Annotated in this window: 56 protein-coding genes, 2 tRNA genes and 2 pseudogenes (2 of these 60 cut by a window edge); 25 read left to right on the top strand and 35 right to left on the bottom strand. The window is 57.4% G+C overall.

The features are described from left to right. Window positions 1-937: the 5' portion of a pentapeptide repeat-containing protein gene (locus ACZ1GS_RS02695; RefSeq protein WP_472696954.1), read on the bottom strand. It extends 650 nt beyond the left edge of the window; 937 of the gene's 1,587 nt are visible here — the first part of the coding sequence; its start codon is at window positions 935-937; its stop codon lies off the left edge, out of view. Window positions 938-1,081: 144 nt separating this feature from the next. Between ACZ1GS_RS02695 and ACZ1GS_RS02690 the strand changes: the two genes are divergently transcribed. Together ACZ1GS_RS02690 and ACZ1GS_RS02685 are read left to right on the top strand one after the other, a co-directional pair. After that, the gene (locus tag ACZ1GS_RS02690) at window positions 1,082-2,293 is read left to right on the top strand and encodes a multidrug effflux MFS transporter (RefSeq protein ID WP_472696953.1); all 1,212 of its coding nucleotides are present in this window, start codon (window positions 1,082-1,084) and stop codon (window positions 2,291-2,293) included. Window positions 2,294-2,322: 29 nt separating this feature from the next. Beyond that, the gene (locus tag ACZ1GS_RS02685; RefSeq protein ID WP_472696952.1) at window positions 2,323-2,751 is read left to right on the top strand and encodes a DUF2147 domain-containing protein; all 429 of its coding nucleotides are present in this window, start codon (window positions 2,323-2,325) and stop codon (window positions 2,749-2,751) included. A gap of 3 nt (window positions 2,752-2,754) precedes the next feature. Here ACZ1GS_RS02685 and ACZ1GS_RS02680 read toward each other — a convergent pair whose 3' ends face one another. The 8 genes from ACZ1GS_RS02680 to ACZ1GS_RS02645 form a co-directional block, all read right to left on the bottom strand. Then, window positions 2,755-3,177 carry a GFA family protein gene (locus tag ACZ1GS_RS02680; RefSeq protein ID WP_472696951.1) on the bottom strand — a complete coding sequence of 141 codons (423 nt, stop codon included), beginning with the start codon at window positions 3,175-3,177 and terminating at the stop codon, window positions 2,755-2,757. Next, window positions 3,174-4,190: an SO2930 family diheme c-type cytochrome gene (locus ACZ1GS_RS02675; protein WP_472696950.1), complete on the bottom strand. Its 1,017-nt coding sequence runs from the start codon at window positions 4,188-4,190 to the stop codon at window positions 3,174-3,176. The genes ACZ1GS_RS02680 and ACZ1GS_RS02675 overlap by 4 nt, the downstream gene beginning before the upstream one ends. Further along, window positions 4,190-5,389: a parallel beta-helix domain-containing protein gene (locus ACZ1GS_RS02670; protein ID WP_472696949.1), complete on the bottom strand. Its 1,200-nt coding sequence runs from the start codon at window positions 5,387-5,389 to the stop codon at window positions 4,190-4,192. Before ACZ1GS_RS02670 ends, ACZ1GS_RS02675 begins: the two co-directional genes overlap by 1 nt. An 82-nt stretch (window positions 5,390-5,471) precedes the next feature. Next, window positions 5,472-6,167 (bottom strand): aspartate/glutamate racemase family protein, encoded by a 696-nt coding sequence (locus tag ACZ1GS_RS02665; RefSeq protein ID WP_472696948.1) that lies wholly within the window; start codon window positions 6,165-6,167, stop codon window positions 5,472-5,474. Window positions 6,168-6,205: 38 nt separating this feature from the next. Further along, window positions 6,206-7,627: an NAD(P)(+) transhydrogenase (Re/Si-specific) subunit beta gene (locus tag ACZ1GS_RS02660; RefSeq protein WP_472698054.1), complete on the bottom strand. Its 1,422-nt coding sequence runs from the start codon at window positions 7,625-7,627 to the stop codon at window positions 6,206-6,208. A gap of 50 nt (window positions 7,628-7,677) precedes the next feature. Beyond that, a complete protein-coding gene (locus ACZ1GS_RS02655; protein WP_066743604.1) occupies window positions 7,678-7,974 on the bottom strand; it encodes an NAD(P) transhydrogenase subunit alpha part 2 in 297 nt (98 codons plus the stop codon). Window positions 7,975-7,984: 10 nt separating this feature from the next. Then, window positions 7,985-9,115 carry a Re/Si-specific NAD(P)(+) transhydrogenase subunit alpha gene (locus tag ACZ1GS_RS02650; protein WP_472696947.1) on the bottom strand — a complete coding sequence of 377 codons (1,131 nt, stop codon included), beginning with the start codon at window positions 9,113-9,115 and terminating at the stop codon, window positions 7,985-7,987. Window positions 9,116-9,128: 13 nt separating this feature from the next. Beyond that, on the bottom strand, window positions 9,129-9,254 hold the full coding sequence (locus tag ACZ1GS_RS02645) for an aa3-type cytochrome c oxidase subunit IV (protein WP_472696946.1): 126 nt from the start codon (window positions 9,252-9,254) through the stop codon (window positions 9,129-9,131). A gap of 167 nt (window positions 9,255-9,421) precedes the next feature. Between ACZ1GS_RS02645 and ACZ1GS_RS02640 the strand changes: the two genes are divergently transcribed. After that, entirely contained in the window at window positions 9,422-10,849 is a 1,428-nt protein-coding gene (locus ACZ1GS_RS02640) for a sigma-54-dependent transcriptional regulator (protein ID WP_472696945.1), read from the top strand. A gap of 98 nt (window positions 10,850-10,947) precedes the next feature. Next, window positions 10,948-11,556 (top strand): hypothetical protein, encoded by a 609-nt coding sequence (locus tag ACZ1GS_RS02635; protein ID WP_472696944.1) that lies wholly within the window; start codon window positions 10,948-10,950, stop codon window positions 11,554-11,556. A 47-nt stretch (window positions 11,557-11,603) separates the two neighbouring features. Here ACZ1GS_RS02635 and ACZ1GS_RS02630 read toward each other — a convergent pair whose 3' ends face one another. Together ACZ1GS_RS02630 and ACZ1GS_RS02625 are read right to left on the bottom strand one after the other, a co-directional pair. Then, window positions 11,604-13,043 (bottom strand): DEAD/DEAH box helicase, encoded by a 1,440-nt coding sequence (locus tag ACZ1GS_RS02630; protein ID WP_472696943.1) that lies wholly within the window; start codon window positions 13,041-13,043, stop codon window positions 11,604-11,606. 128 nt (window positions 13,044-13,171) lie between these two features. Further along, window positions 13,172-13,666: a hypothetical protein gene (locus ACZ1GS_RS02625; protein ID WP_472696942.1), complete on the bottom strand. Its 495-nt coding sequence runs from the start codon at window positions 13,664-13,666 to the stop codon at window positions 13,172-13,174. A 139-nt stretch (window positions 13,667-13,805) separates the two neighbouring features. Here ACZ1GS_RS02625 and ACZ1GS_RS02620 point away from each other — a divergent pair. Further along, window positions 13,806-15,255 (top strand): annotated as a pseudogene (locus ACZ1GS_RS02620) (FAD-binding oxidoreductase). A gap of 53 nt (window positions 15,256-15,308) precedes the next feature. Next, window positions 15,309-16,088: a SapC family protein gene (locus tag ACZ1GS_RS02615; RefSeq protein WP_472696941.1), complete on the top strand. Its 780-nt coding sequence runs from the start codon at window positions 15,309-15,311 to the stop codon at window positions 16,086-16,088. Window positions 16,089-16,462: 374 nt separating this feature from the next. Here ACZ1GS_RS02615 and ACZ1GS_RS02610 read toward each other — a convergent pair whose 3' ends face one another. Then, complete coding sequence (locus ACZ1GS_RS02610) at window positions 16,463-17,317, bottom strand: N-formylglutamate amidohydrolase (protein WP_472696940.1); 855 nt, start codon at window positions 17,315-17,317, stop codon at window positions 16,463-16,465. Between the two features lie 180 nt (window positions 17,318-17,497). Here ACZ1GS_RS02610 and cpdR point away from each other — a divergent pair, with 180 nt between their 5' ends. Then, window positions 17,498-17,875: a cell cycle two-component system response regulator CpdR gene (gene cpdR / locus ACZ1GS_RS02605; protein WP_472696939.1), complete on the top strand. Its 378-nt coding sequence runs from the start codon at window positions 17,498-17,500 to the stop codon at window positions 17,873-17,875. Window positions 17,876-17,934: 59 nt separating this feature from the next. Continuing rightward, window positions 17,935-18,009, top strand: a tRNA-Val gene (locus tag ACZ1GS_RS02600). A gap of 19 nt (window positions 18,010-18,028) precedes the next feature. Here ACZ1GS_RS02600 and ACZ1GS_RS02595 read toward each other — a convergent pair. From ACZ1GS_RS02595 to rpmF, 4 genes are all read right to left on the bottom strand, one after another. Beyond that, a complete protein-coding gene (locus tag ACZ1GS_RS02595; RefSeq protein ID WP_472696938.1) occupies window positions 18,029-19,120 on the bottom strand; it encodes a helix-turn-helix domain-containing protein in 1,092 nt (363 codons plus the stop codon). Window positions 19,121-19,231: 111 nt separating this feature from the next. Further along, complete coding sequence (locus ACZ1GS_RS02590; protein WP_472696937.1) at window positions 19,232-20,203, bottom strand: beta-ketoacyl-ACP synthase III; 972 nt, start codon at window positions 20,201-20,203, stop codon at window positions 19,232-19,234. Further along, window positions 20,200-21,243 (bottom strand): phosphate acyltransferase PlsX, encoded by a 1,044-nt coding sequence (gene plsX / locus ACZ1GS_RS02585; RefSeq protein ID WP_472696936.1) that lies wholly within the window; start codon window positions 21,241-21,243, stop codon window positions 20,200-20,202. The genes ACZ1GS_RS02590 and plsX overlap by 4 nt, the downstream gene beginning before the upstream one ends. Before the next feature lie 53 nt (window positions 21,244-21,296). Next, entirely contained in the window at window positions 21,297-21,476 is a 180-nt protein-coding gene (rpmF, locus tag ACZ1GS_RS02580) for a 50S ribosomal protein L32 (RefSeq protein WP_472696935.1), read from the bottom strand. A gap of 214 nt (window positions 21,477-21,690) precedes the next feature. On the opposite strand from rpmF, the gene ACZ1GS_RS02575 reads away from it, so the two are divergent. Then, window positions 21,691-22,122 carry an MAPEG family protein gene (locus ACZ1GS_RS02575; RefSeq protein WP_472696934.1) on the top strand — a complete coding sequence of 144 codons (432 nt, stop codon included), beginning with the start codon at window positions 21,691-21,693 and terminating at the stop codon, window positions 22,120-22,122. A 9-nt stretch (window positions 22,123-22,131) separates the two neighbouring features. Here ACZ1GS_RS02575 and ACZ1GS_RS02570 read toward each other — a convergent pair whose 3' ends face one another. From ACZ1GS_RS02570 to ACZ1GS_RS02560, 3 genes are all read right to left on the bottom strand, one after another. Continuing rightward, window positions 22,132-22,797 carry a class I SAM-dependent methyltransferase gene (locus ACZ1GS_RS02570; protein ID WP_472696933.1) on the bottom strand — a complete coding sequence of 222 codons (666 nt, stop codon included), beginning with the start codon at window positions 22,795-22,797 and terminating at the stop codon, window positions 22,132-22,134. Continuing rightward, a complete protein-coding gene (locus ACZ1GS_RS02565; RefSeq protein ID WP_472696932.1) occupies window positions 22,790-23,779 on the bottom strand; it encodes a homocysteine S-methyltransferase family protein in 990 nt (329 codons plus the stop codon). The genes ACZ1GS_RS02570 and ACZ1GS_RS02565 overlap by 8 nt, the downstream gene beginning before the upstream one ends. 73 nt (window positions 23,780-23,852) lie before the next feature. Then, window positions 23,853-24,707 (bottom strand): sterol desaturase family protein, encoded by an 855-nt coding sequence (locus tag ACZ1GS_RS02560; protein ID WP_472696930.1) that lies wholly within the window; start codon window positions 24,705-24,707, stop codon window positions 23,853-23,855. A 161-nt stretch (window positions 24,708-24,868) separates the two neighbouring features. Here ACZ1GS_RS02560 and ACZ1GS_RS02555 point away from each other — a divergent pair, with 161 nt between their 5' ends. After that, entirely contained in the window at window positions 24,869-26,449 is a 1,581-nt protein-coding gene (locus tag ACZ1GS_RS02555; protein ID WP_472696929.1) for a bifunctional AfsR/SARP family transcriptional regulator/alpha/beta hydrolase, read from the top strand. Window positions 26,450-26,577: 128 nt separating this feature from the next. Beyond that, window positions 26,578-27,468, top strand: coding sequence for a DUF481 domain-containing protein (locus tag ACZ1GS_RS02550; protein WP_472696928.1), 891 nt, complete (start codon window positions 26,578-26,580; stop codon window positions 27,466-27,468). Here ACZ1GS_RS02550 and ACZ1GS_RS02545 read toward each other — a convergent pair. Together ACZ1GS_RS02545 and rimO are read right to left on the bottom strand one after the other, a co-directional pair. Then, window positions 27,465-27,671, bottom strand: a complete 207-nt coding sequence (locus ACZ1GS_RS02545; RefSeq protein WP_472696927.1) for a hypothetical protein — start codon at window positions 27,669-27,671, stop codon at window positions 27,465-27,467. The two genes, ACZ1GS_RS02550 and ACZ1GS_RS02545, sit on opposite strands and share 4 nt — an antisense overlap. Before the next feature lie 119 nt (window positions 27,672-27,790). After that, window positions 27,791-29,158: a 30S ribosomal protein S12 methylthiotransferase RimO gene (gene rimO, locus ACZ1GS_RS02540; protein ID WP_472696926.1), complete on the bottom strand. Its 1,368-nt coding sequence runs from the start codon at window positions 29,156-29,158 to the stop codon at window positions 27,791-27,793. A 171-nt stretch (window positions 29,159-29,329) separates the two neighbouring features. Here rimO and ACZ1GS_RS02535 point away from each other — a divergent pair, with 171 nt between their 5' ends. The 4 genes from ACZ1GS_RS02535 to ACZ1GS_RS02520 all read left to right on the top strand — a co-directional run bounded on the left by ACZ1GS_RS02535 (window position 29,330) and on the right by ACZ1GS_RS02520 (window position 31,292). Further along, complete coding sequence (locus tag ACZ1GS_RS02535) at window positions 29,330-29,737, top strand: DUF1761 domain-containing protein (protein WP_472696925.1); 408 nt, start codon at window positions 29,330-29,332, stop codon at window positions 29,735-29,737. A gap of 120 nt (window positions 29,738-29,857) precedes the next feature. Beyond that, entirely contained in the window at window positions 29,858-30,190 is a 333-nt protein-coding gene (locus tag ACZ1GS_RS02530) for an ArsR/SmtB family transcription factor (protein WP_472696924.1), read from the top strand. Beyond that, window positions 30,187-30,735, top strand: coding sequence for an SRPBCC domain-containing protein (locus tag ACZ1GS_RS02525; protein ID WP_472696923.1), 549 nt, complete (start codon window positions 30,187-30,189; stop codon window positions 30,733-30,735). The genes ACZ1GS_RS02530 and ACZ1GS_RS02525 overlap by 4 nt, the downstream gene beginning before the upstream one ends. 11 nt (window positions 30,736-30,746) lie before the next feature. Beyond that, window positions 30,747-31,292, top strand: a complete 546-nt coding sequence (locus tag ACZ1GS_RS02520; RefSeq protein WP_472696922.1) for a DUF5655 domain-containing protein — start codon at window positions 30,747-30,749, stop codon at window positions 31,290-31,292. 11 nt (window positions 31,293-31,303) lie between these two features. On the opposite strand, the gene ACZ1GS_RS02515 is transcribed toward ACZ1GS_RS02520, so the two are convergent. The 5 genes from ACZ1GS_RS02515 to serS all read right to left on the bottom strand — a co-directional run bounded on the left by ACZ1GS_RS02515 (window position 31,304) and on the right by serS (window position 36,464). Continuing rightward, on the bottom strand, window positions 31,304-32,002 hold the full coding sequence (locus ACZ1GS_RS02515; RefSeq protein WP_472696921.1) for an esterase/lipase family protein: 699 nt from the start codon (window positions 32,000-32,002) through the stop codon (window positions 31,304-31,306). Window positions 32,003-32,108: 106 nt separating this feature from the next. Beyond that, window positions 32,109-33,170, bottom strand: a complete 1,062-nt coding sequence (locus tag ACZ1GS_RS02510; RefSeq protein ID WP_472696920.1) for a potassium channel family protein — start codon at window positions 33,168-33,170, stop codon at window positions 32,109-32,111. 7 nt (window positions 33,171-33,177) lie between these two features. Next, entirely contained in the window at window positions 33,178-34,251 is a 1,074-nt protein-coding gene (locus tag ACZ1GS_RS02505) for a peptidoglycan DD-metalloendopeptidase family protein (protein WP_472696919.1), read from the bottom strand. 162 nt (window positions 34,252-34,413) lie between these two features. Further along, on the bottom strand, window positions 34,414-35,181 hold the full coding sequence (surE, locus tag ACZ1GS_RS02500) for a 5'/3'-nucleotidase SurE (RefSeq protein ID WP_472696918.1): 768 nt from the start codon (window positions 35,179-35,181) through the stop codon (window positions 34,414-34,416). Beyond that, on the bottom strand, window positions 35,181-36,464 hold the full coding sequence (gene serS / locus ACZ1GS_RS02495; protein ID WP_472696917.1) for a serine--tRNA ligase: 1,284 nt from the start codon (window positions 36,462-36,464) through the stop codon (window positions 35,181-35,183). Before serS ends, surE begins: the two co-directional genes overlap by 1 nt. Window positions 36,465-36,616: 152 nt before the next feature. On the opposite strand from serS, the gene ACZ1GS_RS02490 reads away from it, so the two are divergent. The 4 genes and pseudogenes from ACZ1GS_RS02490 to ACZ1GS_RS02475 all read left to right on the top strand — a co-directional run bounded on the left by ACZ1GS_RS02490 (window position 36,617) and on the right by ACZ1GS_RS02475 (window position 40,670). Further along, the gene (locus ACZ1GS_RS02490; RefSeq protein ID WP_472696916.1) at window positions 36,617-37,804 is read left to right on the top strand and encodes a hypothetical protein; all 1,188 of its coding nucleotides are present in this window, start codon (window positions 36,617-36,619) and stop codon (window positions 37,802-37,804) included. Window positions 37,805-38,533: 729 nt separating this feature from the next. After that, the gene (dksA, locus tag ACZ1GS_RS02485; protein ID WP_472696915.1) at window positions 38,534-39,007 is read left to right on the top strand and encodes an RNA polymerase-binding protein DksA; all 474 of its coding nucleotides are present in this window, start codon (window positions 38,534-38,536) and stop codon (window positions 39,005-39,007) included. 296 nt (window positions 39,008-39,303) lie between these two features. Beyond that, window positions 39,304-39,549, top strand: coding sequence for a hypothetical protein (locus ACZ1GS_RS02480; RefSeq protein WP_472696914.1), 246 nt, complete (start codon window positions 39,304-39,306; stop codon window positions 39,547-39,549). An 81-nt stretch (window positions 39,550-39,630) separates the two neighbouring features. Beyond that, a pseudogene (locus tag ACZ1GS_RS02475) lies at window positions 39,631-40,670 on the top strand (CaiB/BaiF CoA transferase family protein). On the opposite strand, the gene ACZ1GS_RS02470 reads toward ACZ1GS_RS02475, so the two are convergent. From ACZ1GS_RS02470 to ACZ1GS_RS02460, 3 genes are read right to left on the bottom strand one after another with little or no spacing between them, the layout of a single operon-like run. Further along, window positions 40,667-41,398 carry a LytR/AlgR family response regulator transcription factor gene (locus tag ACZ1GS_RS02470; protein ID WP_472696913.1) on the bottom strand — a complete coding sequence of 244 codons (732 nt, stop codon included), beginning with the start codon at window positions 41,396-41,398 and terminating at the stop codon, window positions 40,667-40,669. The pseudogene ACZ1GS_RS02475 and the gene ACZ1GS_RS02470 overlap by 4 nt on opposite strands. Window positions 41,399-41,400: 2 nt before the next feature. Further along, window positions 41,401-42,555 carry a sensor histidine kinase gene (locus ACZ1GS_RS02465; RefSeq protein ID WP_472696912.1) on the bottom strand — a complete coding sequence of 385 codons (1,155 nt, stop codon included), beginning with the start codon at window positions 42,553-42,555 and terminating at the stop codon, window positions 41,401-41,403. Window positions 42,556-42,558: 3 nt separating this feature from the next. Further along, the gene (locus ACZ1GS_RS02460; protein ID WP_472696911.1) at window positions 42,559-43,836 is read right to left on the bottom strand and encodes a DUF2891 domain-containing protein; all 1,278 of its coding nucleotides are present in this window, start codon (window positions 43,834-43,836) and stop codon (window positions 42,559-42,561) included. A 147-nt stretch (window positions 43,837-43,983) separates the two neighbouring features. On the opposite strand from ACZ1GS_RS02460, the gene ACZ1GS_RS02455 reads away from it, so the two are divergent. From ACZ1GS_RS02455 to ACZ1GS_RS02435, 5 genes are all read left to right on the top strand, one after another. Further along, entirely contained in the window at window positions 43,984-45,318 is a 1,335-nt protein-coding gene (locus ACZ1GS_RS02455) for an MATE family efflux transporter (protein ID WP_472696910.1), read from the top strand. 260 nt (window positions 45,319-45,578) lie between these two features. Further along, on the top strand, window positions 45,579-46,931 hold the full coding sequence (locus ACZ1GS_RS02450; protein WP_472696909.1) for a cell wall hydrolase: 1,353 nt from the start codon (window positions 45,579-45,581) through the stop codon (window positions 46,929-46,931). 109 nt (window positions 46,932-47,040) lie between these two features. Next, window positions 47,041-48,414 (top strand): class II 3-deoxy-7-phosphoheptulonate synthase, encoded by a 1,374-nt coding sequence (locus ACZ1GS_RS02445; protein WP_472696908.1) that lies wholly within the window; start codon window positions 47,041-47,043, stop codon window positions 48,412-48,414. Between the two features lie 2 nt (window positions 48,415-48,416). Then, the gene (locus tag ACZ1GS_RS02440) at window positions 48,417-48,650 is read left to right on the top strand and encodes a hypothetical protein (RefSeq protein WP_472696907.1); all 234 of its coding nucleotides are present in this window, start codon (window positions 48,417-48,419) and stop codon (window positions 48,648-48,650) included. A 68-nt stretch (window positions 48,651-48,718) separates the two neighbouring features. Further along, window positions 48,719-49,267 carry a hypothetical protein gene (locus ACZ1GS_RS02435; protein ID WP_472696906.1) on the top strand — a complete coding sequence of 183 codons (549 nt, stop codon included), beginning with the start codon at window positions 48,719-48,721 and terminating at the stop codon, window positions 49,265-49,267. A gap of 3 nt (window positions 49,268-49,270) precedes the next feature. On the opposite strand, the gene ACZ1GS_RS02430 is transcribed toward ACZ1GS_RS02435, so the two are convergent. From ACZ1GS_RS02430 to ACZ1GS_RS02410, 5 genes are all read right to left on the bottom strand, one after another. Further along, window positions 49,271-51,571, bottom strand: a complete 2,301-nt coding sequence (locus tag ACZ1GS_RS02430; RefSeq protein WP_472696905.1) for a CHASE2 domain-containing protein — start codon at window positions 51,569-51,571, stop codon at window positions 49,271-49,273. Between the two features lie 52 nt (window positions 51,572-51,623). After that, window positions 51,624-52,940 carry a FecR family protein gene (locus ACZ1GS_RS02425; protein ID WP_472696904.1) on the bottom strand — a complete coding sequence of 439 codons (1,317 nt, stop codon included), beginning with the start codon at window positions 52,938-52,940 and terminating at the stop codon, window positions 51,624-51,626. 65 nt (window positions 52,941-53,005) lie between these two features. After that, a complete protein-coding gene (locus ACZ1GS_RS02420) occupies window positions 53,006-53,701 on the bottom strand; it encodes a response regulator transcription factor (RefSeq protein WP_472696903.1) in 696 nt (231 codons plus the stop codon). A gap of 327 nt (window positions 53,702-54,028) precedes the next feature. Beyond that, a tRNA-Gln gene (locus ACZ1GS_RS02415) sits at window positions 54,029-54,103 on the bottom strand. 113 nt (window positions 54,104-54,216) lie between these two features. Further along, window positions 54,217-55,314, bottom strand: a complete 1,098-nt coding sequence (locus tag ACZ1GS_RS02410; RefSeq protein ID WP_472696902.1) for a branched-chain amino acid aminotransferase — start codon at window positions 55,312-55,314, stop codon at window positions 54,217-54,219. Window positions 55,315-55,417: 103 nt separating this feature from the next. Between ACZ1GS_RS02410 and ACZ1GS_RS02405 the strand changes: the two genes are divergently transcribed. Next, entirely contained in the window at window positions 55,418-55,930 is a 513-nt protein-coding gene (locus ACZ1GS_RS02405) for a MarR family winged helix-turn-helix transcriptional regulator (protein WP_472696901.1), read from the top strand. A gap of 4 nt (window positions 55,931-55,934) precedes the next feature. On the opposite strand, the gene proC is transcribed toward ACZ1GS_RS02405, so the two are convergent. Further along, window positions 55,935-56,183 carry the end of a pyrroline-5-carboxylate reductase gene (gene proC / locus ACZ1GS_RS02400; RefSeq protein WP_472696900.1) on the bottom strand. Its footprint extends 567 nt past the window's final position, so the window shows 249 of its 816 coding nt (coding positions 568-816); the start codon falls outside the window, past its right edge; the stop codon is at window positions 55,935-55,937.

The raw sequence follows: 56,183 nt of genomic DNA, 5'->3' as shown, positions 1-56,183 counted from the left end.
TTGCCCGATCCTGGGCCCGCAACTGGCTGTTATATTCTCCGCAAATATCGTTCTCAACAGGTGTCCGCGCCTTGGCGCAATCAAAGGACGGGCTGTCTCCTGCTGTTGCCGCAAGGGCAGATTCCATCAACAGCGACCATGTCTCCGGCAAAATGAAGATGGTGATCCCGTTGCCAGACATAATCACCGCGCCGCTATTATTGGAATGCTGAAACGCCGTGAGCTGGCGCGGGCTGATCGTGGTGCGGTTCAATATCGCGTCTGTCATGTCGGCATCATAAAAACCGAAAGTTGCGATATCGGCAAAAGACAAGTCCGTTTTGCGGGCGCTCATCCCGTTGCGGGTCAGCGGGCAGCCATCAAAAATGGTGATGCCGCAGACAAATTTGAAACCGGTCAGATTGGCGCCATCAATGACGAGATTTTCAACATTCCCGTCCCAGCCTCCATCAAGTTTTCCGCTGCTCCAGTTCGCATTGCGCGCGTCAACATTGGACAAGTCGCTGCTGCGGATCAAGATATCCTGCATTTTTGAGTCCGACAGGTTGGCGCCCGACAGGTTGGATTTGATGAAGCCGAGGCCGGTGGCGGTTGCGCCGCGCCAATCCGAACCGCTGAGATCGCTTTCCACAAAACAGATATTGGTCACTGTCTCGCCAGCGAAGGACCAGCCAGAGAAATCGCCGCCTTCGATGAGGATTGTCTTTTCTTCGGCCTGCCGCGCCAGCGCTATCAGCTGTTCAACGGAGTTTAGGGTTGCCCCCTGATAGGTCCGCATCGCGTCTGCCGCCATTTCTGCATCAGCATAGGGATAAATCCCGCCATAAGCATATTGGCATCCCGGAACCGGCGGCGTGGGCAGCTGTGCTGCCGCAACGCCGGGCAAAACCGCTAAAGCCGCAACCCAAAGAACAACAATGCGCAATAATTTCAGCAACCAAACCATCCTCTACCCAGCCGTGACCGCATTCCGGCTATATCATTTTCACCTATAGCCAGACTGAACGTTTCTTGCCATAGCCCGGCAGTGCAAAAAGGCTCTTCTTCTTTCCCGCTCGGACGCAAGGAATTTATCGTCCTGATGGCGAGCCTGATGTCGCTCAATGCGCTAGCGATTGACATCATGTTGCCAGCCCTGGGGCTGATGGCCGATGATTTTGCCATAGCTTCGGCCAATGACCGGCAATGGGTCATTACCGCCTATATTTACGGCATGGCAATCGGTTCGATCGTCTATGGATCCTTGTCGGATCGCTATGGCCGCAAACCAATCCTGCTGGTGACCACCGCCATCTACGTGCTGTTCGGGATTATCTGCGCCTATGCCGGAGACTATTCGCTGCTCTTGTGGGCACGCTTCATTCAGGGCCTTGCCGCCGCCGCCATGGGCGTGCTGGTCAACAGCATTATCCGCGACCGGTTCGATGGCGATGCGATGGCGCGAATGATGTCGGTGATCATGATGGTGTTCATGGCGGTTCCGGTCACCGCTCCGATACTGGGCCAGATCGTACTGGATCTGTTCAAGGACTGGCACGCCATTTTCATCGTATTGTCAGGTTGCGGATTGGTTATGTTCGCCTGGACGATCATCCGGTTGCCCGAGACGCTGAACCCCGATGATAAGATTCCGATCAACCTGCAGTCCGTGATCCGCACATGGGGGACAGTGACCTTTCATCGCAATGCGCTTGGCCATGTTCTGGCCAGCGGCCTGATGATGGCGCCTCTTTTTGCCTTTATCGCTTCGGCACAACAGATATTCTTCGACACGTTCGATGCCGCCGATATCTTCGTCTACATGTTTGCGATCAATGCCATGGCAATGGCCTTTTGCAGCTTCATCAACTCGCGGATCGTGATGCGTTTTGGCGCGCGCCGAGTGTCCCAGTCGGCGCTGATCTTCTTCATCCTGATCTCGCTGATCCACTGGCTGTTGACCATGTCGGGTTTGCTGACCTTGCCGGTCTTTGTCCTGCTGCTGGCGACATCAATGGGCATGGTCGGATTTACCGGAGCCAATTTCAGTTCCATTGCCATGCAACCCTTCGGGAAAATGGCGGGCGTGGCATCCTCGTTCCAGAATTTCGCGCGCACCACCTTGTCGGCCAGCATTGGTGCTGCCATGGGTCTGCAATATGACGGAACCACCGAGCCGCTGGTTATCGGGTTCGTGTTATGCGGCATTGCTTCGCTATTGGTCATATTATGGGCTGAAAAAGGGGTCCTGTTCCGGCGCGTTCAGACCAATGTAACCCAGGCCACGGTAGCAGCGAACAGACCGGCAGGATGAACAGCATTTTTTGCAAGACGGGAGAGACCATGAACATTTGGCATATTTTGCAGGCGACGCTAATGATTGGCGGACTGGCAACCGCAACACCCGCTTTGGCAGCAGATTCGATCAACGGCAACTGGGTGACCCAGGATGGCGATGCGATCGTCAAGATCAGCAAATGCGGCAATACCGTCTGCGGCCGGATTCACAAATATCTGGTGACACCGCCCAATGGTGTGAACCAAAAGGATATCAACAATCCGAACAAGAAACTGCGCAGCCGCAAACTTTTGGGCACGGCAGTCCTGTCCGGCTTTAAACCCGATGGCAAGGTTTGGCGCGGCCGGATTTATGATCCCAAGACCGGCAAGAGCTATCGGTCCGAAGTCAGCCTGACGTCGGCATCCAAGTTAAAAGTCAAAGGCTGTATCGCGTTTTTCTGCCAGGGCCAGAACTGGATCCGCGCGAAATAGCGTCTACTTGACGCGCGGTCCGGCTCTTCCCTCCAGCCATCGCCCTTTGGCCTTATATTCCACCCAGTGGTGGCGTTCGCTTTCCCAAACGCTGCGGTCCGGAGCCGGCAATTCGTCGCCATCAAAACAGCCAAAGGCGATGCCGATACCCTCGGCATGAAACGGAGTCAGCCAGTAGACTGTTGTACCGCAAGATGGGCAAAAGCGGTTTTCGAAATCCGCGCCGCTGCCGCCTTGTCGGACATAGCTATTTGAATCGCCATCAATTTCGCAATCCGATTTTTGACAATAGACCCCGACGCCATAAGGCGCGCCGGTTCGGCGCTGACAGGCGCGGCAATGGCATTGTACGATGGCATAGGGCTCGGCATGAACGGTCACCTTGAGCTGACCGCAGTCACAATTTGCCCGATAACCGTTCTTCAATTTTCCATCGCTTCAATCCAGGCACTGAGCAGCGCGGCCCCTTCCTTGTGGACCATCGACCGTCCGACTTCAGGCATGGCCACGCCCGGCTCGAGACTTTGCAGGCGGTGCATCAGGATACTCTGATCCGGCTGACCGGGGGCAATCGCAAATTCAAAGCCGCCGCTGCCGCGCCCCGCGGCCACGGGTCGCTTGCCAATGCCGATATGGACCGGGCTCTGTTCCTCAAATGTCAGGAACAGGCCGCTATTGCTCGCTGATCCCTGGCGATTGTGGCAATGGGCACAGTTGACATCAAGATAGGCCCGCGCCTGCTCTTCCAGCGTTCCGCTATCGCCATGAGACCAGAGCGGAATATTGGCTTTCACAACCGGTTTTTCGGCAATCAGCGCCAGCTCCACCAGCTTCTCGAGCTGGATGCCATCGTCGAGATTGCGGGCCTTGGGACCGATCGGCATCACCGCACCGGACAGGGAATGGCATTCCTTGCACTGGTTTTTGTTGGGCACCGCATAGCTGATCGTCTGCGGCGTGCCGGAAGGATCGATGAAGCTGACCGGTATCCTTGTTCCGGCAACCTTCAGCTTCGCCTCCGTCTGCTCGGCATTCCAGACATAGGGCAGCGCCAACCAGCCGTCTGCCCGATGCAGCAGAACCCGGGTTTCGAGCAATCGGTCCTTGCCATCAATTGCATAACCAAAACTTTTGATCAGCGCGGATCCGACGGGAAATTGCAGCAGGCCATCACCATCGGTTTTCGCCTGTTGTCCGGCTGGAATGTAGATATAGCGATATTTATCGGCATAATCCGTGAACAGCGGCATGTTCAGTTCATAAGGCACCACCCCGTCATTGGGCTGCCAGCCGCTCCCGTCCTTGAAAAACCCATATTCCGACAGGGTCCGTGGCATGCCGTCTGCGACGATTGCCGCATCCGACACCGCGCGTTGCGGCTTCGCGCTCACCGCGAAACCGGCGACGCACAGGGCAAGAGCGGCGACAAACAGACGCATTATTTCAGCGCAGCCTCCATCGAAGCCGGCAACGTGATGGGATCCATGATATCAAACTTCCACCCCTGCGGGTTCTTGTGCAGGCCGGGATTGCCAGTGGCCGGGTTCTGGCCCGGTTCGCTCAGTCCCAGCGTAATCGCCACGACATCAACGCCTTCGTCGACAAAAAAGCCCTCACCGGTGCCGTCATAGACAATCGGCGGTACCGATCCGCCAAAGGCCGCCGCGATTTGCGCGCCACCGTCAAAATCCGGCGCGTAGCCCGCCCGGCGGTGAATATTTTCGGCAACCACCACCTGGCGTGGGGTCGGATCATAATTTTCATCATCAAATTTCTGGGTGTAGGACACCACCAGGACATTGGCAGAGCCATTGTCGATCAGGGCATTTTGATACACCTCGACGTGCCGGTTCGCCATCACCATCACCCCGGTCCCCGACGGAACGCCGGCGACAATATTGCCTTCCGGTGCGAAATTGGGCGTGTTGTTGCTGATCACGGCATTATAGGCAACCTTGACATTATGCCCGCCCATTTGCGGCAGATTGGGCAAGTCAAAGACCAGTATACCGCCCGTGTTCTGGGTCACCAGATTCTCGGTGACCTCCGCGTCAAAGCTGTTTTCGATTTCGATGCCGGCGACATTTTCGATCGCCTTATTGCGCCGGACGATGATATTCTTGGATTGCCCGACATAGATGCCGGCATCGGATGCGCCGCGCACGACACTGTCCTGCACCAATATATCGGTCGCTTCGACCGGGTAGATCCCATAGGCGCCGTTGGTCGCCTTGGGCCCGCCGGTCCATTCCACCCGGAGCGCGTGATAGACGATGCGGTCCGCGCCCTTTGATTTGATTCCGTCGCCCTTGCTGTCCTCAATCGCAAAATCGCGCAGCACGACGTCGTCCGAGGTGACCAGCAAGCCTTCACCGGCCCCCAGTTGCCCGGCAAAACTGAGCACGGTCTTGTCCATGCCCTGGCCGCGGACGATCACCTTGTCGACGTCCAGCGACAGACCATCCGTCAGGTCAAATCGGCCCGCGCCGATTTCTACAACATCACCCGGTTCGGCCAGGATCAACGCTTCCTGAAGCCGTTCCTGGGCGTTTGCCCCGGCCTCCACAGTCAGGGTCTTCGCATGGATGGGCGCGCTCACCACTGCCAGCGCGCTAACGGCAATCAAAGTCCGGATCATATTTCTCTCTCCCAATTGCGGGAGATTATGGCGCATTCGATGGCGCTTGCCAAGTCAGTTGACATGGCTGTCAGTTAGCCGGCTACTGGTCGTTCAGGATCCAGTCCACGGCGGCATCGGCGTGGATTTCGGTGCTGTCGTAAATCGGCAGGATATTGGCCTTGGTATCGACGATCAGATCGAGCTCGGTACAGGCCAGAATGACCGCTTCGGTTTCCTGTTTGGCAATGTTCGTAATGAACGTCTTGAGCGTTCGTTCGGAATCCCGCCGCACGTCGCTGAACATCAGTTCTTCGTAGATGATCCGGTCAATCTCTTCGACCCGCTCTTTTTCTGGCGGTGTCAAAGCGATACCCTTGGCAACCAGCCGCTTGCGGTAAAAGCCTTCGGTCATGACATTGCGGGTGCCCAGCAACGTGCCGGTCTTGATCCCATCCGCCACCATGCGATCGCCGACGCAGTCAGCGATATGGAGAATCGGAACCGTGACTTCGGCGGCGACCTGTTCGTAGATTTTGTGCATCGCATTGGAGCAAAGCAAAATTGCGGTCGCGCCGGATTTTTCGAGGCGCTTGGCTGACCGGGTCATCAATCCCGCTGCCGCATCCCAGTCATCGTCAGACTGCAATCGGGCATAGTCAGCGAAATTGACGCTTTCGATCAGCAGATGCGCACTGGTAAATCCGCCCAGATGCTTTTGCACGGATCGGTTGATGCGACGATAATAGCTTTCGGTCGAGACCCAAGACATCCCGCCGATGAGACCCAGTTTCTGCATAATGATCGTCTTCCTTGAAAACAGTGAGGGATCGGGCGCTATAGCGCCTTTACAATATCCTCACACATTTTCTTTGCATCGGAAAGTAACATCATCGTCTGGTCCATGTAGAACACCTCATTGTCGACGCCAGCATAGCCGACACCGCCCATCGACCGCTTGATGAAGAAGACCTGCTTGGCCTTGTCGACATCAAAGACCGGCATGCCATAAATTGGCGAGCTCTTGTCGGTTTTGGCCGCCGGGTTCACAACATCATTGGCACCGATGATGAAAGCAACGTCGGCCTGCGCGAACTCGCTGTTAATATCTTCTAGCTCGAACACTTCGTCATAAGGGACATTGGCTTCAGCCAGCAGCACGTTCATGTGGCCTGGCATCCGGCCGGCGACGGGGTGGATCGCATATTTGACGTTGACGCCTTCCTCTTTCAGGAAATCCGCCATTTCACGCAGCGCATGCTGCGCCTGTGCAACAGCCATGCCATAGCCTGGAATGATGATGATATTCTCGGCCTGCTTCATCATATAGGCGGCATCTTCGGCCGACCCGCGTTTCCACGGCCGGTCGATCTTTTCCGCCCCTTCCGCCGGCCCACTTTCGGCACCGAAGCCGCCGGCGATCACGCTGATGAAACTGCGGTTCATTGCCTTGCACATAATATAGGACAGAATCGCGCCAGAGGAACCGACCAGCGCACCGGTGATGATCATCGCCGTGTTGCCGAGGGTAAAGCCCATGGCCGCTGCCGCCCAGCCGGAATAGCTGTTGAGCATCGAAACCACGACCGGCATGTCCGCGCCGCCGATGGGAATGATCAGCAGGAAACCGATCAGGAACGCCAGCACCACGATCGTCCAGAAGACGGTCTGGGAATCGGCCGTTGGCATGATCGCGAAATAGGCAGTCAGCCCCAATATTCCGGCGAGTACACCGAGATTAATCACGTGACGTCCGGGCAGCATGATCGGTGCACCGGACATGTTGCCGTTCAGTTTCAGAAAAGCGATGACCGAACCGGAAAAGGTAATCGCACCAATCGCCACGCCCAGTCCAAGCTCGACCCGGCTGACCGTCAGGATTTCTCCGGCATCGTCCAGAATGCCGAATGCACCCGGGTTGAGATAGGCCGCAATACCGACCAGCACGGCGGCCATGCCGACGAGACTGTGAAAACCGGCCACCAGTTGCGGCATGTCGGTCATCGCGATCTTGCGTGCGACAATGAACCCGAACCCGCCACCAATGGCGATAGCCACGCCGATTTCCGGCAAGCTGGCAATGTCGTGGGTGATCAAGGTGGTCACGACCGCGATCAGCATCCCGATCATGCCGTAACGGTTGCCCGCCCGGCTGGTTTCGGGTGAAGACAGACCGCGCAAGGCGAGAATGAACAGCACGCCGGCCACGAGATAGGCCACCGCGACCCAAGGATTTACTGCTTCTCCGGATGCCGCCATGGCTGGCGTTGCGAAGAATAGCGCGGCTGCGCCCCCCAATAATGTGCGCATTATTTGCGCTCCTTTTTCTTGTACATCGCGAGCATCCGCTCGGTCACGGCAAAGCCGCCAAAAATGTTCACGCTGGCGAGGACAACGCCAACCAGGCCCAGCCATTTCGCGGTCTGGCCGCCATCCGCCTGTGACCCGGCCGCCGCCGCGATCAACGCGCCGACAATGATCACCGATGAAATCGCGTTGGTCACCGCCATAAGCGGCGTGTGCAAGGCCGGGGTTACCGACCAGACCACATAATAGCCGACAAAACAGGCCATCACGAAAATTGAGAGTATTGAAATAAAGTCCATGTTCTGCCTCCTAGTTCGCCAGAAGGCGCTCGTTCACAACTTTGCCGTCTTTGGTCAGCCGGATGCCGATCGTGACCTCGTCATCATCGGGCAGTACCGGCCGCTTGGCCTCTTCGTCCCAATAGGCGCTGAGGAAATTATAGAGGTTCCGGGAAAACAGGGCCGAGCTGTCGGCGGCCATGCTTGACGGCATGTTATTGGCACCGACAATTTTGACGCCATGCTTCTCGACGGTCTTGCCAGCCACCGCGCCCTCGACATTGCCGCCCTGTTCGGCGGCCAGGTCGACGATCACGCTGCCCTGGCGCATGGTTGCGATCTGGGCGTCGCTGATCAGCCGCGGTGCAGGACGCCCCGGGATCAGCGCGGTGGTGATGACGATATCCTGTTTCGCAATATGCTTGGAGACCAGTTCAGCCTGCGCCTTCTGATATTCCTCGCTCATTTCGGTGGCATAACCGCCCGTGCCTTCGCCTTCGATACCGGCGACATCTTCGACGAAAATCGGTTTTGCACCGAGTGATTGAATCTGTTCCTTGGTCGCTGCGCGCACATCGGTCGCGCTGACCTGTGCGCCGAGACGGCGCGCCGTGGCAATTGCCTGCAGACCGGCCACGCCGACGCCCATGACGAAACATTTTGCGGCACTGACCGTGCCCGCTGCGGTCATCATCATCGGGAAAGCCCGGCCATAATGCGATGCGGCTTCCAGAACCGCCTTGTAACCCGACAGGTTGGACTGCGATGACAGGATGTCCATCGACTGCGCGCGGGTGATCCGCGGCATGAATTCCATCGCCAGCGCGTCAATGCCCAGCTTGGCATAGGCATCGACCCGCTCGCGTTCACCGAAAGGATTGAGACTGGCGACCAGCCAGGCGTCTTTCTTGATGCCTTTCAGCGATTGGGGATCGGGTCCCTGGACACCGAGAATGATATCCGCATCCTTGATCACCGCGGCGCGGGTTCCGAGGGTCGCGCCTTCCGCTTCATAATCGCCGTCGGCAATCGCGGCGGATTGCCCCGCCCCCTTTTCAACGGCCATGGTTGCGCCTAGCGCTGTAAATTTCTTGACCGTTTCCGGCGTGGCGCCGACCCGATGCTCGCCGTTAGCAAGTTCTTTTAATACCGCAATTTTCAATGGCTTATCCGATTCAGGTTACGAGAAGAATGATAACCAGAATGGTGACCAACGCCGAGATGATCGTTCCGATTTTCAGCCAGGAAAGAAAACGGGAATAGGTTTCTTCCGCTGATTTCATATTGTTGTCCGAAGCCATGATTCCTCCAAATATTCGAATAAAGTCGGCGCCAGCTCTAACCGTATATGTCGCATCCCTCAAGCCCTGCGAGGCCAATCTCCGATAGAAAAAATGATAGGCCCTTAATCGGCTCTTTACCCCTCGCTGTTACTGAAATGGTTCATTTTGGCACAAACGGGATAAAAATGGCTCAAAACGGCACAAAATTACTGCTCCTGATCGATGATGAACCAGCGCAATGCCGGTTGATCGCTGCTCTGGCCTCGCGTGCCGGTTACCGGACAATCTTCGCCCGCGATGCTGAAACCGCGATTGCCACCTTGGGCACCCAGGACGGCATGATGCTCGATGCGATCATTCTTGACCATTGGGTCCCGGGCACCGAAGCGACGGAGCTGATTGCGGAACTGAAAGCCCGTCGCCCGGCCCTGCCGATCCTGATGCTGACCGCGGTCGGATCCATCTCGGAAGCCGTCGATGCGATGCAGGCTGGTGCCACCGATTATCTGATCAAGCCGGTCGCCCCGGAACAGATGCTGGCGGCGCTGACCGCAGCGGTGGAAAGCTCAAAGGAAGCCGGCGAATTGCGGCCGTTGACCGAGAAAATTTCGGCACCGCTGGCGTTTGAAGAAATTGTCGGCGCGGCGCCAGCCTTCCGCGCTGCGCTGGCGATTGCCGCCAAAGCAGCACGCGCACGCGTTCCGGTTCTGATTGAAGGCGAAGGCGGCGTTGGCAAAGAAGTCATTGCAGACGCCATCCACGCGGCCAGCCCGCGGGCCAAATCGCCGATGCTGCGGGTCAATTGCAGCGCGATTACCGGAAACCTACTGGATTCGATCCTGTTTGGTCACGAAAAAGGCGCCTTTACCGGTGCCTTTGATCGTAAAATCGGCCTATTTCAGCAAGCCGAAGGTGGCACGATTTTCCTAGATGAAGTCGATCGGATCCCGGCAGAAACCCAGGTCCGGCTGCTGCGTTTTCTCAAGACATCCGAAATTCAGCCGCTCGGCAGCCCGAACAGCTTTCAGATCGACGTGCGCGTCATTGCCGCAAGCAACCGTTCGCTCGAACAGGAAGTCAAAAAGGACCGCTTTCGCGAAGATCTGTTCTACCGCATGAACGTGGTCCAACTGACCATTCCGCCATTGCGCGACCGGACCGGCGATATTCCGGCTCTGTGCCGCCATTTCCTGTCGCGGCTCGCGCTTCAGCCCGGCTTGCGCAGCCTGGGCATTACCGACGAGGCGATAAATTTGCTGCGCAGCTACGCCTGGCCAGGCAATGTCCGTCAATTGCAAAGCGTCCTGTTTCGCGCCGCCGTCATGTGCGATCGCGATGCCCTGACCTGCGAAGAATTTCCGCAAATTGCGGCTTTTGTCGAGCAGTCAGGCAGTGCCGATCAGCATTTCGCCAACAGCCCAGAAGGCATTGGCATCACGCTCTATTCCGAAGACGGCAACTTGCGGCCACTGGAAGAGATTGAAGCAGACGTCATTCGCCTCGCCATCGGCCATTATCGCGGCCGCATGACCGAAGTTGCTCGGCGTCTCGGCATTGGCCGGTCCACGCTATACCGCAAGCTGGCTGATCTTGGCATCGACAACGCCGCCTGATCGCGCGCAGCCGCATGCGCCCGGCCGTTAGCCGGCTCGCCATGGTCCATGTATCTTCTCAGTTGATGTTTCGCGCCGCCATGACTAAGTCTGCATTCATGATAAAAAAGCTTCCAGCCCTTCCGATCGTTGCCGCTCTTAGCGCCGCGCTCCTTCTCTCCTCGTGCGGCAAGCAGGAGGCGGTTGGCGATGTCCCGTCCAGTGAAGAGCTGGCCAAGCAGGCTGATGAGGCCAGCAAGGCCATTCGCGACGAAGCCGCAGCCACGGAAGCTGGCGATGAAGCCGCTCCGGTCATCGACAGCTCGGCAATGACCAGTTACGCCAACGCTCTGCGGGGGTTCACCGTCATGGTGCCGAAAAACTGGGTGGAAGACCCCGAAGCGAGTGACGATAATGGCAAGCAGTTCAACGCGCCCGAAACCAATGCGACGCTGACCGTCGGATGGATCGAGAACCGCGAAGACGCCGATCTGCAGGCCGCGGTCAAGGCGCTGGAAGATGCCGGCGACAGCATCACGGGCGACTATGTTGACGAGAATGAATATCGCGCAACCGGTACATTGAGCGATACCGACAAGACCGCGCAGCGACTGCTGCGCAAGGCGGATGGCACCATGGTACAGGCGATTGTAACCTATCCGACCGAGTCCGCCGAAGCGCTCGACCCGCTCGCCAAGCAAATGCTCGACAGCCTGACTTTACAATAAAACCGGGGCAGTAAGACCAGCGCCCGGCCGTTTGCCGACCTAGCCGACTAGCGATCGAGTTTGGCGTCGAGAAACCCGGGAACTGGGCCATTCCAGCCATCGCTTTCCGAATCATCAGCAGCAGCCGGTTTGGCAGCCTCGTTTGCAGGCTTTTCTGGTTTCGGTTCGGGCTTCGCAGATTTCGGATTCGGTTTTTCAGATTTCCGGCTCGGCTTCTCTTCGGACGGCGTGTCCGTTTTCGAAACGTCTGGAGCCCTCTTGTCCTCGCCCCGCGATTGCTCTCTGTCCGGCTTGGCTGACCTTTCGGCCTTGCGCGGTTTATTCCTGGTTTCGGACGGTTTTTTCTTGTCGGTCTTGCCGGAATCGTCCTGTTTTCCAGCGTCCCGCACCGGTATCTTCATCCCGGTCAGTTTCTGAATGCTGTCAACATGTTCCGCATCACTCTTGGTGACGAAGGTAATCGCCACGCCTGTGGCGCCAGCCCGACCGGTTCGGCCGATACGGTGAATATAGTCATCCGGGTGCCAGGGAATATCGTAATTCACCACGTGGCTGACGCCCTTGATGTCGAGCCCGCGTGCGGCGACATCAGACGCGCACAATATGTTAATCTCGCCCGACTTGAAGCGCTCCAGCTCGGCCAGACGGGAGCTCTGATCCATGTCGCCATGAATTTGCCCCGCATCAAAGCGATCCCGGCGCAGATTCTCGCACAGATCGCGAACCTCGGTCTTCCGGTTGCAGAAGATAATCGCGGTATCCACGCCTTCATTGTCCAGAATGCTGTAAAGCAGCTTGCGTTTGGCCTTCGGCGCCACATGCACGATCGACTGGTCAATCGAGGTGTTGGCGGTTGCCGGCCGCGAGACTTCGACATATTTCGGATTGTTGAGAAACTGATCCGACAATTTCTTGATCGGCGGAGGCATGGTCGCCGAAAACAGCATGGTCTGCCGGTTCGGCGGCAATTTGGAACAGATTTCCTCGATATCCGGGATGAAACCCATGTCGAGCATCCGGTCCGCTTCATCGATCACCAGCAATTCGCAACCGGACAACAGAATCCGGCCGCGACCGAACAGATCCATCAACCGGCCGGGCGTGGCAATCAGGACATCGACGCCTTTTTCCAGCGCCTTGATCTGATCACCCATCGAAACACCGCCGATAAGCAAGGCCATGCTGAGATTGTGATTCTTCCCGTATTTCTCGAAATTTTCCGCGACCTGTGCTGCCAGCTCACGGGTTGGCTCGAGAATTAGCGACCGTGGCATGCGGGCGCGTGAGCGACCATGCGCCAGAATATCGATCATCGGCAGAACAAAGCTGGCCGTTTTGCCGGTCCCGGTTTGTGCGATTCCGATAATGTCCTTCATCATCAAAACCGGCGGGATCGCTTGCGCCTGAATCGGTGTCGGTTCGTCATAACCAACATCGGCAACAGCACTTAACAATTCTTCAGAGAGGCCGAGGTCGGCAAATTTCATAGTGTTTCCGGAAAATTAGCGGCGCCACAGGGCGCAAAAAACGAGCCTTAGCGGCTGTCACGGCGCATGATACGAAAAGCAGCTTTTGTCAAGTTTTGCCCGGCAACCAACTGACCGCAACAGCGGTGCTATTCCGGGACCAATAATCGAAACCGATCAATTTCGCATTTTGATCCGGTCCGGCTGTGCAGGATATCACGATCTGCGCATATTTTTCCGTCGCCTGATTTTTCCATATAAAAACCGGAATAGAAGCTGCGCGGCTGGCACTTTTTCTCAAGCCGGGCACGGATTTGCTGGCGATCCCGGGTCACCAGATCAATATAGCGCTCACCAAAGCGCTGAACGCCCAATATGCTCCGCATCGGCAGACATTTGCCAATTTTCTTTTGCTTGTAGGTCACGGGGGCAGAACGGCGAGAGACGTCGGACAAAGCCGAAGCCACCAGAGCCCGGCTGCGCGGCACCCGGATAATGACTCGCTTCTGGATCCGAACTTGGGCCAAAGTGATGGTCGCGCGGCCAACGAAAAAACCTTTGGCGCGCGACTCCGCTTCCTCCGCTGACCATTGGGGAGCAGCCGGCGCAGCCAATATCAGTGAAGCGAAAAGCGTAAGACTCACCGAGACCCCTTATTAACCATCGGAATGCCTATAACAGCCCTGATTGAATATTTGATGAACTATCTTTTATGGTCATGTGGTGGTGTTTTCCCTGATATGACCTATATCCGCAACACTGTTCAATTGGTCGGAGTCAGATATGCCTGAAACACCTGCTTGGCTAGGAGATATGCACGAAATCGTAGGCCCCCGGGGGTTTACCGATGATCCTGCCGACATGGATCCCTGGCTGACCGATTGGCGAGGTCGCTATACCGGCAAGGCGCTGGCGATGGTTTCTCCGGCATCGACCGATGAAGTCGCCGCTATCGTTAAAATTGCCCATCAGCATGGCATTGCGATGGTTCCGCAGGGCGGCAATAGCGGCATGGTTGGCGGCGCTACACCCGATACAGGCGGCCAGGCGATCATCCTGTCGATGCGTCGCATGGACAGCATCAGAGAGATTGCGGCCGACGACCAACTGGTCAGTTGCGATGCCGGGGTGATCCTCCAGAATTTGCACGACGCGCTCGCGGATCATGGCCAGCGGTTTCCCTTGACCCTGGGCGGCAAGGGATCGGCGACGGTTGGTGGACTAGTGTCAACCAATGCTGGCGGCACCCAGGTGCTTCGACATGGAACAATGCGCGCGCTGGTGGCCGGGCTGGAAGCTGTCTTGCCGGATGGCAGCATCTATAATGGCCTCGCAGCGCTCAAGAAAGACAATCGCGGCTATGATCTCAAACAATTGCTGATCGGTGGCGAGGGCACGCTGGGGATCGTTACCGCGGCGACCTTGAAAACTGTTCCCGCCCTCGTCGATCGCTGCGTAGCCTGGGCCGGGGTCGCCTCGCCGCATGCCGCTTATCGGCTGTTCCAGTTTCTTAATGCGCGGGAAAACCAAAAGCTCGAAGGTTTCGAGATTGTGCCCCAGTCCTGCCTTCAGGCGGTCTTGCGCCATATTCCGGATACCAGAGCACCCTTGGCGGAACCGGCATCGTGGAATGTTTTGATCGAGAATGTGCGGGATCAGGCCGATGCCGAGGATCCGATATCTATTGCCGAATCCCTGCTCGCCGCTGCAATGGACCGCGATCTGATCAGCGATGCCGTAATCGCCGCCAGCGAAAGCCAGGCGGAAGCGTTCTGGAAATTGCGCGATTCTGATTGCCGAAGCGGAAAGAGCGAGCGGTCCGGCGCTGCAACATGATATCAGCGTGCCGGTCTCGAAAATGGCCGATTTTATCATGGATGCGAGTCCCGTAATCGAAGAGCGCTTTCCGGGAACGGAAGTCGCGGCTTTTGGGCACATGGGCGATGGCAATGTCCACTTTCATGTAAAAGCCCCGGCGGGCATTGCCTCGGGGACCTGGATGGCCGAATATGCAAGCCAGATTTCCCCGCTAGTCTATGATCTTGTCGATGCGAGCGGCGGGTCGATTTCAGCCGAACATGGAATCGGTCAGACCAAGGTCGATGACCTCCAACGACTGTCCAGCGATGCGCGCATCTCGACCCTGAAAGCGATCAAGTCCGCGCTGGATCCAAAGAATATTATGAATCCCGGAAAGCTAGTTCCTCTTGCGTCGGACCGGTCGGCATCTTAAAGCCCCCTCAACTGACAATTATTCATAATATCTAGCATCTGGAGACAAAGATCATGGCCAGCGCGCCTCAGGCTCAACCACTACCCATTTTCTACAAGGATTTGGTGCCACTCAATTCCAAAGAACACAGCAAATGGAAGGTAAAGGGCCTGGACAATGCAAGCTTTCTACAAAGCCAGCATGCCATTCCCCTGACCATCGATGAATTCACCAATGCCAGCCGCAACTATCCGATCGTCTTCTCGGTTGGCGAGAACAGCGTGCCATTGATCCTGATGGGCTTGAATGAAGGGGTGAACACGTTCCTGGGCGAAGACGGAAAGTTCAATCAACCCGCCTATGTTCCGGCCTATGTTCGCCGCTATCCGTTCATGCTTGCGAAGCTGCGCCCGGATTCGGAAGAATTGTCGCTCTGTTTCGACCCTAGCACCGACGCGATTGGCGATTTCAAGGAAGGCGATCCGCTGTTTGACAAGGATCAGCCCACCGACACGACCAAAGGCATTTTGGATTTCTGTGAAAAATTCGAACAGGCCGGGCAACGCACGGGTCAGTTCATGGCCGAGCTTGAAAAAATGGATCTGTTGATGGACGGCGAAGTGTCGATCGAACAGACCGGCGTTGAAAAGCCATTTGTTTACCGCGGCTTCCGGATGGTCAACGAAGAAAAACTGCGCGAATTGCGGGGCGACGAACTGCGCAAGATCAATCAGAACGGCATGCTGCCACTGATTTACGCGCACCTTTTCTCTTTGCACATCATGCGGGAAGTGTTCGCGATGCAGGTTTCCGCCGGAAAAATGCCAGAGGTTACCGAAGTTCCAACCATCTGATCGAATCCAACGCGATTATACCGGAAAAAGCGGGCGGGCTTTAACGCTCGCTTTTTCCGGTAGCCACTCCCTTAAGCCTTTATAATATAACACTTTAAGGCCTTCTCCTTGGGTTGTGGCGCGCGTCTGGCTGCGCTTTGAAAAAGGCCAGGCCAGCACCGTTTCCATGCCTCTCTTGCGATAGGAAAAACGACCAAAACGGAGAGATAATTTCTGTATTGGGACTTGCAACCGGTCTCATAAGAGACCACATTAAGAGTCGCACAGGCCCATTCCCCCCCGATTGGGCTTATGCCGGCATTCTTTGAATGCCACCTCCCTGAACCTTGGCCACCTCGTCGTTTCGACGAGGTGGTTTTTTTCTTTTCAAACGATCATTCGGCGGCCGCGAGCTGAAACTGTCCGGTCAGCTTGTCTGCCAGCCGCAAGGCGAGAGTCGCAACATGACCGGCCATGGCGGGCAGGCCCGGTCCAGGCTCGTTCAGATCCTCGTCCAGATACCGTCCACGGTCAATTTCCAGCTGGATGGCATGCACTTCGCGCTCAACATCGCTGTGCCGTTCCAGAATATAGCCACCCGCATAGGGATGATTGAGGCGGACCGGCACCTCCGCTTGCTCAAAATAGCCCGAGGCAAAGGCAGAATAGCGTGATCCGGCGCTCCGCCCGAACCGATCTCCGATGATAACGGCCGCCGCGTCCTGTCCCGGTTCCAATGGCGGCATGCTGTGAACATCAAGCAGCATCGCGCAACCGAACTTCATACGGATGCGTTCCAGCACATCTGCGATATGCGCGTGATAGGGTTCGTGAAAAGTCTGGAGGCGGTTCTCAATGGCGTCGATCGACCATTTGCGTTGCCACAGGTTCCCAACCCCGCTCAACCGGCTGGGAACAACGCCCAAGCCGCCGCGAACCTTGCGGCTGGGGGCGCCAAACCGGGACGGCCTTGCACCGATAATCATGTCGGGATCCAATTCCGACGGATCACGGTTCAGATCGATCCACGCGCGCGGCTGCCGAGCCACGATGGTTGGCAATCCGGCCGCGATGGCATCGGTCGCCAGGCGATCGGAATAGCGGTCTTCCAAGCGTATCAGATTGGCGGGGGGAACCCGTAGATTGTCATATATTTCCTTGGGATATACCCGTCCGGCGTGGGGAACGCTGATCAGCAGCGGAAAGCGCAAGGCATCGATATTGAACCGGGAAATGATGGAATCAGCCACGAGCGCAGGGACCGCAGGAGGGGAGAGTGGCGCGCTCATCGGCAAGCAAGCTGAGAAATAACGGAATTTTGTGATCCAGGCGTCGAATCTGGCAATTTATTAAGAGATTTGCGCCTAAAGCAGAGATTGGGCATAACCGACATCCATTGACGCAGACTATTATAGGAAACGACCTCAGAGATGATCAGAATTCTCCTTGCGGAAGACGAACAAGCCATGCGGCAGCATCTTACACGTGCGCTTGAAAAATCCAACTATGAAGTGGTCGCCGTCGATCGTGGAACGGCAGCCATGCCCTATCTGGAATCGGAAAAATTCGATCTTCTGCTGACCGATATTGTCATGCCCGAAATGGATGGCATTGAGCTCGCTCAGCATTGTGCAAAAATCTCTCCGGAAACCCAGGTGATGTTCATTACCGGCTTTTCCGGCGTCACCTTGCGGGCCGGAGAATCCGTGCCAAAGGCAAAGATCCTGTCGAAGCCATTTCATCTCAAGGATCTGGTTCTCGAAGTCGACCGGCTGTTTGCGCCAGACAGTATTGGCGAATTCAATTAGCCTTGAATCCAATTAGGCCTTGCACCGGCTGAGGCGGCTGGTTAGAGGGCCTGCAGCGTGGGCGTATAGCTCAGTGGTAGAGCACTTCGTTGACATCGAAGGGGTCGGGAGTTCAACTCTCTCTACGCCCACCATTTTTCCGATCATGAAAAATTATGCGGCCAGAATTGCCTGTGTCGCGAGATCACGGCTCGGTGGATGACCATGCCAGGCCCCGTAGGCGCGGGTGAAGGCGCTCAGCTCGCTATAGCCGAGCTCGGTTGCAATCTGTGACAGCGACCGGCTGCCTTCGAGAAAATAGAGCTGGCAGGTATCGCGCCGGACCTGTTCCAGTATCGCACGAAAAGAGGCGCGTTCGGCGGCCAGTTTCCGACGCAATGTGCGTTCCGCGGTTCCGAACGTCGCCGCAGCGGAATCCAGACCGAAACCGGTCTTGTTCAACCGATAAAGAAGATATTCATAGCATATTTCCGCCCAACCCGAGGGTTGCATGGCCCTTGGGAAGAACCGGTCAAGCTGGGCCTGGCGGGCAATCGTCACCGATGGATTGCAGCGGGGGTTGGGTAAATCCAGGACGTCATTGTGAAGCACGAGATACGTCTGATTTTGGCTGAACTTGCAGGGCACGGCAACCGGATGATCTCCGAAACGCACGAAATCACCAAATCCCTCTGGCTCCTTTTGGCAAAAATGAACCGCCTTGATGATGCTCCGGCCCGGTCCGATGACGGCCTGTCCGATATGAGAAACCATGGAAAATAGGAGATTGACCAGTTCATTGCCCGATATTTGCGGCGGTTGCCAGACGAGGCGGCTCGCATGGCCGGACCGTTCCAGCCGCAACCATGACCGGGCAGCGGCGCAACCCACTCGATGATGACCGGTGGGGAACGTCACGTTGGTCTGGTTGTGCAGACCAAGCCTGTTCAGGCTTTCCAGCAAGACGTCGCCGACCGTATCCCGGAACAAGGCCGCATAGCCATTGTCTGAAAAGCCGGTTGGGATCATCTCTCTGCCAAGATCAGGAAAAATATGCGCGGATCCCAGTTCCCGGGACGTCGTCTGATAGAGATTGGCGACCATCGCCCGACTGAAGCGAGCCCGCGGATCGCGCAATCGCGCTTCGTCCAGTCCGGATGCCGCCAGCAATACCGGCTTGCGCGCGCCCAAAGCCTTGCAACTGCGGTAGAGCTGCTCGAGAAAATGAGCAGGAATCGATACGTCGTCCTTAGAATCTTGCCCCATGGGAACCAACTAGGCAGTCCCGGCAAAGCCTCTCAACGCACTTTCGACCAATATGCAAAATCAACGACGAACATGTCGGAGACGCCTGAATCTAAGCTGTCACCGCTGTCATCAGTACCGGATGACGCTGGCTCCCCAGGTGAAGCCGCCGCCCATGGCTTCCAGAACCAGAAGGTCATCGGGCTGGATGCGACCATCGCGGATCGCGGTGTCGAGAGCCAAGGGAACCGATGCTGCCGACGTATTGGCATGCTGATCCACGGTTTTGATCACCTTGCTCGGCGGCAGTTTCAGTTTTTTCGCGGTTGCATCAAGAATCCGCGCGTTGGCCTGATGAGGAACCACCCAATCGACCGCCTCAACGTCTATGCCTGCTTCATCCAGCGCCTCGTGAAGCACCGAGGACAAATTTACAACCGCATGACGAAACACCTCACGGCCCTTCATCCGCAGCTTGCCAACCGTGCCGGTCGTTCCTGCGCCGCCATCGACATAGAGCAACTGGTTATGCGCGCCATCCGCATGCAATCGGGTTGCCAGGACGCCCTTGTCGCTGGTTTCCGCCGAGAGGACAATCGCGCCAGCGCCATCGCCGAACAACACGCAGGTTGTCCGGTCTTCCCAATCGAGAATGCGGCTGAAGGTTTCCGCGCCGATCACGATGGCATTTTTGGCGCTGCCAGCCCGAATCATGCTTTCAGCCACCGAGAGCGCATATAGAAAACCGGAACAGACCGCTGCGACGTCAAAAGCCACGCATCCGTTGCAACCCAGTTCATCCTGCACAATTGTCGCCGTGGCCGGGAATGTCTGATCCGGCGTGGCGGTCGCCAGTACAATCAAATCAATATCAGCGGCGTCCATCCCCGCGGCATCGAGCGCTGCGCGGGCCGCCTCCGTGGCCAGACTGGACGTCGTTTCATCGTCTTCGGCGATATGCCGAAAGCGGATACCGGTGCGTTCGACGATCCATTCATCGGTCGTATCCACGATCTTGGTGAGATCGGCATTCGACACCCGTTTGCGCGGCAAAGCCGAACCGGTGCCTTTCAGGACCGCGCGGAGAGCGGTCGTGCTGCTCATTTTGCGAGGGCGTCCGCTGGCAAGAGCGTATCAATCTTGATCAAATCTTCACTGATGCGCTGCAATATACTATCCTCTACCAGTCGGGCGGCCACTTCCACCGCATTGGCTACGCCTTTTTCATCGGCGCTGCCATGACTTTTCACCACTACGCCGTTCAAACCCAGAAAAACAGCGCCATTATGATTGTTGGGATCGAGGTGGTTGCGCAACAGCTCGGTGGCCGGGCGCGAGATCAGAAAACCGATTTTCGATCGCAAGCTGCTGAGAAAGCTGCGCTTCAGCAAGTCGGTGACAAATCGCGCTGTCCCCTCAAGCGCCTTGAGCGCGATATTGCCAGAGAAACCGTCGGTGACGATCACATCAATTTCGCCGGTGGATATCTTGTCCGCCTCGGTAAAACCCTGAAAATCCATGCTCAGCCCATCGGCGTTGCGCAGCGCGAGGGCGGCGTCCTTGATCGTATCGGTGCCCTTGGCGTCTTCGGTGCCGATATTGAGCAATTTGACCTTGGGGCGCTCAAAATCATGCATGATCCGGCTATAGGCCGCGCCCATCACCGCGAATTGTACCAGATTCTTGGTATTGCATTCCGCATTGGCGCCCAAATCCAGCATGACCACGTCGCTATCCTTCATGGTCGGCAAAAGCGCAGCCAGCGCTGGGCGATCAATGCCTGGCATGGTGCGCAGGGCCAGTTTGGAAATCGCCATTAAAGCGCCGGTATTTCCCGCACTGACCGCGGCGCTGACGTCGCCGGTTTTAACCGCGTTGACGGCCAGGCCCATGCTGGTTTTTTTGGATCCGCGCAGCGCCTGGCTGGGCTTGGCATCCGCCGAGACACTGCTTTCGGCATGAAGAATTTCTGATGCTGCGCTGAGATTGGGGTGGGATTTCAAAGCTTCGGTTATCTTTGTTTCGTCGCCAACGAACAGAAATTGAAAACCGTCATGCCGATGGCGCGCAAGCGCTGCGCCCGCGACCATTACGCGCACGCCTTCGTCTCCGCCCATCGCGTCGATTGCGATTCGCGGCCTCATCCCCACCGGTTATTCCCCTTGTTTAATCGTGTGATAGTCTTGAGGTTAGTCTATTAAAGATCAACAGCCAAGACTTCACGGCCATTATAATGGCCACACGAACCGCACATATGGTGCGGGCGCTTCAATTCGCCGCAATTTGAACATTCCTGAAAGGCTTCGACTTTCAAAGCATCGTGGGAACGGCGCATTCCGCGCTTGGACGGCGTAGTTTTTCGTTTAGGGACAGCCATTGCTAAGCCTGCTCTTTATCAATCAAATTTCATATATGTGCACAATAAACCAAACGCCCGACTAGAACAAGTTAGCCTCTCTTCTTCATGGAGAATCACTTGGGTCATCGATTGGCTTATGACACGCGAAGGGGCGCGTATAACGATTTTCCCGTGCGTTGCAAGTATTCTGCTCTATAGCGGGACCAGAAATTCTATCGGAACTGGGGGAAGCATGATTTTACCTATTACATTGACCATTGCCGGTGCGGCAGCCTTGATCAACATCTGGCTCATGATCCGTGTCGGCCAGGTCCGTAGCTCAGAGAATGTCAGCGTCGGCGATGGCGGCAATGACAAGGTTATCCGGCGCATGCGGGCCCACGCCAATTTCGGTGAGAGTCTGCCGATCGTGCTGATCCTGGTCGGCGGCATTGAATTGGCGACCGGTTCTTCAACCTGGCTCTGGATTGTTGGCGGCCTTTATCTGCTCGGCAGAATCGCGCATGGTGTCGGCATGGACGGCGGAGCGCTTGGCAAAGGCCGCATGGTTGGAACGATCTTGACGATGTTGATCACCTTGGGACTGGGGCTTTATGCCATTACCATTCCCTATCTGGCCTTTACCGATGCCAGCACCACGCCCAGCTCTATTCAGGCGGGGTGACGGCCAGGTTCAGTTTGCCGCTGTGCCGGCCTGCTGTGGCGCTTTGGTAGCAATACCCCAGATCGCTGAATTCACAGGAAAAAACACGGAATGGCGGAACCGCCTTCTTTCCAGCTGCACGGCGCCAAAACCCGCCCGGGCAATGGCCGTGGCGGTGTCCCGGTGGGTGTCGCAGCCCTGGAACAACCAGCGCCACGGCCGGGCGATGAGCTGCTGAACCCAACGCCGGGGTGACAGTGGATGCGCGGCGACATGTTCGACAAATCGAAACGTGCCGCCGGGCCGTAAAATCCGTTTGATCTCGGACAGCGCCTGGTCGGGGTTGGAAACCGTGCACAAGACCAGCGTCGCAATCACTTCGTCGACGGAATTATCCGCGATCGGGATGCGTTCGGCCGGCGCGCCGACAAGCTCCAGATCAATATCATGGTCCGCCGCATTGCGGATCAAGCGATCATGCATCTCAACCGTGGGTTCGACCGCCAGCACCTTTGCGCCAGCGGGCAGATAATGGAAATTGGCGCCGGTCCCGGCCCCGATCTCCACGATGGTGCCTGTCCGCAGACCAGCAAAGGCATTCTGCTTGTGGAGGCGCGCTATATGGTTGGAATAGCGGTCGAAGAAATTGAAGAACCAGGCGTTGAATCGTCCGATTCGCGTTCCCGAATCACACATAGCCGTGCCCCTGAACAGTCCCGTTCCGGGGCGCATTAGGCGTAACCGATCGGATAGCTTTGGCGATTGCGGTCACGTGCCTAAGGTCGGTTCCGCAGCAACCGCCGAACACATTGGCCCATGGCAGCAGCCGATGGAGCTTGGCATAGGCCGCGGCCAGGGCGTCCGGGTTACCGGCATCCAGCGTTTCGCAGGCGTCCAGTTCCGCATGGCTTTTGCAGGACGCATTGCACCGCAATCCGCCTATCCGTTTCGTCCACTCTGCATCGTCCAGCTGGTTGGCGAAATGATCCGGATGCGCGCAGTTGATCATGTAATAGGCCGCATAGCCGCCCGTGGCAGCATCGGTTTCCGCTATCGCCGCCGCCATGTCTTCGCCACTCGGCAACCGACCATCCGTTTCAACCGTGAAGGACAGGACCACCGGCAACCGGCAAGCCGTGGCAGCCCGGATTATTCCTATGGCTTCGGCAGAATAGGTGATGGTCAGGCCGGATATCATGTCGACACCGGCCTCAGCCAGCCAAGCCACCTGTTCGGCATGATAGCCCGCCGCCGTGTTGCACGACATATAGGCTTCCGGAGCATAAGCATCACCCCGCGGGCCGATCAGACCGTTCAACAGGATCGGTCTGATATTGGCAGCATATTTGGCGCGCAGATTCCGGACAAAGGCCACCGCGTTTCGATTCACAGTCTCGAGGCTGTCAGGTTCGATGTTCAGCGCGTCCGCGAAATAGCGCTGCGCGCGCCAGGTGGGTGCATCGAGAATAAACCCGGCATCATGATCGTTGGCGAGCTCCAGAAAACGGCAAAAATAGGTCTCGAGTGCCGCCCTGCCCTGCTCGCTTTCGAGCAAAGTATGCGCGGCAAATGCCGGGAGTTCATAGCCATGATTGAAGACGAAATCCGTTTCGAGGCCCGCATCCGTCAGAAACAGGCCACCGCGTTGCTGTGGGAGAACCGAGTGCGTAATGGTCATGATCATAAGTCCTTAAATTGGATCGAGGGAAGCAATTTGCGATTGCGCAATTTGCGGATGATTATTCGCCGGTTCAGGCGGCCAACGGGAAAAATAGCTGCAACAGACCACCGATCAGGAAACCGGCGGTGACTAGACCGATCAGCGATGCGCTGCCGTTCGCCACTGAGCCGGCAGGCTTGTCGGGCGCCTCAGCATCACCATGCGTGTCGACATCGCGGAACAACAGCATGTCCCATATCCGCAGCGATGCGCCGTCGTGAAACCCGGCAGGTGCATCCCAGTTTTTGGGATTTTTCCAGGTGCCGAAAATCTGGTCCCAGATCACCAACTCGGCATAATTGCCCGCATGGCGGCCGCGCTCGTGATGGCAACCATGGCCCTCCGGACGCTCGACAAACCATCCGATCCATTGCGGAGTGCGGATGTTGCAATGGGTAAAATAGACGGCGGCCATTCCGACAATCGCAACGATCGCGGCAGATTCCGCGGTGATGCCCACGATCATCGTCAAGGCAAAGCTGCCCATGAACGCAAAACCGATCACATCCAGCGGATGATGATAAAGCGCGCCCCAGCCATCCATCCGCTCCACCGAATGATGCATCTGGTGGAAAACCCGCCAAAGAATATCAAATTTGTGCATGGCGCGGTGCCACCAATAACTGACCAGCTGAACAGCGGCGAAACCCAGCAGAACCTGGGACCAGATCGGCAGGCCACTGGCATCCCATAATAACGGCCCTTGAAGCCAGCTCACCCACAGGAAAGGCGCATAGGTTGCCAGTGCAATATAGGCTGTGGTTGCGATAAGCCCCCGAATCCGCCAGAATTTGACATCGGGAAAGCGCCGGGCAGGAAACCGGCTGTCGAGTAAAATAAAAGCGAAAAACAGTCCGCCGATGATGAGATTGATCGGGTCAAGCATGAGATCTGGTCCTAGTGATTATGTCGGCAGCGGATCGCTCTTGCTGGAACAAATCCTGCCGCTGTTGCGCTTCCCAATGCCAGAGCACCGTGTGAACAGCCGTTTGAAGCACCGTGGAAATTGCAGTAGAACAGTGAATCTCGTCGCAAGAAGGGATCGATTTGGCGCAATTGGAAATCAGACTGCTCGGAGACGTCCAGGTGCTGCGCGATGGTGTTATCGTCGAATTGCCGGCATCGAAGAAGACACGAGCCCTGCTGGCTTATCTGGTGATCACCGGCCGGCCACAGCGCCGGGATCGATTGTGCGAGCTGTTCTGGGATCTTCCCGATGATCCCCGCGGCGCGTTGCGCTGGTCGTTGAGCAAATTGCGCCAAGTCGTCAATGACGCGGATCATGAACGCCTGACAGCCGATCGCGAGCGCGTGCGCTTGGACACATCCCAGATCATCACGGATATCGATGAAATCGAGCGTTATTTCGACAATCCGTCCGCGTCGGCCAATTCCCTTAGCAAGGGTATCGCGATATTGCGGGAACGACCGTTTCTGGATGGCTTGGATCAGCTAGGCCAACACGGATTCGACGCCTGGATGGTCGGACAGAAAGAGCGCATCCTGCAGCTGATGGCCAAGGCCGCAGGCCGCCTGATCAATCATCCCGACACGCGGCCCGATCTGGCGCTGGCCTATGCGCAGCAATGGGTTGAATTGGGGCCCTATTCGGTGCGCGCAGCCCATGCCCTGGTCGCCGTGCTGCGCCGGCTGAACCGCGACCGCGACGCAGAGGCTGCCATTGTGCGGTTTCGTGCGCATTTTCAGCAAACCAATATCGTCTGGGAGCCGGAGCCAGCAGTCCCGTCCGGCCCGGTGCCTGTCGCGCCGCCGGATCGCGACCCGCTGGGAGAGCAACAAATCCAGTTCTGCAAGACCAAAGATAATGTCACAATTGCCTATGCCAGTATCGGGACCGGCCCGCCGCTGGTGAAGGCCGCCAACTGGCTCACGCATTTGGAACTCGACTGGCATGCGCCGATCTGGAGCCCGCTGTTTCGGGAACTGGCCCGGGATCACCGGTTCATCCGCTATGACGAACGGGGCAATGGCCTCTCGGACTGGGACGTGCCAACCCTGTCCCAGGAAACATTCGTTACCGATCTCGAAGCCGTTGTCGATCAACTGGAACTAGATCGGTTTCCGTTGCTGGGAATCTCGCAAGGCGCGGCGGTATCGATAGAATATGCTGCCCGGCATCCCGAACGCGTGTCCAAACTGATCCTGTTTGGCGGCTATGCAAAAGGGTGGAAAATTGACGCCAGCGAAACCGAGATTACCGAACGCGAAGCGGTCATGACGCTGACCAAGAAAGGCTGGGGCCGCGACAATCCGGCTTATCGTCATATTTTTTCGGCAACCTTCATGCCCAATGCCTCGGCAGAACAATTGGCCTGGTTTGATGATTTCCAGCGCCAGACCACCAGCCCCGAAAACGCGGCTGCCTTTCTGGCCGCGTTTGGCGACATTGATGTCCGTGACCATCTCGCAAAGCTTTCTGTGCCGACATTGGTGATCCACTCGCGCGGCGACAAACGGATTCCGTGGGAGGTCAGCCGCGATATTGCCGCCCAGATCCCCAATGCGCGCTTGGTCACCCTGGAAAGCGACAATCATCTCCTGCTCGAAGGGGAGCCGGCCGCGGCCGGATTTGTCGAGGCGGTGCGCGGCTTTTTAGCGGACGAATGATCCGGATTGCACCACAAATACCGGTAAATAATTGCAACACCATCATTTAATAGATGAAAAATCAGCCAGAACCGATAGGGGTTCCCCATCATTCACACGCAGTTAGTCACCGATCGGAAGCAGCATCAATGAGCATTAATCGCGCTTGTATCACCACCGCCATGGCCTTGTTTTCTGTGGAGGCAATGGCCCAATCCAACAGCAGTATCGATGCGGTCGTCGAACAGGCCATTGCCAATGATGATCTCGATGCGCTGAACGCGATCGCCAAATATGTGCCGCCCGAAAGCGCGGCGGCCACGAAAATCAGCACCTACAAGGCAGCGCAGGCCAGAATGGCTGCCGAAGCAGAAGCCGCGAAGAAGCGCGGCGGTCTGTTTGACAATTGGGAAGGGTCGGGCCAGCTCGGGGCATTCCAATCAAGCGGCAATACCAGTTCGGTCGGCATTACCGCTGGTATTGACCTGACCAAGGAAGGCGAGAAGTGGCGGTATAAATTTCGCACATTGGCTGATTATCAGCGCACCAATGGCGTTACCGACCGCGAGCAAATTCTGGTTTCACTCGAGCCCAATTACAAGTTCAACGAAAAGCTTTATGCCTACGGACTGGCGCAATATGAGCGCGACCGGTTTCAGGGTTTCAGTGCCCGTTACACGCTGTCCGGCGGTCTCGGCTATCGCGTCATCAAGACGGACAGCATGCAGTTGGATGTGAAAGCCGGTCCCGCCTGGCGCAAAACCGACTTGATCGGCGGAGGATCGGAATCGAGCCTGGCCGGTCTCGCCGCGGCCAATTACAACTGGAAGATCAGCCCTGTGATTAGCTTCACCCAGGATCTTTCGGCCTACGTTCAATCTGGCAACAGCACCTATACGTCCCTGACCGGTTTTACCGCGAAACTGAACGACAAATTGTCAGCGCGCTTGTCCTATCAGGTCGAACATGAATCCAGCCCGCCCGCTGGTTTGGACAAGACCGATACATTGTCGCGCGCGACGCTGATTTTCGGATTCTAAATTTGGGTTTCGCTGTCGGCAGCCGGTTCACTGTCTTCCGACGGCCATTGCTGGGCGGCCAACAGGGAATCGGCAGCGAGCAAATGTTCGAGCGCTTCCGAAACTTTCACACCCGGCAGATGAAGGCCGAGGCTGTCGATCTCACTCAGCGCGTCGGTCAATTTCTCAACCACCAGACCAATTTGTTTTTGCCGATCCTCCACCACTAAATCCTCCTGTTCCTGACAGGTTCGTGGGCGCGCAGCATTTCGTTACACCCGGTGGAAAAATTTGAGAAGCATCGCAAATCATCGGCGCACCACGTGTCGTGATCGGTTCTGGCCTAGCGCGCGGCCACCACCCCGAAAAGATCATGCTCGTCGGCATCTTCGACGACCGCATCGACAATATCACCGACTTGCAGAGCCGTGCTGACGTTGCGAAGGAACATGTTGCCGTCAATCTCGGGCGCATCCGCTTGGGTCCGGGCGGTAGCACCGATGTCACCATCCTCATCCGGAGCGCCAATGTCATCGATAATCACCGGAAGCGTGCGCCCCACCTTGGCTTGCAGCTTCGCGGCGCTGATCGCGGCGGTCTTTTCCATGATCCGCTGATAGCGCTCTTCCTTGACTTCTTCCGGCAGTGCGCCGTCCAGGGCATTGGCGGCAGCGCCTTCGACCGATTCGAAACGGAATGCCCCGACCCGATCCAGTTGTGCTTCTTCCAGCCACTCCAGCAGATATTCGAAATCCGCTTCGGTCTCGCCGGGAAAGCCAACGACAAAAGTCGACCGGATGGTCAGATCGGGACAGATATCGCGCCAGTTCTTCACCCGTTGCAACACCTTCGCTTCGTTGGCCGGGCGCTTCATGCGTTTCAGCACATTGGGGGCGGCATGTTGAAACGGGATGTCGAGATAGGGCGTGATCTTGCCTTCCGCCATCAGCGGAATGACCTTGTCGACATGCGGATAGGGATAGACATAGTGGAGCCGGGTCCAGACCCCCAGGTCCCCGAGAGCAGCCGCCAGGTCGGTCATATGCGCCCGAACATCGCGCCCCTGGCCAACCGGGCCGTTCCAGACCCGCGACTGATGCTTGATGTCCACGCCATAAGCTGACGTATCCTGACTGATGACCAGCAATTCCCGAGTCCCGTTGGCGACCAGTTTTTCCGCTTCGCGCAAGATTGCATCGGGCCGGCGGGATACGAGATCGCCCCGCAGGCTCGGAATGATACAGAAGGAACAGCGGTGATTGCAGCCTTCCGATATCTTCAAATAGCTATAGTGGCGGGGCGTCAGCTTGAGGCCGGCATCCGGCACCAGATCGACAAACTCGCCGCGCGCGGCAGGCGCCGCGTCGTGAACCGCGCTGACGACATCTTCATACTGATGCGCGCCGGTAACCGCCAACACATCCGGAAAGCGGGCGCGGATGGCATCGGCCTCGTTGCCCATGCAACCGGTGACAATCACCCGGCCATTCTCAGCCATCGCTTCGCCGATGGCTTCGAGGCTTTCTTCCTTGGCGCTGTCGAGAAAACCGCAGGTATTGACCAGCACGACATCCGCGCCAGCATAGTCGCCAGACATCTGATAACCATCCGACCGCAATTGCGTCAGAATACGCTCGCTGTCGACCAATGCCTTGGGACAGCCAAGGGACACCATGCCGACTTTCGGCGGAGAAGGAATTTGCGTTGCCATAATGGATGCGCCCTTAGCCGCATTGTTGGAAGGAGTCACGCAAGATGAACCGGAGCACTGAGCGAGGGGTACAATATTACCGGGATCGCTCGGAAAACCGGATGTGCATTTTCCCGGTTCTCGAAATGCGCTATAGCGCAACCGGGATGCCATTTTCTTGGGAGGGAAATTATGGACTTGTTGCAAACAAACTGGCTCGCCATCATCGTCGCCGCGGCGAGCGGCTTTCTGGTCGGCGGACTCTGGTATGGGCCGATCATGGGCAAAAAATGGATGGGCGCCGTCGGCTTTACCGAGGAAGATGTCCAGGGCGGTAATATGGGCGCGATATATGGCGGCGCCTTTGCCTTCAGCCTGCTCGCGTCGGCAATGTTGGCTCATCTGTACTTCCGGCTCGGGCAACCGCCCTTTCATATTAAGATGATGATGTCGACAGGCATCGCGCTGGGTTTCATCATTCCGGCGATCGGCACAAATTATCTCTTTTCGCAGAAGAGCAAGACGCTGTTCTTCATTGATGCCGGATATTGGTTGCTCTTTTATGCGGCGATGGGCCTGGTCCACGCCCTGCTCACCTGATATCTCGACCAACTAACTGATCTTTATAGAATATTTTAACGGGTGGTCGTCATTTGCTGCGCGCGGCTTGACAATTATGTAATAATGTAATTACATATAAACATGTTTGACGAATCGCATATGGATCGAATTTTCCACGCGCTGGCCCACGAGAGCCGGCGGAAAATACTCGATTTGCTCCGGGATCAGCCGGGCCAGAGCGTGGGCGTGCTCGCACAATCCTTTGATGTCAGCCGGATCGCGATCATGAACCATCTGACCGTGCTTGAAAAAGCAAACTTGGTGGTGAGCGAGAAAGACGGCCGATCGCGGCTGCTTTATCTCAATCTGGTGCCGCTGCAGATGATCCATGACCGCTGGAGCGACGAATATGGCAGCCTCTGGGCGAATCGGTTGACCGGTATCAAACAGCTTGCCGAACAAAAAACCGCACGAAAAGGGGAGGATAAATGACAGAAACAGAAAACAAGGCCGCAAAGGCGATCTACAAGGTGACGATAGACGCGCCGATTGAAACGGTCTGGAACATTCTGGTGCAGACCGATGAAGTGCTGCCGTTCTTTTTCGGTTCGGTCTGTCGCACCACAGGTTTGAAGCCGGGTGCACCGATGGCGATGCAAAGCAAGGATGGCAAATATACCAGCGTTGTTGGCGAAGTGCTCGAATTTGATCCGCCCAATCGCTACGCCCATAGCTTCAAATTCACCCAGTTTGACGACCCGCCCTGTACTGTCATTTATGACCTGAAAGAGACCGGCAACGGTACCGAATTCACATTGATCACCGAGAATGTCGCCGCTGGCACGAAAACCCAGAAATCGATGGCCCAGGGCGGTCCGTTCATCACCGGCAATCTAAAGGCGCTGGCCGAAACCGGATCACCGCTGCTGACCGGCAAAATGGTCACGTGGCTAGGACCGATTATGGGGTTTCTAACCCCCAAACAATGCCGCAGCAGCCTGTGGGCGCTCGATACAATCCACGATAAAATGCAATAGAGGAGGTTCTTATGGCGACACCGGAGGAAATGGCGGCAACCATGGTTGCCAACATGACTGAAAAAACCGGAAAATCACTGGATGCATGGCTCAAGATCGTCGGCGCCAGCGGGCTGGAGAAACATGGCCAGATGGTCAAATTTCTCAAGACCGATCACGGCATGACGCACGGCTTTGCCAATCTGGTGGCGCACCACGCGCTCAACCCGGCTGGCGATGCCGAAACCGATCTCGTTGCCGCACAATATTCCGGACCAAAGGCCGGACTGCGCCCGCTGCACGATCTGATCGTCAACCATGCGCAGACGCTGGGCAATGATGTCGAGGTCGCGCCGAAAAAGACTTCGGTCAGCCTCCGGCGATCCAAACAGTTTGCTCTGGTCACACCTGCGACCAAGTCGCGGATCGATCTCGGGCTCAGCCTCAAGGGCACGGCCTCCACCGGACGACTAGAGACCTATAACGCCATGTGCAGTCATCGGATCCGGCTGGAAACAGCGGATGATTTCGATGGGGAGGTCAAGGCCTGGATGAAACAGGCGTACGACGCCGCCTGACGCGATGCGGCCTATCGGTCTGCCAAAGTATCCGCGATAATCCGCCAGACCTTGGGGTTAAAGCCCAGGCCGAGATGCCCGCCATCAACCCGAATATTGCGGGCTTGCGGGTTATAGATATCAATCGCGATATCCGGGCCGACAATGCCGTCACGACGCGAATAGAGCACGGTCAACGGTTGCGTGATGCCAATGCTGTTGCGCGCATGGACTTCCTGCTCGAAGCGATCGAGATTGATCTGGGCCGAGCGCGCATAGCGTTTCCCCGGCGTGGTATATTTCGGACCGCCGATAATCGGTGTGCCCATGGTGATGACTTCGCGCACCAGCTCCGGCGAGAGACGCGCCACCTCGCGGGCAATGATACCACCGAGCGACCATCCGATCAGGGTGAGCGGCTGTTGATCATTGGCTTCATAACAAGCGCGTGCGGTCGCAGTGAACCGCTCGACATCGCGATCCACCGATCCCTGGTTCCGTCCCATGCCCCAGTCTTGCACCGCATAGCCCAAGCGCTTGAGAAAGCCCTCCAGCGGCCGCATGGACAATTCGCTGCCGCCATATCCGGGGATCAGGAAGATCGGACGGCCATCGCCCTTGGGAGCGGTCGCGATACGCGGCCATTGCAAGCCGAAATGAATCATATCGAGCGGGAACGCCAATTCGCTCAGCTGCGCTGCCCGATTGGGCGCGCGGAGGCCGGTGGGCATGGTAACCGGCGGCATAGGATTGGCAGTTGCGATAGGAATTCTCCGGCTAAACTCGGGGATATTCCATCAATATAGGCGTTTTGTTCGCAGGTGCAACATTTTCGCTTCAGGCGTCTTCTTCGACCCGGTCATGGTGGCCATTGCCGGGGATGATTTCGACAATCACATCGCCGGCTTCCAGGGCTTTGGCTTCAGGCTCCCAAAAACCGTAAACATCATTGCCGCGATAGATACGAACCCCGAGGCCGTCCTTGACGATATCACTCATCGCCATGCCGACTTCATCGTCGCCAACACTGCGCTGTACCAGTTTCACCCGTCCGGTCGCTGAGGCGAGATCGCCGAGATAGTCGGAAATCTTGGCACCCTCGCAACTGCCAGCGAGCAGTAATCCGGCAAAACTGACCGGGTTGATCACGGTGGTTGCGCCGGCCTGCCGGGCGAGCATTTCATTGTCCGCGGCGCGGACCGAGACGCTGATCGGCAGATGATAGGCCAGATGCCGCGCGGTGAGGACGATCAATATGCTGGTGTCATCGCGGCCCGCCGACACGATCATCGACCGCGCCCGCGAAATCTTCACGTCCATCAGCACGCCATCGCGCGTGGCATCGCCGTTGATTACGGCACAGCCCATTTTCTCGGCGCGGGCGAGTGCATCATCGGAGGAATCGATCACCACGATTTCTTCGGGATCGGTTCCGCGGGCGATGAGTTCCTGCACCGCTTCCTGACCACTGGTCCCGAAGCCCGCGATGACGATATGGTCGTGCAAATTGCTTTGAATGATTTTCATGCGCCAATTGTCCCAGGTTCGCTTAAAAACAAAATTATAGGCTGTGCCAACAAATATAAGCACAACAAAGATCCGAATGGGAGTCACCAGCAAGGCGTCAAACATGCGGGCCCGTTCGGTCACCGGCGCGATATCACCATAGCCGGTGGTGGTGATCGAGATCATCGTGAAATAGATGACATCCAGAAAACTGACATCGCCGTCATAGCTGTCCTGCAGGCCATTGCGATCAAACCAGTGGACGGCGACCGCCGCGCCGATCAGGCCAAAGACAAACAGCACCCGCCAGGCAATATCCATCCAGACCGGCATGCTGGGCCTGCGGCGCAGCGTCAGATAGTCGGAAATATTGCGGTTATAGCGCTGGGACATAGACGGATCAGGTCCGCTTCGGCAGATAAGAAGCGGGGTTTACCGGTTTCCGATTTTTGCGGATTTCAAAATGCAATTGCGGTTCCTGTACATAGCCGCTGTCGCCAGCCAAGCCTATAATATCACCGGCTTTGATCTTTTGTCCACGCGTAACGTGCAATTTGTCCGTATGACCATAGGCGGTGACCCAGCCGTCGCCATGTTTGAGCAGGATCAATCCGCCAAAAACATCAATTTCATTGCCGGCATAAGCCACCACACCGTCCGCGGCGGCGCGCACCGGCGTGCCTTTGGCGACCGCGATATTCAGCCCATCATTGACCTTGCCGCCGCCTTTGCTGCCAAAGCTCGACAACAGCTTGCCCTCGACCGGCCACTGGAAACGCCCGGCAAAACCGGACGGTGTCGCGATCGCAGTGGTGACCGGTTTGGGAGCGACCGCCTGGCGCCAGGCGGACGGCTCGGATGCCGCGGCGCCATCGGCCAGAGCCGGCTGGCTCCCGGTGACAATATCATCAATATCGAGGTCAAAGGCCGCGGCCCGCTGTTCCATGCTCATGTCTGCGGGATCCGCCGCCGCCGCAGCCGGCAACAGCAGTTTCTGCCCAACCCGCAAGATATACGGATCCTCGAGCCCGTTCAGCGCCACCACTTCACGCCATGGCGCACCATAGGCGCGCGCGATAGCAATGCCGGTTTCACCATTTTGCACGGCATGATAGCGCCCACCGGTAATGATCAACTCCTGACCGGGTTGAATGACATAAGGAGCCTCGAGCCCGTTTTGTGCGGCGATGATCTGCGATCCAGCGCCGGTTTTATTGGCAATGCCGCGCAGGCTGTCGCCGGGCTGCACGACATAGGTCTGTCCGGCCACGCTTTCCGCATTGGCGGCAACCGGCCGCGCCTGCCAGGTGGACGGCGGCGCCTCTTCGGGGGACTGACTGAAAACAGAAGAATCCGTCGCCAGAACCGGTGGTTCATCAGCAACCGGCGCCGTTTGCGGCCAGCTATAATCGCGCCCCGGCGGAATGCAGGCAGACACGCAAAGCACCAGACAGAAAATAGCAATGTTACGCATAGTGGCCCCGTTTACTGCACTCCCACCCCACTGAGAGCTTCATTTGTCTAGCAGCAATTTGACCGGTTGCCAGCCCCGCCGTCGCACAACAGCGAAGCGCAGCGTAAAATCTCGTCCATTCTGGTTTGTTTGTGCGGTAAAACGGCCTTAGCCCCGGGGTAGCTATTCCCCATATAGCGCGGTTAGCTTGTCCATCGATTCATAGTGCGTCAGGTCAAGATGCAACGGCGTGATCGACACGAAACCGTCTTCAATCGCTTCCAGATCCGTGCTGTGCGCCGGTGTTTCGACCATCGGACCAAGGCCGAACCAGTGATATTCAAAGCCGCGCGGATCGCGGTTGGTCACGATCTGGAGCCGCCCGTAGTCGCGGATGCCTTGAGACACCACGCGGACGCCTTTGACATCATTGGCCGGCAGGGCCGGAAAGTTAATATTGATCAATGTCCGATGATCCATGCTTTGCTTGATCAGCGGACGGAGGACCCGTTCCCCCCATTTCAGGGCGGCATCAAACGGGACATCATTGCCCATGTCGCCGCGCGGATAGGCCTGACTCAGTGCAATCGACGGAATGCCAGCCAACGCGCCTTCCATCGCCGCCGAGACGGTGCCGGAATAGGTCACATCTTCACCCAGATTGGCGCCGCGATTGACGCCCGAGAGGATGAGATCCGGCGGACCGCCTTTCATGATCTTGGCCACAGCCAGCATCACACTGTCGGTGGGTGTGCCATCAACCGAATATTGCTGGTCGCCGCGCTGACGAATCCGCAGCGGACGGGTCAGGGTCAATGAATGTCCCGCGCCCGAATTTTCATCCGAGGGAGCGACAATCCAGATATCGTTGGAAAAATGCTGCGCAATGTCGAGCAGGACTTTCATCCCCGGGGCGTCGAAACCATCATCATTGGTCAGCAATATGCGCATCAGCTTGCAGGCTCCAGTTTTTCGATCCCGCCCATATAAGACTTTAACGCGTCCGGAATCGTGACACTACCGTCTTCCTGCTGATAATTTTCCAGAATCGCCACCAGCGTCCGGCCCACCGCCAGACCCGAACCGTTGAGCGTATGGACAAATTGCGTGCCCTTGGTCTCGCCTTCCGGGCGGTAACGCGCGTTCATCCGCCGCGCCTGATAGTCGCCACAGGTCGAGATGCTGGAAATTTCGCGATAGGTGTCCTGACCCGGCAACCAGACTTCCAGATCATAGGTCTTGCGCGCTGTAGCACCCATGTCGCCAGTGCAGAGCAGCATCTTGCGATAGGGCAATTCCAGCGCCCGCAAGATAGATTCCGCGGCTTCCGTCATCCGCACATGTTCCGTGTCGCTGTGATCAGGATGGACAATCGCCACCATCTCGACTTTTTCAAACTGATGCTGGCGGATCAGGCCTTTGGTGTCCTTGCCGGCGGAACCCGCCTCGCTGCGGAAACAAGGGGTCAGTGCCGTCAGCCGGATCGGCAACTGCGCTCCGTTCAATATCTGTCCGTTGACGCTGTTGGTCAGGCTGACTTCTGCGGTCGGGATCAGCCAGTGACCTTCGGTGGTCTGGAACGAATCCTCGGAAAATTTGGGCAGCTGACCGGTACCGAACATTGCCTCGTCGCGCACCAGCACCGGTGGCGCGCATTCCTGAAAGCCGTTTTCCATGGTCTGCTGATCAAGCATATATTGCCCAATCGCACGTTGCAGCCGCGCCATCTGTCCGCGCAGAAAGGCGAAACGGGCACCCGACATTGTGGCCGCCGTTTCAAAATCCAGTCCCAGCGCCGGACCGATATCGCTATGTTCGCGCGGCGCGAAATCGAAACTGCGCGGCGTGCCCCAGCGATCAATCTCGACATTATCCTCTTCATCCGCGCCATCGGGCACGTCGGCGGCCGGCAAATTGGGCAGCGCCGCGAGCGTATCGCGCAATTTTCCAGCAATTTCGCGTCCCTGCTCTTCCAGCGCCGGAAGGCTCGCCTTGAGCTCCGAAACCTCGGCCATCAACGCCTGAGCGGTGGTTTCGTCGCCCTGCCCCTTGGCCTTGCCGATTGCCTTGGACGCCTCGTTGCGGCGCGCCTGGCCTTCCTGCAGAGCCGTCGCAATCTTGCGATTCTCTTCATCGAGCGCAATGATGGTCTGCGCCACCGGTTCCACTCCGCGGCGGCCCAGTGCGGCATCAAATTCTGCCGGATTTTCGCGAATTGTTTTTAGATCGTGCATGGCCAAAGCCTATGCCGAGCGCGTCGCCGTCATTCAACCCCCCAATAGCGGTTGAACGCATCGTCAGCCCACAAAAAAGCGGCCAGGTTGCCCCGGCCGCTTTGTGATTTCTTTTGCTTTGCGCGGATTACGCCTGAGCGGCTTTTTTCGCTTTGCGGCTGCGCGCGAACAAGGCCGCTGCGGCTGCACCGAACAGAAGCAGGACGGGTGGAGCCGGAACCGGTGTCCCGCCGGTTGAACCGCCTGTCGATCCGCCGCTGCTCGACGAACTGGAGCTGGAACTCGAACTGCTCGAAGAGCTGCTGCTGCCCGAAGAACCGGTGCTACCAAAGCTCGATGATCCTCCGGTTGCGCCGGATGAGGTGGAGCTTGACGATCCCGAAGAAGATGAGCTGGAAGAGCTCGAACCGCTGCTTCCCGAAGAGCCGGAGCTGCCATTGGATCCGCCGCTGCTCGACGAACTGCCGCCGGATGACGAACTTGAGCTGCTCGAGGAACCGCTGGAAGAACTGCTGCTGCCCGAAGAACCGGAGCTGCCAGACGAACCCGAACTGCCGGAGGATCCGGTGCTGCCGGTCGAACCGCTGCTGCCGTTGGACCCGCCGCTGCTCGAGGAGCTGCCGCTGGAGGAAGAGCTGGAGCTGCTCGAGGAGCTACCGGATGATCCGGAACTGCCGGAGGATCCGCTGCTGCCCGACGAGCCACTGCTGCCCGAAGACCCGCTGCTACCAGTGCTGGTATTGCCCGATGAACCACCGGGATGGCCGCTCGAGGTATTGCCGCTGGACGTGTTGCCGCTCGATCCTGAAGAACTGGACGAACTTGATGAGCTGCTTGATGAACTCGAGGAGCTTGACGAACTGCTGCCACCGGTCGACGTGCTCACGCCGCCGGTTGACGTGCTGACACCACCGGTAGAGGTGCTGACGCCGCCGGTTGAGGTGCTGACACCCCCGGTCGATGTGCTTACGCCACCGGTTGAGGTACTGATGCTACCCGAAGACGTACTGGTCGAACCGCCGGTCGAGGTCGTGGACAGGCCGCCGGTTGACGTACTGGTTGAACCGCCCGTGCTGGAAAAGCCACCGGTTGATGTGCTGGTCGAGCCGCCACTGGTCGAGCTACCGCCCGATGAGGTGCTGGTCGAGCCGCCGCTGCTGGTGGACGAAATGACGATCGAACCGCCGCCGGATCCCCCGCCGCCGCCGAAGAAGCCGCCAAAGAATCCGCCGCCGAAGCCGCCACCGCCACCAAAGCCGCCGCTGCCGCCGATCACGACAGGAACCGATCCGCCGCCGCTTTCCAGAACGGGGATTTCAGGCACAGGCGCCGGGATATAGGCCGGAGCCGGCAATGGAATCGGTTGGGCCGGTGCCTGAGCAATCGTTACGACGCTCGGTGCACATGCGGTTACGGTTTTGGTTGTTACCACCCGCCGCGTCCGCTTCACCTTGCGGGCCGACTCACCGCGCTTCAATACGCGGCCACGGATTTTTTTCTTGTCGACCTTTTTGACATAGGGCGCTGCTGGTGCTTCTGAAACGTGCACCGCGCCGCCGCCAATCAATGCCCCGCCGCATGTGCAGGCGCATAATTTTGCTAAAGCCATTCTTACCGACATAATTTTCACTCTCTTCCGCTTGGGCCCGGTTTTGGACCCTGCCTTTGACGGCAAAACCCCATTTCCGGTTCCGACATGGACCAAAAGCGCAGAATAAAAAGTTAATCACAATTGCGTTAACCTTGTTTGGAGGATGAAAATCGGAAAATTGGCGGACAACATGTCTCCAAGCACAGTTAATGTCCCGAATTGACACTATTCTTCAGTGCCTTCTTTCGATTAGATGCTGAATTATCTGACTTTTCTAATCGCTTGCACCGCACGGCCCCCATGGGAGAACGGCGCCTATGGGATGGTCCCGATGACCCGACAAACGGTCTGGTCGATAAATTATCGGACTTCCGCATATTGATCCTTGTCTCTGATCATCACGCTGTTTATAGGCGCGCTCAGTAGCCGTTTTTACGCCAACTCGGAATCGGGTTGGGGGCAGATGTTGGAGAGTAAATTGGCATCCACAGCAAAGAATAATTCGTCATCTGATCGCCGTTCGAAAGACGGTCCCGCCAAAATTGAGCTGGATCCCGATTATAAGCCCAGTGATGACGAAGAGTTTATGAACGACCGTCAGCAAGCCTATTTCCGGATGCTTCTGGAAAACTGGAAACATGACATTGTCGATGAATCCAAGGAAACTCTGGCCCATTTGCAGGAAGGCCCGATTCAGGAAGCCGATCTCAATGATCGTGCATCCAGCGAAACAGACTGGGGCCTGGAATTGCGGACGCGCGACCGGCAGCGCAAATTGACCGCGAAAATCGACGCGGCCCTGCGGCGGTTGGACGAAGGCGAATATGGCTATTGCCAGGTAACCGGAGAGCCGATTTCGCTCGAACGGTTGCAGGCCCGACCAATCGCCACGATGAGCGTGGAAGCGCAAGAAGCGCACGAACGGAATGAAAAAATCTCGCGCGACCAGTAAATACGCGATTTTCCCATAAAAACTGCCATCTTCGCGGTGAACAAAATTCATCGGCATATTAACCAATCTTCCACCATTGCTGTCCTAATAATAGCGCTCGACATCGATTTTGGATGATTGCGGGAAGCTTATGCGAGAGCCATATGACGAACATTTGGGCAATAACGGGATGACCAGCGGTCAACCCAAACGGGAAGACGACCGCGATAGTCTTTTCCTCAAAGCCAGCTTGCGGTTCGTCAACGGCGATGACTGCGGCGAAGTGCGGATTCTGCAATCTTTCCTCCGGCGGCCTGATGGCCGAAGCCCCAGTTATTGCCAAACGCGGTGACAAAGTGGAACTCGAACTGCGCAATATCGGTCGTGTTACAGGATTTGTCGCCTGGGTGGCTCAGGGTCGTTTCGGCGTTGCATTTGATCATGAAATCGACCCCAAACTGGCCCGCAAGCCGGTGGGTCAGTCGAAAGTCGAGCTGCCGCGCTATCTCAAACAGCATAGCGCCAAACAACATCCGCTGGCACACGGACAACGCCCGCGCTGAAACCAGCCGACAAATCTGCTTGATTAGAATCCAGAGGCTCAATAGGACCGTTTAATCATCTGATTAAATGGAGAGCAGGACATGGCCGGACCACTAGCGGGTATCAAAATCGTTGAATTTGCGGGAATTGGCCCCGGCCCCTTTTGCGGCATGATGCTCGCCGACCAAGGCGCTGAAGTCACCGTCCTGCATCGCCCGGGTGGAGCACCGGATGGGCGTCTGGCCCTGTCACGCTCCCGCAAATTGGTCGAAGTTGATCTCAAGTCCGAAGCCGGAATCGCCGAAGCGCGCGCGGCCGTCAAACAATCTGACGGTCTGATCGAGGGCTTTCGGCCTGGCGTCATGGAACGCCTCGGGCTCGGACCGGATGTCCTGCTCGACGACAATCCCAAACTGGTTTATGGCCGGATGACCGGTTGGGGCCAAACCGGACCGCTCGCCCATGCCGCCGGCCACGACATCAACTACATATCAATTTCAGGCGCACTGCACGCTTTTGGCCGAGAAGGCGCCAAGCCGACACCGCCGATCAACATGGTTGGCGATTTTGGCGGCGGCGGGATGATGCTGGCATTGGGCATGGTATCCGCGCTGCTCCATGCCAAGACCGGGGGGCGGGTCAGGTTGTCGATTGTGCGATGACCGATGGTTCCGCTGCGCTGATGGCGATGATTTTCGATTTCCACAATATTGGCCAATGGCGCGATGAACGCGGTGTCAATCTGCTCGATACCGGTGCGCATTTCTATGACAGTTACGAGACCGCTGATGGCAAATATATTTCAATCGGCTCGATTGAACCACAGTTTTACGCGCAGTTACGGCAAGTCGCCGGTCTCGCCGACGATCCGGATTTTGATGCGCAGATGAATCCGCAGGCCTGGGGTGCGCTGAAGGACAAGCTCACCGCCTTGTTCCTGTCCAAAAGCCGCGATGAATGGTGCGCCCTGATGGAAGGCACGGACATCTGTTTCGCGCCGGTCCTGTCGCTGGCCGAGGCGAAAGAACATCCTCATAATCGCGCCCGCGAAACCTTTGTCGATGTCGGTGGCCATTTGCAGCCAGCGCCGGCACCGCGTTATTCGGTAACCGTCTCAGACAAACCCGAACCGCCTGCCTAACCGTTCCAGAAGCGGTTGACCGCTGCGAGATAGCTGGGCCCGATCGTCAGATCCTGACCGTTTTTCAGCACCACAAAATGGCGCCGTCCGGTCCTGCGGACCGCTTCGACGAAATTTTTGCGAATGATCGTGGAGCGATGGATACGCAGAAAAATGCCGTCTGGCAGGCGTTGAATAAGAGATTGCATGGACTCGTGGACCAGATAGCTGCGATCGGTGAGGCACAGACGCATATAATCGCGGTCGGCAGTGATCCATTCGATATCGGTACAGCGGACTTGCAAGGCACCGGTGCGATCCTGCACCCACAGCGTCCGTTCGATCTCGTGATCCGGTTCCAGCGCCGGCCCTTGGCGTTTTTGACGCACCCGTCCGAACGCTTCCTTCAGCTGAACCTCCTTTACCGGTTTCAACAGATAGTCGGCCGCGTCATAGCGAAAGGCTTCGACGGCATATCTGCTATGCGCGGTGGTAAAGATAATGGCCGGTTCCTTTGGTAATCCGCGACAATGTTCGGCAACGTCCATGCCGGATATATCCGGCATATCAACGTCGAGCAGGACGATTTCCGGAGCTTGTGTTGCGATCAGTTCGATCGCTTCCTGCCCGCCCTGGGCAATGTCAATCCGGTCGACATGGGTGATCCGTTCACAGAGCGATTCAATCCGCCGGCGCGCCAGCGGTTCATCGTCAACAATCAGGACATGAAAGGACGCGTCCTGCACCATGATCAGAAATCGTGGAAAATCTGATGCTCATCAGGCAAGATAATGGTCGCCACCACCATGCCTTCGCCGTCATTGCCGGTCAGCAGAATTGCCGCTGGGCCATAGATCACTGCCAGCCGTTCGCGAATATTGCACAAGCCGGTGCCGGTGCCTGGAAGCGGATCGATCTCGAGATCCATTGCACCATCATTGGCTATGGTGAGCTTGAGACGCCCTGCGTCTTCCTGCGCCTTGACAATGATCCGGACCGGAGCGGAGGATTTGGACACACCATGTTTGATGGCATTTTCAATCAGCGGCTGGATGATCAAAGCGGGGATTTTCCAGTCCTGCACCGCCACGTCGATCTGCACGTCAAATTGCAGGCGGTCGGGAAAGCGGACCTGTTCGATCTCCAGATAGCGCACCTGTTGGGCAATTTCTTCTGAGACGGTGATCATATCGCCATCTTCGTCATGCAACACCGCGCGCATATAGTCCGCAAGACCATCGACAAGATGCTCGGCCTGCCGGTTTTTTTCATCGATGATCAGGCTGCTCACCGAATTTAGGGCGTTGAAGACGAAATGGGGGTTCAGCTGGTAGCGGAGCGCCCGCAATTCGCTTTCGCGCGTTACGATTTCGAGATTTCTGCTGTGCAACATGGCCGCCTGTGTGCGCCGGTTATTCGCCAGTGCGAGATAGATCCCGCCCCAACCAACCAGCGCCAGATAGTTGATAAAGGCGGTATCGAAGAAATGGGCATAGGACAGATGCAAGGCGGTTGTGTCATCGGGCGGGACGCTATCCAGCAACGGATTGGGATAGCCCAGAATGATGTCGGTGACGAGTGTGATTCCCAGTGCAAGCAATACGGTCGGGATGGTCAGGATCAGCACCGACAAAGCGGTTCGTCCACCGCTCTTGATCAACAAACGATAGAGCGCCCAGGTCGCGGTTACCGAAATCAGTGCGGTCAGCAAATAATCCACGCTATGATGGCCGGAATGCGGCGCGCCCCACAGAATCGATCGCGCAGCATTGACGATGAAGAAGGCAACCCAAACACCGAAAATGCTCTTCATGGCGAGATCGATATTGGTGGGAAAAATCCGCTGCCAAAATTGCGAAACCCGCGGTGACAGATTGTCAGACAAGGGGAGTGGATGCGTCGCCATTTCCTATTCCTGCGCCGGCTCCGATGGTACAGGTGCAGAGGTTGCACCTGCGTCTGCACCGTCAGTCGCCCCAATATCAGACGACCGCCCCGCTCTGGCCCGGTCAAATCCGCGTTCGGTCCGCCAGTAGGTTGCGAAACTGGCCAGCCAGTGGCTCCCCGAATAATGCGGTGTCCGCACCGATGCCTCGCCAGCCTCGCCATGGGTCTTTGCCGCGGCCAACAGCGCCGCCTTGCGGGCGTCATTGGCCGGCAGCGCGGTCGCAATGCCTTCCAGGGCCCAGGCCCGAGAGAGATTCACACCATCCAGATGCACCAGCTTGCCATCGGTAGGATCATTGACCACGCCAATTGCCAGCCATTCGCTGCCGCCATCGGTGGGAATATCTGGCAGGAAGGCGGTCAGCCATTGGGCGAATTCTGCCGGTGCCAGGACCCGCCGCATCAGGTCGGCTTCCATCAGACAGGGCGACAGGAAATCCTCGCCCGACGGTTCATAGCCAATCGGGCAATTGGTGTCGTCGCGATGGAAATCCAGCGCCTTGGCGGAAATCAGGTCGGTCATCCCGGCATCACCGCTGGCGTCTGCCCAGTCGAGGAACAGGCCAAAAGCGAACGCGGACTGGTTGTGCGTGCCGAGGCGAATGGGATAGGCCAGTTTGGGTACCCAGGATTCTATCCGGTCCACGATGATCGCTTCCAGCGGCAGCAGACGATCCAGCCAGATTTTTGCCTGCTCCCCTTTTTCACCACCGCGTTCTGCGACTTCGCGGAGCTCTGCGGTCAGTTGCAGGAACCAGGCAATGCCATAGGGACGTTCAAAGGAGGCGCGATCGTCACGATTGAAATAGGTCACCTCGCCTGCAATCTTGGCTTCGGTGAAATTGGCATCAAGGGCGGCCGCAATTTCCGCTTCCATATCGGGAACCGTGCCCTGCCCCCACAGCCGGGTCAGCAGCCAGTGCCCGTGCACGGCGCTGTGCCAGTCGAAACAGCCGTAAAAGACCGGGGTCAGCTGCACCGGCTCACGGACATCATTGGCGCTGCCGAGGACATGGCTGATTTTGTTTGGATATTGGCGATTGATACAATCGAGCGCGATCCGCGCATAGGCATGCTCCGCACGACGCGGAGATTGCTGATTGTCGGCCGGGTTCGGCGCAAGATTCTTGCGTTCGAAATATCCTTGTTCTTCTTGCTCGCCCTGACCATCTTCAGTGGCCACCGAACAGGCTGAGACCAGAATCGCCGAAAACAGCGCAACCCAAAAGCGCAGACTCATGTTTATCGCTCCCCAAAAAGCCTTTCACGCATAGAGAGGATTTGACCAAATGGCAAAACGCTATAGGGCGTTTTGTGGCTCGATAATTCCGAATTCCGGCCAACTTCCTCTATTTTCAGGATAGATAATATCGCTCAGCAACCCGCCTTGTTTCTTACCGGCAGTCCAATCAAACATGTCACGGTGATGACTCTGACCGCGAGTGTCGGTCTGCTCACCATGTTCATTGTTGATTTTGTCGACCTGCTCTACATCGCGCAACTCGGTGACAACGCGCTGACCGCAGCCATGGGATTCGCAGCCACGATTTTGTTTTTCGGAACCGCGTTCAATATCGGATTGATGATTGCCGCCAGCGCTCTGGCAGCGCGCAAGATCGGGCAAGGTGATGCGGCTTATGCGCGCCGCTATCTGACCAATATCCTGGTCTTGGCAATGATGATCATGATCCCGCTGGCTATCCTGTTCTTCGTTTTTTCGCCCCAAATTCTGGCGCTTGCCGGGGCTGATGGCCCGGCCCAAGAGGCTGCAACCAGCTATATCCGCATCGTCGCCCCGTTCATGCCGTTCAGTGTTGCGGCGATGGTATGCTCCGGCTTCTTGCGCGCTCATGGTGCCGCCCGGCGCGCGATGACGGTCACGCTCAGCATGGGCATCGTCAATGCCATACTCGATCCGATTTTCATCTTCGGTCTCGACATGGGTATCCAGGGTGCAGCCCTGGCAACATCCTGTGCGGCGATCGTGTCCGCAGTGGTCGCAATCGTACCGATCATGCGGCATTATGGTGGATTCGAGCGATTTTCCATGACTCTGTTCCAGACCGACCTCAAACCGGTCACCGCGATCTTGATTCCCGCTATATTGACAAATGTGGCCACGCCGGTGGGCGGATTTATCTCCTATCGGTTCATTGCCGACTATCCGGACGAGGTGATCGCCGGTTTTGCCGTAATTGGCCGTGTGGTGCCGGTTGCGTTCTGTCTGCTTTTTTCGCTGTCCGGTGCGGTTGGGCCGATAATCGGCCAGAATTTCGGCGCGCACCAGTTTGACCGGATCCGGTTGACGATCAAACAGGCGACTCTTTTTGCCTTTGGCTACACGGTGCTCGTGTGGCCGGTGCTGGTCCTGCTCAGCGCGCCGATCAGCAATCTGTTCAATCTGACCGGCCAGGGTCGCGACGTCTTCTGGCTGTTCGCGCTGGTCCTGACACCGTTGTTTTTCTTCAATGGCATGCTGTTCATTGCCAATGCTGCCTGCAACAATCTGGAACGCCCTTCCTGGTCGACTGCCTCAAACTGGCTGCGCAACACGGTCGGTACTCTGCCGTTTCTGTGGGCGGGGGAAGCGCTTTACGGACTGGAAGGAATCGTCATCGGTCCAGCCATTGGCGGCGTGATTTTCGGTATCGCCGCCTTTGCCTTGGCGCGCCATCTCGTGACCGTTCAGGAACGGCTTCAGGCGATCACCCCGTCGGGCTGAATCGCCCAGCGGGTGATTCGGAGGACCGCATGGGGCCGCTATAACCTCAAAACCGCAACGGGCAGCGCCACGCATTCCCTTAACCCTTTTCGGTTAGAACGACTGCACAGGCAGAATTCCTGCGTTAACCATTTAACCGCGCATGGGTCATCGTCCCAAGTTGGAACAGCCCGAAGTTTGGGACCGAAAACGGACGAAATACCTATATATTTCAGGCTTATGAGCCGTTTTGGATGATGTAAGGCACGACAGGTAAGAAATTGCGCGTACCCCCTCCCTATGTGCCGCCTCTCGGCGGTGACCGTCCGGCCCTTGCCGGACCAGCGGGCTATGTCGCGCCGGCCGCTCCTGACCCGGTTGCTGCGCCGCAAGCTCCTCCTGCTCCGGCCAAACCCGCCACCACAGCGGCACGCGCAGCGACGCTCCCGCAATCTCGCAGTCTCCCGCCACAGCAGACTCAGCGACGCTGGTATGCCCTTACGATACGCGAGCGGGTTCTGCTTTCGGTGCTGCTGGTCTGTCTCCTGCTGGTACCCGCCACCTTGCCCAAGGCCAGCGTCGAGGCGCAGCCCTTCACTCCCAGCGATACCAGTCTGCAGGCGGTGGAACGTCCGGAAGAAAATTTTGCCGGGTCGGCCTTTTATTTCATCGATCCGGGCTATGCCATTCCTCAGAATTACAGTGAACTGGCGATTGATCCGCTCGCCGAGCTGGGCGATGGCGATCTGGCAGGCGGTCTCGCTGATCCGCTCAGTCCGGATGGAACGGCATCCGTGTCCGCCAACTATATTCGTCCGGTGGCCTTCAAGGCATCTTTGATTGACAATAACCGGGCCCAGCAATGTCTGACCTCGGCGATTTATTATGAAGCCGGACTCGAACCGGACGCGGGTCAACGGGCGGTTGCCCAGGTTGTTCTCAACCGGGTACGCCACCCAAGCTATCCCGGCACCGTCTGCGGCGTGATTTTTCAAGGCAGCGAACGGCGCACTGGCTGCCAGTTCTCCTATACGTGCGATGGCTCGCTCCGCCGTTCGCCGTCAAAATTTCACTGGAACCGGGCAGCCAAGGTCGCCGCCGCCGCCTTGTCCGGCCAGATCGAATCTCCGGTCGGCACCGCGACTCACTATCATACCACCGAGATCTATCCCTATTGGGCCCCTAGCCTGCGTTTCCTGGGGACGATCGGCGCCCACCGTTTCTACAGCTGGAAAGGCAGCGCAGGCCGGTCCAGCGCCTTCAGCCAGCGCTATCGCGGCGGCGAACCGCTCCCGGCACCGAAACCGCGCAAATATGACAGCATGCCAGCTTCCACGCTGGATCCGATTGCGCTGGAAAAAGCCTATGAGGCTGGCCGCAAGAAAGCCGAGGCGGAAGCCGCCAAATCCGAAAAGGCCGCAGCAATGGCAGCCGATACGGCCCGCCGTCACAGCCGCCCGGTGCCACCCGTCTCGCTTGGTACGCCCAAAGCCTATCAGGCCCCGCGCTACAGTAAGGAAGCCGCTCAGAAAGGCGGCGAAAAAGCCTTTGCGGGCCAGAAGTTACCGGGCGTCAGTCAGATCAAACCGGAATATCGCGACGCGGGAACCTGGAAGGCCGAACCGGGAAGCTAGCGGCAATGCGTTGGTTTCCAGCGCAACCAAAGCCCGCTTTTGCTTGCCTTCCCCCTTGAAACGCGCCTAAAGCCTTCCGATTTCAAAATGAAGAGACTGGAGCAAAGATATGGCGACGAACTGGACGCCAAACGGCTGGAGAAACCACGAAGGGCTGCAAATGCCCGACTATCCCAACGCGCAAAAACTCGCCGAGACCGAGGCGTTGCTGGGGAGCTATCCACCGCTCGTCTTTGCTGGCGAAGCGCGCAGCCTGAAAGCCGATCTCGCCGAAGTCGCCAAGGGCAAGGCGTTTCTGTTGCAAGGCGGCGATTGCGCCGAAAGCTTTGCGGAATTTCATCCCAATAATATCCGCGACACGTTCCGGGTCATTCTGCAAATGGCGGTGGTGCTGACCTATGCGTCGAAAATGCCGATCGTCAAACTGGGCCGGATGGCGGGCCAGTTTGCCAAGCCCCGCTCGGCTCCAACGGAAACCCAGAATGGCGTGGAAATGCCAAGCTATCGCGGCGACATTATCAACGGAATCGAATTTGAAGCGGATCGCCGGGAACCCGATCCCGACCGCATGATCCGTGCGTATAATCAGGCAGCCGCAACCCTCAATTTGCTGCGCGCCTTTTCAACCGGTGGTTATGCGAATCTCCAGCAGGTTCACGGTTGGACCCATGACTTCATGTCGCGCAGCCCGTGGGCGAAAAAATTCGAAGAAATGGCCGACCGAATTGGTGAAGCGCTGTCCTTCATGGAAGCCTGCGGGATCAACCCCGACACGGTGCCGCAATTGAAGGCGACGTCTTTTTACACCAGCCACGAAGCTTTGCTGTTGCCCTATGAGGAAGCGCTGACCCGGCAGGACAGTCTGACCGGCGACTGGTATGACACCAGCGCGCATTTCCTGTGGATTGGCGATCGGACGCGCTTTGAAGGCTCGGCCCATGTCGAGTTCCTTCGCGGTATTGGCAACCCGATTGGTATGAAATGCGGTCCTTCACTCAAACCGGATGACCTGCTGAAAATGCTCGACACGCTGAACCCGGGGCGGGAAGAGGGTCGGATCACATTGATCTCTCGCTTTGGCCACGACAAGGTCGAAAGCGGCCTGGCGCCGCTGGTTCGCGCGGTCAAACAGGAGGGCCATCCGGTGATCTGGTCGTGCGATCCGATGCACGGCAACGTCATCAAGGCCGATAGCGGATACAAGACCCGGCCATTTGAACGGATCCTTGCCGAAGTGCGCGGCTTTTTCGCTGTCCATCGCGCCGAGGGCACTTTTGCTGGCGGTATCCATTGCGAAATGACCGGTCAGAATGTCACCGAGTGTACCGGCGGCGCCGTCGCGATTACCGATGAAGCGCTTGGCGATCGCTATCACACCCATTGCGATCCGCGTCTCAACGCCGCCCAGTCGCTGGAACTGGCATTCCTGCTTGCCGAAATGCTCAATCAGGAATTGACCGACCGCGCGCGAGAGGCGGCCTGACCATGGCCGACAAGATCAAGCCCGAACGGATGCGGCCGGAAGATTATGCAGCAGGAGAATCGCCGATGAGCCGCGGGGCCACCTACGTCCGCAAAGAGATTGTCCGCAATGGCGTCGGCTTTGGCAGCGCCCTGGCGATTGTCATCAGCTTCACCACCCACAAGTCGATCATCTGGGCGATTATTCACGGCTTTTTGTCGTGGCTGTACGTGATCTATTATGCGCTAACCCGCTAAGCGGCACGCGCGGTTGGTGACAAGTGTAAAAATTGCGCTATTATAGCGGTGATTTCCAAGGGAACCGCATGTCTCGAACCGCGATTAGCTTCTTTTCCGCCCTGGCGCTGTTGACCGGTTGTGCGGGTCCGATTGAAACCCGGATCGAGACCAGGGCCAATGAGTTGCTGCCAACCCAGAAGCAATATCGCTTTGCCGAGCAGCCCGAACAGGTCAATGCCGATTATCTGTTGGCCCGGACCGCGGTTACGAAGGCACTGGCAGACAAACAGTTTGTGATGGTCGAGAATGCCGGGATATTGCTGCATATCGCCTTGGCGGACCGGCCGGCTGACATTGCGATCACGGTCGGCGATGACCAGGCGCAACGGCCTGTCGCCGTGGCCAAGGAGCAAAAACTACTGCAGTCCTGCAAGGACCGCGAACATCGTTTGTCGATTTCGATGACCGATGCCGCCAGCGGCAAATTGCTCTATTCCGGACAGGCAGCGGAATATCACTGCAAAGGCAGCGTGGCGCAATCCCTGCCATTTCTCGTGAATGGTGCGCTCAAAAATCTGGGAGCAGAACCCCAGCCCGTCGGCGTCGAGACGCAAACCCGCGCCGGTATCGAATAGCCGCTACATAATATCAGGAATATCCGGCGCCAGCGGCAACAAGACGGTAAAACACGCGCCCCCTGCACGAACATTTTCGGCGCTGACCGAACCGCCATGCCGTTCGATCACCGCCGACACAAAATTCAAGCCCAGCCCCGCGCCTTTAACATTGCCTTTGGCGGCGCTGTCATCACTGACAAAGCGGTCAAATAGATGGTCGAGCAAATCTGGTGCAATCCCCTTGCCCTGATCCAGAATCGACACGGACACGAACGGGAGCTGGTCAATGCTGATCTGGCGCAGGGTGATCGCGATCTTGCCATTGTCCGGGCTGTACTTGATCGCATTGTCGATCAGGTTCACGAACGAACGGTAGAGGCTGGACGGTTCGCCAACAACGAACGCCCCCTCCGACTGATCGTCGACCATCGCCGCGATTCCACGCATATTAGCGAGCGGCCAAAGGCTGTCATTCGCTTCGATAACCAGCTCGGACAGCAAGATATCTTCGCCGGAAAACTCGCTGGATTTGATCCGTGCAAGCCCGACGAAATTGTCGGCCAGGGCCAGCGTTCGGCGCGCATGGCCTTCGATGCGCTGGGTGGCATCAGTCTGGCTTTCGCCATTGAGCAACGCGAGGATCGCGGCTTGCGGCGCGCGCATATCGTGTGACAGAAGCTGCAGCACTTCTTCCCGTTCCTCGGCCGCATTGGCGACCACGGTAATGTCGGCCAGATAATGGATATGCCCGCGCAGTTCACCGTCATCGGACAATATCCGCGCCCGCCGCATGGCAAATATTTCGCCCTTCAGCGACGTGAAGTCGACATAGTCATGCTCCCGGTCCTGCATCGCAAGCGCCAGATAGTCCTTCACATCCCCAATATCTGCCGGTGATACAAATCGGTTGAGCATGTCATCCAGCACCAGATCCTGCACCCCGTCCTCCACCCCGGTCTGCGCCAGCTTGTTGACAAATTTGACCTTGCCATCAAGACCGGTGATGAACATCGGATCCGGCAAATTGATCAAGGCGTCGGAAATGAATCGCCGCAAATCGCGCATATGGGTGATCGCATGGGCCAGTTCCTCAGCCTGTTCGGTCACCACATCCACCGGTCCCAAGGGCGTCCGCAGGACCGGAATATCCGGCGCTTCGGATCGGTAGTCTTTCAGTTCTTCATCCATGAAATCGCTGGTTGCCTGCAACCGGCGCCAGCCCCACACCGGATAGACCAGCGCCAGACCAACCAGCGCAGCTCCCGGCGCAAACCAGATGTTGAACAACAGCAACAAGGCGCTGGCGAGACACAGCGCAATAATCAACGCGAAGGACATCAGAATTGTCGTGCGCGGACGCCAGCGCCAGAATCCAATCAACAATATCCAGACCGGAATCAGCGACAGAACCATCAACAGCCCCTTGCTGACTGGCGTGATAAAATTGTCGGTCTTCATTCGGTCGAGCATATTGGCCATGATTTCAACACCGGCCATCGTTCCCCCGTCACCGAGCGGAACCGGGTGCTGGTCACCAAGCCCCTGGGCTGTGGCACCGACCAGCAACGTCCGGCCACGCAGCAATTCGTTCGGCACTTCCCCATTGACGATGGCCGCATAAGAAATTTGGGAAAACGCACCCCGTCGGGAATAAGGCATCAACAAGGATTGTTGGCAGTCCCGCAGATTCGTGAAAGCGGGCGATGGCTGGCCCTGGACCGCGCGATAAACCTGTTCCATCAGATGCGGCCAGCCCGCGCTCGCATCCGCACCGGCATCCGTCGTCGCCGCCGTGGCTTTATTACCGAAGCACAAAGCGGTGCGGCGCACCACGCCATCGCGATCGAACAGCAGATTGACGTGACCGAGCCCGTTCGCTGCCGCCGTAAACGGGGCAATCGGCTCCTTCACGTCATAATCTGCACCGTCGCGACCGGGAAATACATAATGCAGCGGGAGAAACAAATTGACGTTGCGTGACGCCGCCTCAGCCAAAGCGCTGTCCTCCTCGGGAGTTCCCGGCTCGCTCAGCAATATATCAAAGGCAATGGCGGCGGGCTGGGCGGCAGCCAGCCGGTCCATCAAAACCGCGTGGCGATCGCGCTGCCATGGCCATTTGCCAAAAGCCGCCAGACTGTCTTCGTCAATCGCGACGATCAGGATGTCTTCGGACGCCTCCGGGCGATCAAGATCCGAAAGCTGATCATAAATCAGATTGTCGAAGCTCGCGAGGCTGTTCCAATAGATCAGCGCTGCGATAACCAGCGATGCGACAAACGCAACTCCGGCCCACTCAATCCCCAGACGGCGGCGCAGTTTCATTGATTATCAGATCTCCACACCCGACGCTTTTGCCCCCGATGCGTTCGAGCGTCTAGCCCGCAACCGTCAATTTTTCGAAGTCGGTCCATTTCTGGAACACCTCGGCGTCGGACGGATCGTCGGAATATTGGGTGACGCCAACCCTCCAGAAATATTCACCATCGGGCAGATCGGACAAGGTGATGACCGTATCGGTAAGGCCAGTTTCATCGACCGTTGGCAAGTTTGCCGGATCTCCGCGAACCAGCTGGAAGCGATAGACTCGCTGGCCCTTGCCCTGGCCGGTCCATTTGAAACGATATCCAAAATCCCCTTGACCAGCACTGCCGCTCAAGGTGCTGAGCTGGCGCTTAAACGCATAGGTCGCGGGCATTCCTTCAAAACCGTCGCCATCAAAAGCTGTCGCCTTGGCAAAATAGCGCCCGTCTTCGAGGCCCGGCAAGACCAGTGACACATTATCAGCCTGCTGCTCGGCAACAATATCAACAAAGCCGGCATCGGTTGAGATCACAACCCGGTGCCCCACCGCGGCGGCGCGGGGTTCAATAGCGAACGAGAGCGCCTCCTCCGATTGCACCTTGGCCGGATCGAGCAGAACCGGCGGGGTTAACAGATCGGCCTTGGCAAGATCTCCGGTCGTGTTAGCGGCTACTCCGGTTCCGGCAGGCACCGCAATCACTGTCGCGCCCGTGATCGTCGCGCCGGAAGCGACATCGACCAACCCTTCAACGGTTTCCGAAAACGCGGTGCCAGTCGCGGCATCTACCCGCGTGCGATAGTCGGTTCCCCGGACAGCGGAAACCGCCACCGGTGTCCGCACCCGATAGCGATCCGCATCGCGGTCCAGCGGACTGACTTTCGAGCGCATCCGGCCGCTTTCCACGGACAGTTCATAATCGATGCTGTCGGTCAGCAATATGTGCCGCAGCCGGGTGATCCGGATCTTGCTGTTGGACGGCATCGACAGGCGGGAGCCATCTTCGAGTTCGAGCGTCAGAAATCCACCAGCGGCGGTGGTCAACCGACTGCCCTCGGCAACTTCCAGACCCGGTGCCGGTGTTATCGTGCGTCCGCCGGACTCAATCGCCACGCCGCCGCGAAAGGCACTGACATTCGCCGCGCTTGGACGAAATTTCAGCAACCGAAATGGAATGGCAACGGTTTTGCCGACCGGAATGAACCGCGGATTGGCGATCCGGTTCAACCGCTGTACGGTGCGATAATCGCTGCGTTTGCGGAGATATTTGGTTGCCAGTTCGATCAGTGTATCGCCACGCTTGAACGTGTAGTTCACCCGCTCCTGACCCGCAGAGGCTTGCGCCGATACCGGGGCCGGTGTCAGCATCAAAGATGCGAGCAACAGCAGCACGGCGGCGCCTGCCTGCGTTCGGCGCTTCGGAAATATTCGAGTTGCGGTAAGACGTAAGCTCATCATTATCCCGCGTTGCCAAGTGACTCCAGACGATAACCATAGCCGAATACGGTAAAAATCCGAAATCCATTCTCTGGTGTCAGGGACAATTTAGAGCGCACCCGCGAAACGTGCATGTCGAGCGTCCGGGTCGCCAGATGCGCATTGGTCCGCCAGACCGTCTCCATGATATAGCGACGGGACAGCGTCCGGTCACGGTTGCGGAACATCAGATCAGTCAGTTCAAACTCTTTGGCGGTCAGCGAAATTTCCTTGTCCTTGTGGCGGACTTTCTGGTCGATCCGGTCGAGCAGATAGTCGCCATATTGCGCGGATGTTTCCATCGCAGTGGCACCGCTGCTCCGCCGCAATATCGCGTTGATCCGCGCGGCAATCACAGCAGGGTCTTCAGGCTTGGTGATATAGTCATCAGCCCCGGCGTTCAGCGCGTCGCTGATATCCTGCTTGGCGGTGCGGCTGGTCATCATCATCACCGGCGGCCGGTCATCAACGGCATCTTCCATCCATTCGAGAATCTGGATTCCGGTTTTGCCCGGCATGTTCCAATCCAATATGACAAGATCAAATGTATCGCGCAGCAACGCATTGGTGAGCGCATTGCCATCAGAATAGCCGACCACGACATGGCCCTGCTCTTCCGCGATGGTCTTCAGAAAGTTGACAATCTCGTGATCATCATCCGCAATCGCTATACGCATATCTCTTCCCCGGCGAGCCTGTTATCGAATCCCAGTTCGATTGCGCTCTCTTAAATTTCCCACCCCCTATGGTTTATCTCTATTTTTACGGACTTTACCAGAACAACAGCACGCAATTTACAATCCTTTACATAAAGCTACAGTATTTTCTGATAAACCGGGACTGAAATCGTCACGGACCAGTTCTCGAGGGTCGCATCAAGCCGGTGGGTTCGCTCGCCGGCTTTTTCGTGCGCCGGACCGCAACGACCGGGATGAATCGCCATTCATTCCCAAAGCGGATCATGCGTCGGCAAAGGCCGGTCATCATTCAGATTGCAAGGAATTTGGTTGGGGTGGCAGGATTCGAACCTGCGCATGGCGGCATCAAAAGCCGCTGCCTTACCACTTGGCGACACCCCAATAGTGCACCGCTTGATCAGCGAGCGAACGCGCCTAATATCCAACTTACCCCCGAGGGGCAAGGGCCTGTTGCAACCTTATTTGGATTTGTTCGACCCGGTCTTCGGTGACCTTTAAAACAGGCGATGAACCCAGCCGTCCGGATCATCGGCAATCCCGCGCTGGATATCGACCAGACGTTGCCGCAATTTTTCGGTCAGCTGTCCGGGACCGCCGCTACCGATCGTGAAGTCGCCTTCGCGGGACCGGACGGTGCCGACCGATGTCACAACGGCGGCGGTGCCACAGGCAAATGTTTCTCTCAGCTTCCCGCTTTCGGCATCGGCACGCCATTGATCAATCGCATAGGGCTCTTCGCTGACTTCAAGGCCCTCCTCGCGTGCGAGCTTGATGATTGATTCCCTTGTGATTCCCGGCAGAATCGTTCCGGTCAACGGCGGCGTGATCAACCGTCCGTCATCCATGACGAAAAACAGGTTCATGCCGCCAAGTTCCTCCACCCAGCGCTGTTCGGCCGCGTCCAGAAACACGACCTGATCGCAATCTTCGGCAATGGCTTCGGCCTGAGCCACCAGACTGGCAGCATAATTCCCGCCGCATTTTGCGGCTCCGGTCCCGCCCGGGGCCGCCCGGCTATAATCTTGCGAAACCCAGATGGAGACCGCTGAGGCGCCTTTTTTAAAATAAGCGCCCACTGGCGAGGCAATCACCAGGAACAGATATTCCTTGGCGGGGCGGACACCGAGAAACACTTCGCTGGCAAACATGAACGGCCGCAAATAAAGCGACCCGCCTTCTGCCGACGGGAACCAGTCCCGATCAATATCAACCAGCGCCTTGACCGATTGCAGAAACAGCTCCTGTGGCAGCTCCGGCATCGCCATGCGCCGGGCCGAAGCCTGAAAGCGCCGGGCATTTTCATCCGGTCGGAACAGCGCGGTGTCGCCGTCCGCGAGGCGATAGGCTTTCATGCCTTCGAATATTTCCTGTGCATAATGCAGGACCGAAGAGGCCGGATCCATCGGAATAGGTTGCCGGGCCTGCACCTTGGCATCATGCCAGCCCTGCCCTTCGGTATAACGAATCATCACCATATGATCGGTGAACAAATTTCCAAAACCGGGATTTGCCAGCAATTGCGCGCGCTCTGCGGGTGCAACCGGGTTGGCATTGGGTTCCGTAGTGAAGGTTAGGCCGGTTTCGTCCACCATTTCGGGTCACTCTCGCTGTGAAGTTTGGGCTTCCGCAGGAAGGACGGGAGGCCATTTCAGTTTATCTTGCAATCCCCAAAGCAGCATGTCAAGATACGTCAACATGGCTGACATATCTCGCCCCTCTGCCTCGCCTGGCGCTTCGCCGCTCTTTCTCCGGGAAGATGAAATCCGGCGCGGCGTCGAATTGCTCTATTTCGGTTATACTCGCCTGACCAACGCGATTGATCAGGAATTGGCAAAACAGGGCCTGGGCCGTGCCCATCACCGCGCGCTCTACTTCATTGCCCGCCAGCCGGATCTCACGGTCGGCGAATTGCTGAAGCTTTTGGCCATTACCAAACAGTCGCTCGGCCGGGTGCTCAAGGAACTCCACGAACGGGATCTGGTCGTGACCAGCACCGGCCAGCTGGACCGGCGCCAGAAATTATTGCGGTTGACCGATCAGGGTGCGGCAATGGAAGCCGAACTCTTCTCCCAGTTGCGGGAAAAACTGGCCGCCGCCTATGTCAGCGCCGGACAGGAGTCGGTGACCGGATTCTGGCATGTGCTGGAAGGATTGGTGCCCGAATCGGATCGCCAGATGGTCTTCGACCTGCGCAAGGACCACAAATAGGCGGTTATTGGCCTTTGGCTTCCTCAGCCATTTCGATATTCCGTTCCTTCGCCGCCTTCAGAACATCATAGAGCAACGCCTGCACGCGCTGGTCGGCATCGAGCACGTCGAGCCCCTTGCGCGTAACGCCATTGGGACTGGCAACCTGATCGGCCAATGCTGCGGGCGAGACATCCGAGGCTGCTGCCAGCGTCGCTGCACCATCGACCATTGCCGTGGCCAGGCGCGCAGCCTGATCCGCATCCATGCCGAG

This window comes from Parasphingorhabdus sp. W113, assembly GCF_055693205.1.
Note: the sequence above shows the minus strand (reverse complement) of the source record. Positions and strands in the feature narration are given on the sequence as shown.

Bases quoted from the DNA above. Each gene is read 5' to 3' on its own strand.
- cpdR (WP_472696939.1), top strand. From the start codon at position 17,498: ATGATCAGAATTCTCCTTGCGGAAGACGAACAAGCCATGCGGCAGCAT.
- ACZ1GS_RS02660 (WP_472698054.1), bottom strand. From the start codon at position 7,627: ATGGCGGCATCCGGAGAAGCAGTAAATCCTTGGGTCGCGGTGGCCTAT.
- ACZ1GS_RS02665 (WP_472696948.1), bottom strand. From the start codon at position 6,167: ATGCAGAAACTGGGTCTCATCGGCGGGATGTCTTGGGTCTCGACCGAA.
- plsX (WP_472696936.1), bottom strand. From the start codon at position 21,243: ATGAGGCCGCGAATCGCAATCGACGCGATGGGCGGAGACGAAGGCGTG.
- ACZ1GS_RS02420 (WP_472696903.1), bottom strand. From the start codon at position 53,701: ATGCGTATAGCGATTGCGGATGATGATCACGAGATTGTCAACTTTCTG.
- ACZ1GS_RS02690 (WP_472696953.1), top strand. From the start codon at position 1,082: ATGGCGAGCCTGATGTCGCTCAATGCGCTAGCGATTGACATCATGTTG.
- ACZ1GS_RS02535 (WP_472696925.1), top strand. From the start codon at position 29,330: ATGGACTTGTTGCAAACAAACTGGCTCGCCATCATCGTCGCCGCGGCG.
- ACZ1GS_RS02430 (WP_472696905.1), bottom strand. From the start codon at position 51,571: ATGAAACTGCGCCGCCGTCTGGGGATTGAGTGGGCCGGAGTTGCGTTT.
- ACZ1GS_RS02440 (WP_472696907.1), top strand. From the start codon at position 48,417: ATGGCCGACAAGATCAAGCCCGAACGGATGCGGCCGGAAGATTATGCA.
- ACZ1GS_RS02615 (WP_472696941.1), top strand. From the start codon at position 15,309: ATGGCCAGCGCGCCTCAGGCTCAACCACTACCCATTTTCTACAAGGAT.
- ACZ1GS_RS02520 (WP_472696922.1), top strand. From the start codon at position 30,747: ATGGCGACACCGGAGGAAATGGCGGCAACCATGGTTGCCAACATGACT.
- ACZ1GS_RS02505 (WP_472696919.1), bottom strand. From the start codon at position 34,251: ATGCGTAACATTGCTATTTTCTGTCTGGTGCTTTGCGTGTCTGCCTGC.
- ACZ1GS_RS02670 (WP_472696949.1), bottom strand. From the start codon at position 5,389: ATGATCCGGACTTTGATTGCCGTTAGCGCGCTGGCAGTGGTGAGCGCG.
- ACZ1GS_RS02645 (WP_472696946.1), bottom strand. From the start codon at position 9,254: ATGGCTTCGGACAACAATATGAAATCAGCGGAAGAAACCTATTCCCGT.
- ACZ1GS_RS02405 (WP_472696901.1), top strand. From the start codon at position 55,418: ATGGCTGACATATCTCGCCCCTCTGCCTCGCCTGGCGCTTCGCCGCTC.
- ACZ1GS_RS02675 (WP_472696950.1), bottom strand. From the start codon at position 4,190: ATGCGTCTGTTTGTCGCCGCTCTTGCCCTGTGCGTCGCCGGTTTCGCG.
- ACZ1GS_RS02510 (WP_472696920.1), bottom strand. From the start codon at position 33,170: ATGTCCCAGCGCTATAACCGCAATATTTCCGACTATCTGACGCTGCGC.
- surE (WP_472696918.1), bottom strand. From the start codon at position 35,181: ATGCGCATATTGCTGACCAATGATGATGGTTTCGACGCCCCGGGGATG.
- ACZ1GS_RS02515 (WP_472696921.1), bottom strand. From the start codon at position 32,002: ATGCCCACCGGCCTCCGCGCGCCCAATCGGGCAGCGCAGCTGAGCGAA.
- ACZ1GS_RS02550 (WP_472696928.1), top strand. From the start codon at position 26,578: ATGAGCATTAATCGCGCTTGTATCACCACCGCCATGGCCTTGTTTTCT.
- ACZ1GS_RS02655 (WP_066743604.1), bottom strand. From the start codon at position 7,974: ATGGACTTTATTTCAATACTCTCAATTTTCGTGATGGCCTGTTTTGTC.
- rimO (WP_472696926.1), bottom strand. From the start codon at position 29,158: ATGGCAACGCAAATTCCTTCTCCGCCGAAAGTCGGCATGGTGTCCCTT.
- rpmF (WP_472696935.1), bottom strand. From the start codon at position 21,476: ATGGCTGTCCCTAAACGAAAAACTACGCCGTCCAAGCGCGGAATGCGC.
- ACZ1GS_RS02465 (WP_472696912.1), bottom strand. From the start codon at position 42,555: ATGGCGACGCATCCACTCCCCTTGTCTGACAATCTGTCACCGCGGGTT.
- ACZ1GS_RS02480 (WP_472696914.1), top strand. From the start codon at position 39,304: ATGGCCGAAGCCCCAGTTATTGCCAAACGCGGTGACAAAGTGGAACTC.
- ACZ1GS_RS02685 (WP_472696952.1), top strand. From the start codon at position 2,323: ATGAACATTTGGCATATTTTGCAGGCGACGCTAATGATTGGCGGACTG.
- ACZ1GS_RS02635 (WP_472696944.1), top strand. From the start codon at position 10,948: ATGATAAAAAAGCTTCCAGCCCTTCCGATCGTTGCCGCTCTTAGCGCC.
- ACZ1GS_RS02470 (WP_472696913.1), bottom strand. From the start codon at position 41,398: ATGGTGCAGGACGCGTCCTTTCATGTCCTGATTGTTGACGATGAACCG.
- ACZ1GS_RS02640 (WP_472696945.1), top strand. From the start codon at position 9,422: ATGGCTCAAAACGGCACAAAATTACTGCTCCTGATCGATGATGAACCA.
- ACZ1GS_RS02570 (WP_472696933.1), bottom strand. From the start codon at position 22,797: ATGTGTGATTCGGGAACGCGAATCGGACGATTCAACGCCTGGTTCTTC.
- ACZ1GS_RS02460 (WP_472696911.1), bottom strand. From the start codon at position 43,836: ATGAGTCTGCGCTTTTGGGTTGCGCTGTTTTCGGCGATTCTGGTCTCA.
- ACZ1GS_RS02575 (WP_472696934.1), top strand. From the start codon at position 21,691: ATGATTTTACCTATTACATTGACCATTGCCGGTGCGGCAGCCTTGATC.
- ACZ1GS_RS02435 (WP_472696906.1), top strand. From the start codon at position 48,719: ATGTCTCGAACCGCGATTAGCTTCTTTTCCGCCCTGGCGCTGTTGACC.
- ACZ1GS_RS02410 (WP_472696902.1), bottom strand. From the start codon at position 55,314: ATGGTGGACGAAACCGGCCTAACCTTCACTACGGAACCCAATGCCAAC.
- ACZ1GS_RS02595 (WP_472696938.1), bottom strand. From the start codon at position 19,120: ATGGGGCAAGATTCTAAGGACGACGTATCGATTCCTGCTCATTTTCTC.
- ACZ1GS_RS02590 (WP_472696937.1), bottom strand. From the start codon at position 20,203: ATGAGCAGCACGACCGCTCTCCGCGCGGTCCTGAAAGGCACCGGTTCG.
- serS (WP_472696917.1), bottom strand. From the start codon at position 36,464: ATGCACGATCTAAAAACAATTCGCGAAAATCCGGCAGAATTTGATGCC.
- ACZ1GS_RS02445 (WP_472696908.1), top strand. From the start codon at position 47,041: ATGGCGACGAACTGGACGCCAAACGGCTGGAGAAACCACGAAGGGCTG.
- ACZ1GS_RS02630 (WP_472696943.1), bottom strand. From the start codon at position 13,043: ATGAAATTTGCCGACCTCGGCCTCTCTGAAGAATTGTTAAGTGCTGTT.
- ACZ1GS_RS02560 (WP_472696930.1), bottom strand. From the start codon at position 24,707: ATGCTTGACCCGATCAATCTCATCATCGGCGGACTGTTTTTCGCTTTT.
- ACZ1GS_RS02530 (WP_472696924.1), top strand. From the start codon at position 29,858: ATGGATCGAATTTTCCACGCGCTGGCCCACGAGAGCCGGCGGAAAATA.
- ACZ1GS_RS02565 (WP_472696932.1), bottom strand. From the start codon at position 23,779: ATGACCATTACGCACTCGGTTCTCCCACAGCAACGCGGTGGCCTGTTT.
- ACZ1GS_RS02525 (WP_472696923.1), top strand. From the start codon at position 30,187: ATGACAGAAACAGAAAACAAGGCCGCAAAGGCGATCTACAAGGTGACG.